The sequence below is a fragment of the Nonomuraea sp. B208 genome, assembly GCF_057536035.1.
Window position 1 is genome coordinate 227,377 of sequence record NZ_BAAJOU010000027.1, and the last position, 57,671, is coordinate 285,047.

Below are 57,671 nucleotides of genomic sequence, written 5' to 3' on the forward strand. Positions count from 1 at the left end.
CGATCCGCCGGCGTCGAAGCTGATCTCCTTCACGGATGCAATTTAGCATCATCACATGCGCAGAGATTGACTGATCCGCATATCGCACATGTGTTTTCTTTATGATCACTGAGAAGTGGAGTTCTCAAAGATCAACTCTGCTAGGGTGGCTTCCGTGATCGACTCCGAGCTGACCCCTGGGCAGGGATCCCGCCCGCTTCCCACGGCCGCCTTCCCCACCTCCGCCGCCGGATTGGCGCCGGCCGCCGTGGCTGTGGTCGCGCCCGCCCGCGACCCCTATCTGCTCTACCTGGGGCGGCTGGGCAGCGCCGACTCCCGCCGCGCCATGCGGATCTGCCTGGACCACATCACCCGCATGCTGACCGGCGACCCGCTCGACGACGCCACCGTCAGCGGCCAGGGTCAGCCCTGGCACCACCTGCGCTACGAGCACACCGCCTGGATCCGTGAGCAGATCGACCAGATGGACTGGTCGCCCGCCTACCGCAACAAACACCTGGCCGCGTTGCGCGGCGTACTCAAGGAGGCGTGGAAACTCGGCCTGCTCAGCACCGACGACCATCAGCGGGCCGTCGCCCTGGCCCCGTTCACCGGCCACCGCGAGCCGGCCGGCCAGCACGTCCCGGACACCGTCATCGGCGCGCTCATCGCCGCCTGCGACGCCGACCTCTCACCCGCCGGCGTCGTCACCGGCGCCGGGCTGCGCGACGCGGCCGTCATCGCCGTGCTGGACGCGTGCGGCCTGCGCCGCGCCGAGCTGGTCGCCCTGCAGTACGCCGACTACGACCGGGCCCGGCGCATGCTCACCGTCATCGGCAAGGGCGACAAACAACGCCGCATCCCGGTCAACACCTTCGCCGCCCGCCGCCTGGAGGCCTGGCTCGCCCGCCGCGGCACCCACCGCGGGCCGCTGTTCCCGCGCCTGACCCGCGGCGGCACCGTACGCACCACCCCCGACGGCCGCCCCTGGCAGATGAACCCCCAGGCCGTACGCGACATCCTCGCCAAACGCACCGAACAGGCCGCCACCACCCCGGTCCGGCCCCATGACCTGCGCCGCACCTTCATCTCCAACCTCCTGCCGCAGGCTGACGCGATCATGACCGCCCGCCTGGCCGGCCACGCCAGCCCCAGCACCACCCTCGGCTACGACGTACGCCCCGACGAAGAAGCCCGCGACGCCGTCGAACGACTCCGCATCCCCACCGTCGCGCCCCTACTGCCCGAGCCACCCGCTGACCATCGGCCTCCCGCCGCACCATGACGAGGACGGCACCAGGCCCGGTATCGGCCCGCGGACCATCCCGGTCGTAGCGTTTCGCGAGCGGTGTGGCCTTGCCCGACGCCCCCATCCGGCCTTCCTCGCCGCCCGGCAACCGGCCCCCGTTCGCCACACAGGGGGCACAAGCCCGTGCCCGCCGTTGCCATCACCAGCGACAACAACGCCTCCTCAACGGCTGCGTGCGGCTGGAGTCCTAGCGGTTGTCCTCGTACGTGGTCAGGCGGATCTCAGTGCCGCCGCGCCCGAGACGGAGGCTGACCTGCCCTGCGGGGGCGTCGGAGTCGATCTCCGGGTGGTCGTCGCTACTGATGGTGACGCGCAGGCTGTGCCCGGCGCTCAGTCGGTAGTGCGTCGGCCAGGTGCGGATGTCGAGGTCATAGACCGTGCCGGGGCGCACGGGGACCGCGCGGTCGTGGCCGAAGCGGTGGCTGGCCTTGAGCCAGCCCTGGGTGATGCGATTCGAGGTGCCGTCGGGGGCGACGTCCTCGACGATGACGGCGATGTTGCCGTCGGTGGCGGTGAACGCCGCTCGTACCTTCGCGGTGACCTCGCCCGCCAGGACCAGGTCGCCCTGGCGGGGCCGGGTCTGGAAGGTGAGTTTCTCGTACGGGGAGGCCGGCGTGGTCTCGGTGTTGACCGTGAAGCCGCGGGTGGTGGCGGCCGATGGGCTGCTGCTCAGCGTGCCGTCGGCGGCGAGGCTGAGCCGCTCCTGCCGGGCGCCGCGCGGCGGCCAGGTGGAGAACCGCTTCCAGCCGGTCCCGGCGCCGGGGCTGGGGATCTCGTAGGAGGTGACCTTGGCGGTGGGCAGCGGAGCGTCCCGGCGTCCGCCGAGCCAGCGGTCCCACCAGGCCAGGTACGGCCCGAAGCCGATGTCGGCGGGCTGGCCGTAGGGCAGGCCGTGCTGCCACGGCCCGGCCACCAGCCAGACGTTGCGCGGGCGGGCCTGGAAGTTCTCCATCATGCCCTGGCGGTAGCGGTCGTACCAGCCGGCGATCTCCAGGACCGGGATGTCCAAGTTCTTCCAGCGGGCCTTGACGCTGCGCTCGCGCCAGAAGTCGTCATACAGCGGATGCCGGGCGTAGGTCGTCAACGTGTCGGGAGCGGTGGAGCGCTGCCAGTCGCGGATTCTGGCCGAGTAGATGCCGCCCCGGTAGATGGTGTTCTCGTACCAGTCGCTGATTCCTTCGATCGGAATGATCGCCGTCAGGTGGGGAGGCTTGTTGACGGCGACGAGCAGGGATGCGTGGGCGCCGTAGCTGACGCCCATCTGTCCGACCTTGCCGGTGGACCAGGGCTGGACGGCCAGCCATTCGATGAGGTCGTAGTTGTCGCGCTGCTCCTGGCCGCTGAAGGGGTCGAGATGGCCGGGAGAATCGCCGGAGCCGCGGGCGTTACAGGCGGCGACGTTGTAGCCGCGGGCGACGAAGTAGGCCGCGGCCAGGGCGAGGTTGTCGAGATCGTCGTAGGCGGTGTAGTCGTGGACGATGGCGGGAAAGCGGCCCTCGGCGGCGGGGCGGTGCAGGTCGCAGGCCAGGTGGGAGCCGTCGCGGAGCGGGACGGGCACCCGTTCGGTGCGGACCTCGTACGTGGCGGGCCTGTCGTAGGAGAGGAAGGGGTCGGTGCCGGCGGCGGCCGGCGCTGACGCCAGGAACGGCGATATCAGCGCGGCGGCGGACAGCGCGGCGAGCGTGCGTGCGCATGTCATGGAGTGCTCCTCAGAGTGAGATGGCGCCGGTCAGCAGCGCGACGACGGTCATGACGGCGGTGGTGGCGAACGCCCAGCCGAAGATGAAGCGCTGGTGCTGCCCGAGTTGCACGCCGCTCATGCCGACGAGGATGAACGTGGCCGCGGTGAGCGGACTGAGGGGGAAGCCGGTGGTCATCTGGCCGAGGATGGCGGCGCGCGCGATCTCGGCCGACTCGATGCCGAATCCTCCCGCGGTCTGTGCCAGTACGGGCAGCACGCCGAAGTAGTAGGCGTCAGGGGTGAAGACCAGGCTGAGCGGCATGCTGGTGATCGCCACCAGCACCGGCAGATGCCCGCCGAGGGAATCCGGGATGACGTCGACGAAGGTGGCGGCCATCTGGTTGATCATCTTGGTGCCGGTGAGGATGCCCGTGAACACGCCCGCCGCGAAGATCATCGTGGTGACCAGCACCACGCTCTTGCCGTGCTTCTCCAGCAGTTCCTGCTGTTCGTCCCAGGTGGGGTGATTGACCACCAGCGCGATGGCGAAGCCGACGACGAACAGCACCGGCAGCGGCATCAACTGCAGCACCAGCGCGACCAGCAGGACGAGGGTCAGCACCAGGTTGAAGGCGGTCAGAGCCGGATGACGCCGCGGCGGCGCGAGCGGCGTCCCGGGCCCGTCGCCGACGACCTGCGGCTGCTCGGGCAGCGACACCGTGCCCAGCCGGCTCCGTTCCCTGCGTCCGATCAGGTACGAGGCCACCAGCACCCAAGCGATGCCGGCTGCCATCGCGGGCAGGACCGGCGTGAACACCTGCGAGCTGTCGAGCTTGAGCACCGCCATGGCACGCGCCGTGGGGCCTCCCCAGGGGACCATGTTCATGACACCTGCGCCCAGCGCGACGACGCCGGTGAGCACCAGCGGGCTCATCCCGAGCCGTTTGTAGACGGGCAGCAGGGCCGAGACGGTGATGAGGAAGGTGGAGGCGCCGTCGCCGTCCAGAGCCACGCACATGGTGATGACCGCTGTGCCCATGGCGATGCGCAGCGGGTCGTCCTTGGCCGCTCGCAGTATCCCGCGGATCAGCGGATCGAACAGGCCCGTCTCGATCATCAAACTGAAGTACAGAACCGCGAAGGCGATCATGATGCCGGTGGGGGCCACCTTGATCAGCCCGTCGAGGGTCATCTTGCCCACCTCGCTGCCGAAGCCGCCGGCGAGCGCCGCCACGATCGGCACGAGCACCAGCGCGGTGAGGACCGACACCTTCCTGGTCATGGTCAGCACCAGGAACACGCCGATGGTGAGGAAGCCGAGGAGTGCGATCATCGCGGTCCTTTCGCGGGCGGGAGGTTACGGGCAAGTTTCCGAGGGCCGGTGTTTCGCGTCCACGATCAGGGGTGGATTTATCCATGCGATTTGCGCAAGAGTTGGCGCGTGGACGCCACTCTGCGGCAGCTGACCGCCTATCTCGCCGTAGCCAGGGAAGCCAGCTTCACCGCCGCCGCCGCGCAGCTGCGGGTCTCGCAGTCGACACTGAGCCGGGCGGTGGCCGATCTGGAGCGCCTCCTCGGCGTGCGGCTGCTGGAACGCGACACCCGCAACGTGCAGCTGACCGCGGCCGGGGAGGAGACGCTGCGCGTCGCCGAGCAGATCGTCGACGCCCACCGGTCGGGCATGAAGGAGCTGCGGCGTTATCTGTCGGGCGAGTCGGGCGTGATGGCCATGGCCACCCTGCCGTCGGTGGCCGCCGTGCTGCTGCCCCGCCTGGTCTCGGCGTTCCGGCGGCAGCGGCCGGAGGTGACCGTGCGCATCATGGACGGCCTGGAACGGGCCGTCATCGGCAGGGTGCTGTCGGGCGACGCCGACTTCGCCGTGACCACCATCGGCGCGGCCTCCGACCGGCTCGACCACCGCCCGCTGATCCGCGACCGGTTCCGGGCCGTGCTGCCCGAGAGCCACCCGCTGGCCGACCGCGACGAGCTCACCTGGGAGGATCTCGCCACCGAACCCTTTCTCGCGGTGGGGCCGCAGTCCAGCGTCCGCAGGCTCACCGACGCGGCCTTCGCCCAGGCGGGCGCCACTGCCGCACCGGCCGCCGAGGCGAGCAACGTGGCGACCCTGGGGGGCCTGGTCGCCGCCGGGCTGGGCGTGTCGGCCCTGCCGGCCTTGGTGCTGCCCCTGCTGGGGCCGGGGCGCGTGGTGCAGCGCGACCTCGTCGGTCCCGTGGTCGAGCGGCGGCTGGACGTCGTCGTCCGTGCCCGCCGGACGCTGCCGCCCGCCGCCGCCGCGTTCTTGGAGGTGCTGGAGGAGGCACGCGTCGACGGGCGCGAGGTGCCACCGGGCGCGTCCTGGATCGCCTGGTGATGCGGAAACAGCATGAATTTATCCAGCATCTCTGCTAGACCTGCATTTCTCGCGCAAGGCACGATGAATTCCGTCAAACAGGACGAAGGAGTTCATGCGTGGCCTTTGAACAGCGCGGGCAGTTGCGCGGACTGAAGGTGGTGGAGTTCGCCCACGTGGTCGCCGGGCCGCTGGCCGGTTCCCTCCTGGCCGACCAGGGCGCGGATGTCGTCCATGTGGAGCCGCCGGGGACCGGCGACGCCGCCCGCGCGATGGGACCGACCCGTGACGGGGTGCCGCTGTGGTTCAAGGTCGCCGGCCGCAACAAGCGCTCCGTCACCCTGAACCTGCACGACCCCGACGGCCGGCGTGTCGCCCACCGCCTCGTGGCCTGGGCCGACGTCGTGATCGTCACGCTGCGCGCCTCCCGGTTGCGTGCCTGGGAACTCGACTGGGAGGCCGTGCACCGGCTCAACCCCCGGGCCGTACTGCTGCAGATCTCCGGGTTCGGTGCGACGTCGTCGCTGGCCGACGCGCCCGGCTTCGGAAAGGTCGGCGAGGCTCGCAGCGGCGTCGTCCACCTGACCGGCTTTGCGGACGGACCGCCGGTGCACACGGGGTTCTCCCACGGAGACGCGGTGACCGGCTTGATGGGCGCCTACGCCGTGCTCGCCGCCCTGCACCGGCGCTCCGACGATCCCGGCTTCGACGGCGAGTGGATCGACCTGGCCCTGTTCGAGCCGCTCTTCCGGCTGGTCGAGTGGCAGGTCATCGCCCATGACCAGCTCGGCGTGACGCCCGGCAGGTCCGGCAACCAGCTCGCCGTCGCTCCTGCCGCCGTGATCAACACCTACCGGTCGCGCGACGGCGACTGGATCACGGTGACGTCCGCGACGCTGCGTTCCGTGCTGAACGTGGTCCGCCTGCTGGGCCTGCCGGAGGACGAGTTCGCCACCACGGCCCAGCAGCTCGCCGGACGTGAACGACTGGACGAGGAGCTGCGGGCCTGGGTCGCCGGGCGCGGCACCGAGGAGTGCCTGCGCGCGTTCGCCGAGGCCGAGGTGGTGGCCTCCCGGATCTTCTCGGCCGCCGACATCGCCGCCGACCCCGTCTACGCCGAGCGCGGCGACATCGTCACCATCGACGACCCCGACCTGGGGCCGGTCCGCATGCAGGCCGCCCTCCCCCACTTCCGCCGCGAGCCCGGACAGGTCTGGCGGACCGGGCCCGCCCTGGGGCAGGACAACGACCTCGTCTACCGCGAATGGCTCGGCCTGACCGGCGAGGACGTCGAGGATCTGGAGAAGCGTGGTGTCATCTGAGCGTCCCCCCTTGCGTTCCCTGCTCTTCGTCCCGGGCACCCGCACCGGCTGGCTGGCCAAGGCCGAAGCGGCAGGGGCGGACGCCGCCATCCTCGATCTCGAGGACGCCGTCCCGGCGGAGGACAAGCCCGCGGCCAGGCGACAGGTGGCGGCGGCCGTCGCCGCTCACACCGGGGACATGGCGCTGTTCGTCCGGATCAACCCCCTCGACAGCTGGGCGGCCGCCGAGGAGTTGCGGGCCGTCGCCCACGCCCGCCTGACCGGCGTGGTCGTACCGAAGGTGGCCGGCCCGGACGACGTGCGGCTCGCCGATCGGCTGCTGAGCTGGTGCGAACGAGAACACGGCCTGCCGGACGGACACCTCGCCCTGGTGCCGCTGCTGGAGAGCGCGGCCGCCCTCCACGACGCCCGCGACATCGGCCGGGCGGCGCCGCGCGTCGCCTACCTGGGCGCGGTCACCGGCAGGGGCGGCGACGTCGAACGCGCGGTCGGCTACCGGTGGAGCCCGTCCGGCACCGAGACCCTCGCCCTGCGCTCGCGCGTGCTGCTGGACGTCCGGGCGGCGGGCGTGCCCTGCCCCGTCGCCGGCCTGTGGACCACCATCGGCGACCTCGACGGGCTGCGTGCCTTCGCCGAGCAGAACCGCTCGCTCGGTTACGAAGGCATGATGGCCATCCATCCCTCCCACGTCGCCGTCATCAACGCCGTCTTCTCGCCGAACCCGGAGGAGATCGCCCGCTTCGAGCGTCTGATCGTCGCCGTGGACGAGGCTCAGGCACGCGGAGCGGGCGCGATCACCTTCGAGGGCGAGATGGTCGACGAGGCCATGGCGGTCCGGGCCCGAGCCGCTCTCCGCAGGGCGAAGCGCTAGCCGCGCGCGACCGCCCCGCTTCTCCCCGCGGTCGGCTGGACCTCGATCGAGGCTTCGCCGGTGGTGGCAGCGTCGCTCACCGGCGTCGTTCCTCGCCTGCGGCTGGTAGAAGGCCGACGGTTGGAGGGCTCGCGCGGCCCATTCGGCGTGCAGGGTCTTGTCAGACAGCGCGGCGGCCTTTCGGCGGCGGCGAGAAATCCTGGAGAGGTTACCGGCACCTCCCGCTCAACAGCCTCATACAGGGCGCGCATCTCGGGGGACGTCCCTCGAGCACCTTCCGGATCAGCGCGGCGGCCCATGACCCTGTGAGGTCCGCGTCGAGCGTGTGACCTGCTCGCCCGGCGATCCTCTTGGCGAGATCTGGGGCGATGACCTTCGCCTGGTCACGACCACGTTCGCTGGTACAGGCGTCGATCATCCACATTCGGATTCGACGGAGACCCACCCCCTCCGAACAGCCCGCGGCTACCCGGGCGGGCCACGCCCGCAACCATGCTTGGTGGGCTGTTAGCGGCCGATGGGCTGGGGTAGCCGCGCTGGTAGGCACTGACATCGCGGGCCGATGTACGGCGCTCCAACGGCAAAGGGGAGGCCGTGACGGGGATCAAGCAGGCCGGAGAGAAGAAGCTGATGCTCTTCTCCGGTCGCGTACCCGGATCTCGCGCAGATCCAGGGCTCCTTCGACGGCCCCGTCGACCACCTGCACGCCCTTCCCCTGCTCGCCGAGCACGTCACCCGGCACGTGGACACGGACCGGCTGACCATGTGGTGGCCGGGCGGGCCCGCGTGATCATCGACGTGATCGGCACCGGAGGCACCCTGGTGCGGGCGCCCCAGGCCCTCACCGACCGCGGCGCCACCCAGGTCATCGCGGCCGCCACGCACGGGGTCTTCTCCGATGACGCGGTCGAGCGGCTGGAGCAGGCCGGCCTGGCTCAGCTCATCATCACCGACACGCTGCCCAACCCGGCGAGCATCCCCTCGAGCAGGCTGGTCGTGCTGTCCAGCGCTCCGCTGCCGGTCCGGGCCATCAGCGAGGTGTTCCTGGAGGGCTCGGTGACGAGCCTGTCCGAGGGCGAGAGCTGACCGGCGATGCGCACGCTGGTGGAGGTGATCCGGGGGATGGGGATGACCGATCCCCGGCTGCTGGCCGCCTTCGCCGCCACGCCGCGCGATCGGTTCGTCCCGCCGCGTTCTGCTGTGCGCGCCCAGTTCGACGAGCCGATCCCGATCGGCCACGGGCAGCCGACCTCGCAGCCGTCCCTGATCGCCCAGATGATCGACGTTCTGCGGCTCTCGGGCACGGAGACCGTCCTGGAGATCGGCACCGGGTACGGCTACCAGACCGCCCTGCTGGCGCGGCTGGCCCGCCGGGTCTACTCCGTGGAGCGTCATCCCGACCTGGCCGAACACGCCCAGGCCAACCTCGCGGGGGTCGGCGTCACCAACGTCGAGGTGCTGGTCGGCGACGGCACCGCCGGCCTGCCCGCCCATGCGCCCTACGAGGCCGTCATCGTGTCGGCCGCCGCTCCTTCGGTGCCCCCGCCGCTGGCCTCACAACTGGCCGAGGGCGGCCGGCTCGTCATGCCGATGACGAGCGAGGTGGCCGATATCGTCACGCTCTACACCAAGCGACAGGGCCGGTTGACCCGGCTGCGCCCCCTCACACCGGCCCAGTTCGTCCCGCTGGTCGGCGAACACACCACGATGCACGACTGAACCTCCTTCAGGCGGTCATCCTCCCTTCCTGGACCGCAGATCCACGATGAGCAGGCCGTCCTCCGTGGTGGCAGCCGTGCCGAACGTCTCGCAGGCGTCGATGAAACGCCGGCTGAGCCAGGCGCGTTCCCGGCCTTCCGCCAGGACGGTGCGGCAGTAGTCGAGTTTGAGCGGCACGGCGCGCAGCCGTACGGGACCGAGCTCGTCGATGGTCACCAGGAACAGCAGCGACAGGTCGTTGCGCAGGTCCGGGTCCACCATGTAATCGTCGAGGAAGTCCCCCATGTCGTACAGGACCGGCGGTGCGACCCCGTGCGCGATGTGCGCGGAGTGGCCGGCGATCAGCGTCGCCCCGGCGTCGGCCAGAATCGTGGCCGCGGCGCGGATGTACGGCTGCGGCGCGGCCGTCATGTTGGGACCCCAGTGAGGGCTGACCAGCACGGCATCCGTTTCCTCACGCATCTTCGCCACGGTGTCCGTCAGCCAGTCAGGGACGCCGGATTGAAGGTCGGCGTAGGCGACCCCGGGCTGGTCGGAGGTGGCCGCATAGTCCTCCGGGTGGTCGGTCACGGAGATGACGGCGATGCGCATCCCCCGTACAGCGAGGGTGACCGGCTCGCGCGCCTGGTCCAGGGTGGCGCCCGCACCCGCCGTGTCGATCTCCATGTGCTCGAGATGCCTACAGGTGTCGAGCAGCGCGTCGTAGCCGTAGTCCAGCGCGTGGTTGTTGGCCATCGTGACGCAGGTGACGCCGAGCTCGGCGAGGAGATCGACGCCCTGCGGCGGGGCGCGGAAATGAAAGATCTTGCCAGGCGCGCACCACGGGCTGCCGCGATCGGAGATGCAGCACTCGAGGTTGAGCAGTATGGCATCGGCCTCGGACAGGTACCCTCGGACGCCGTCCGAGATGTACATGTCCGGGTCGCTGGACTTGGCCAGCAGGTCCGCGACGCCACGGCCGAGCATCGTGTCACCCGCCAGCGCGAGCGTGACAGTCACAAGATCCCCCTGCCCCCGATGACATGTTCAAACGTGTCCACTCGGCTCCTCTCCTCTCCTCTCCTGGACGTTGCCGGCGCACTGCGCGACGTCTTGGTCCGCCTGGTCAGTGACTACCTCGAGGCGGCCAAGGCGAACGTCGTCCCCAACTGGACGGCAGCACGTGCGCTCACGGTCCTGGACCCGGACGACGTCCAGGAGGCGATGCGTGTGGGGGGCGCTGCCCCGGAGGTGCGCACATGATCACAGCACTGACTCGGGAGCGCGCCGTGCCGTACTACGCCTTACTGAACCCCTCCGAAGTCACCGGGCGGCTTCGACACGAGCCGGCTGCCACGCACCGCATCGAGGCAACGGTTCACAGCAGCGAGCGGACCGCCCTGCTCCAGCAGGCGACCTGACCATCTGGTGCGACAGCGGCGCCTAGGAGCTGTTTCTTGGATCAGGTCCGGAGTCAGATGACCAGCGCAGCCAGGGTGACGGTACCGAGGCAGAACGCGTCGGAAAGCTGGCTCTGATCACTCCGAGCGTCATCGCCGTCGGCATCACGATCAGTGGGGAGGCCCGGCGGGCGACGGCCCTACTGCGCAAGACGAGCCCTGGTTTCCGGTGGCGTTCGCGGCTTGATCGGCGGCTGCGCCAGGCCGGGGAGGACGTCGGCGGCGTCCACGAGGGGCACACGGTGCGGCTCAGGGCGCCGCATCGCCGGGCCGAAGTGAGTGGGCCGTCCATGCGCGGGTGAGGACTGCGGCCAACGTCAGCGTGGCCAGCGCCCCCACGTCCGCGAGCGCGACCGAGGTCAGTTTCGGGTGTGCGCCCGTGGTGGTCACTACCAGGATGACGAAGGATGTCTTACCGATTACGGCGACGACCAGTACCGGCCTGCGCCAGTTTGGTACGGCGGCCGCCGCCAGGAGCGCGACGCCGAGCAGCGCCAGCATGACTGCGCGATGCCGCAGCAAGAGCTCGCTGGTCGCGTCGGTGTGCACGACTCCGTAGGCGGTGGCGAGCTGGGAAGGCGCCAGTGCCAGGAGTCCCGGCGCGAGGTTGAGCAGTCCCACGGCGGCGAACAGCAGCATCCCCATGATGCGGGCAGCGGAGCGCACCGTATTCTCCTTCCAACGTTCTCGGATTGCTGTTCAGCCTGCAGGAGACTGTGATGTCGGCGCTTTCACCAACCCGTCGTGCCGCCAGGGCCACGGTGTGGTTGTGGCCGGGCCGCGCCCTGTACGCCGGGCCGTCCCTGCGGCTGGGACCGCACTCCGGCGCGGTCGCGTGCCTGGCCGTGGGCGTGGACGCGCCCTTCACGGTTCACTTGATGCCTGGTGGCGAACTGCGGGCGCGCACAGCGCTCGTCGCTCCTCGAGTACGCCACCAGCTCACGGCGTCCAGCGACCGCATGGTGTTCCTCTACCTCGACCCCGGCTCGGCGGACGATCAGGCATGCCGCACCGGCTTCACGGGCGGCGAGGCGAAGATCCTGGTCGAGCACCGGCACGAGGACGACCTTCTCGCCGGGGCGGCGGAGCTGTCTTCGCACACTCCTGCGCTGCAGGTCACTGCCTGGATCACCAAGGCCACCGGCCGCGCCAGGACGTCGTACGCCGACCCGCGGATCACGGCCGCGACCCGGCGGCTCATCGACGCCGAACAGCCCATGCCGGCCGCGCTGCTGGCCGCCGAGTTGGGGATGTCGGAGTCACGGTTCCTGAGGCTGTTCAGGGACGGTACGGGTACTTCCTACCGCCGCTACCGGCTGTGGACGCAGATGCATCGCGCCGGGCGGGCGCTGGCGGCGGGCTTCAATCTCACCCGGGCTGCGGCAGACGGCTTCTTCGCTAGCCCATCCCACCTGAGCACCGCGTTCCACGCCATGTTCGGCCTCACGCCCAGCGCTCTGCTCTCCCAGGACCTGACGATCCGCTGCCTGGACCCGTCACCTGAAAGGGTCATATGACACTGGCCAACAAGGCGCCTCCGGCGGTGACCTCCACCCAGAAGTAGCACCAGACGGGATAGAACGCTGCGGGCTGCTCGATCGCCCGCCCCACCAACCGTCCCAAGGCCATGCCCAGCAGGGACACGGCGACCGTGATGACCACACCCGTGCGCATTCCAGCTGCATCGGCAAGCGCCACCAGCAACAGTGCGCTGACGGCGACTCCGAAACCGCCGTACACCGCTCGAACCTCATTGCGCGCCTCGGACGAGTCGGCGATTATCCGAAACGGTCTGATCAGCGCGGCGGGTGCGGCCAACCCGAACAGCCCCATCCCGAGAAAGAAGACCGCCACCACGACGATCACCACAGCCTGCACGAAGACACCCCCGAATCCAACGACAGCGAACGAGGCAGCCCAGCATGCCTTCGATGCTCCGCGTACCGCTTTCATGAACCTGTCGATGGGGGCTGAAGTGATATTTGAGGCGGGTCGTGGGTGATCTGCATGTTGCCGCTGGAGTCGGTAGTGGTCAATGGGTTGGCTTTGCCATAGCTGTCTGTCTGCGCACAACAGGTGAAAGCCGAGGTGGACGAAAGCTGCCGGGGACTGCCAACCAGCTCCTCGACCAGGTGAGCGCTCCGCCCCGCAAGCCGAAGAGCCTCGATGGCGTCGAAATGAAGGAGCGATCAGCGACAGCAGGGCGAGGGTCCGCTCGGCGACGTAGCGGTGTTTGGCCAGGCCGGAGCCGTGTGCGGTGCCGCGGCGGGCGATCAGTGGCCGGATCTGCAGTTCGCGGATCAGGCGGCGGTTCTTGTCGTGGTCATAGCCTCGATCGGCGAGCACGACGGCGGGGCGCCGGCAAGTCCAGTCCGCCTCACGGACCGCCAGCAAGCCGACTGCGGCCGACGCATTCGTCGGATCAGCCCGCAACACGTGTTCCAGCAGCCGTACGGCCTCGTTGTGTCGCGCTTGGATTGCCGTCGCCCAGATCTCCTCGGGTTCCTCCTCTTCGTCGCCGACCTCGTCGACCCAGTCGCCGTCGTATGAGTCACAGGCTCGCATCTCGCGCAGTTGCCAGAGCAACAGCGCAGCCGGCAGTGTCGCGGTGCCGCCATCGTCGGGATCCAGTTCCCGCGCCTGTCGGAGAAGGGACTCGGCCGGTGATCGCTGTGCGGTAGCCATCCCGGTTGCGCGGCAGCCGTTGGTCTGAACGGGCACGTTATTGCGAATATGAGGTAACGATCTCCGGATGATCATGCGGAGGTAGATGATCGTCCGCCGTCATAGCAGAGGTAGATATGGGAGGGTCTGGGTGAGACCTGCCTCCAGCGGAGTAGAAATAACCTCAGACAAGCCAACTGCCTCGGGGTGTAGCGCGGCGGACCCGAGTGGTCGGTCTATAGGCCCAGGCCGGACTCCAGATGCGCCAGCGCCGCGTCGATCTCGGTGGGTCCGTCCATAGCGGGATCTTGTGCCCATTGGAGCCAGACCATGGCCACGACCCCGACGACAGCACCGATGGCGTTGCGTATCCGCGGGTCGTCCGCGGCACATCCGGCCTTGTCCGCCACGATTTCGCCGACCTCGCGGATCACGCCCGGACTCTTGCGCAGGTTGGCCACTAGCAGTTCGGGCACGGTGGCCGCGAACACCTCTCGTGCGTGTCCCGCGGCGATCTCTTCGGCGGACAGGGCGGCGAACGCCGTGCGGAATGCGCTGCGCAGCACGGCGACCGGTGGGCCCGGCGGCTGAGCGGCCAGGGCCTCGACGAGAGGCGGAAAGCGATCGAGCGCGACCAGGTGCTCCTTCGTCGGAAAGTAGCGGAAGAAGGTCGCGGGGGAGATCTCGGCGGCCGCGGCGATCTGCTCGACGGTGGTGGCGTTGTAGCCGCGCTCACGGAAGAGCCTGAACGCTTCGCGCAGGATCGCCTCCCGGGTCTTGGCTTTCTTGCGTTCGCGTAGCCCGCTGTCACTCATGCACCAATTTTATCGCCAACACAAATGATGGTGTACTCTCAAAAGCTAGTTAGCTCTCGAATTTCTCTCGGATGCGGAGGTGGCCCGTTATGGGCGACGACGTCAACGGCCTGCATCACGTCGGGCACATCGTGCAGAACATGAACCAGGCGATGGAGCGGTACCGCCAGCTCGGCTTCACCGTGCCGGCACCCGCCTATCCCGTCCTCCCGCGCGTGGCGGGAGGCCCCGCAGAACCGTTCGGGGTGGCCAACGCCCATGTGTATTTCCCTCGCAACTTCATCGAACTGGTAGCCGTCATCGACGACACCGGCCGCATGCCCGACGAAGCCCGCCCCATCCCACTGCAGGTGCCTGACGACAAGCTGACGGGGCTGTTGGCGGCCATCCGCGCCACCGCCGCCAACATCACGTCCCTGCTCCAGCGTTTCCAGGGCCTTCACATCATGATCGCCGATACGCCGGACATCGACAGCGTCGCCGCGCGGCTGACCGCCGCCGGCGTCGGCCACGGTGGCGTGCACGCCATCCAGCGACCCGTCGAGACCAGCACCGGGACCAAGATGGAGCCCGCCCGCTACCTGGAGATCTCCCATCCCCATCTGCCAGCCGGGCGGGTGCCGGAAGGCAGGATCGGATTCGCCGAGAACACTCCAGTCGAGGCGCTGGAGGACGAGCAGCACACCGACCATCCCAACGGCGCCACCGGGCTGGTCGAATGTGTGCTGTGCGTCGCCGACTCGGCGTTGCCCGAGCTTGAGCACCGCTATGGCACCTACTTCGGCCAGGCACGGGATGGCCAGGTGACGCGTTTCGACCGAGCGAACATCACCATCGTGGCAGCATCGGCGCTCGCCAGCCTGCTGCCAGGTGAACGCCCGGCGGCCCTGCCGGCGTTCGTCGCCTACACAGTGTCTGTACGCGACATCGCCGCCACCGAGCGGCTCCTGCGCGACAACGACATCCCGGTCACCCACACCGGTACCGGAGAGATGTTCGTGCCCGCCAACGCCGCCCTAGGCGCCGCGATCATCTTTCGCCAGGATGACTGAGGCAACCTCCGCACGATGGGGCCTCATGACGATCCTCCGGGGAGGCTGTCGCGTAGAGTCGTCAACGGGATGAAAGCCACCCCGGTGCCGAGTTCTTTGGGGGTGGGTCCGCCCGGCGTGGGGGTATCGGCCAGGCGTGCGGCCAGCGTGGCAACAGCGTCGCGGTCGCCCTCGAGGGCTTGGCGTTCGTCGTCGGTGAGCTCGAGCTGTTCCAGCATCTGCTCGATGCCTTCCTTGACTGCCAGCAACTGCCCGGCGTGGGATTGCTTGGGCAGGTAGAACGGACAACGGGCGCAGGCCAGGCGGTGCGGGCATTTGGCGAAGAAGTCATAGGTGCAGTAGCCGTCGCCCAGGTCGTAGTACTTCCAGGGCTGTCCGCCGTCGGCGGCGGCGCCGGACAGGATGCTCTCGCGGTCGATGAGGACCTCGATGGTGCGGACGTTGCGGGCGAAGTAGTCGGCCTTCTTGTAGGCGGCGGCCAGGGTGCGTTGCAGGATCGCGGCGTAATGGCGGGTGCTGGCGGCGTGTTTGTGCCCGAGCCACTGCTGCAGGTCAGCTAGAGACAGCGGTTCGCGTGCGTTGAGCAGTTGGGTGGCGATGGTGGTTCGCGCCCGGTGGCTGGTGAGTGCTCCACGGGAGTCCTGTTCCGGGATTCCGGCCTTGCGGCACAGCGCGGGAATGATCTTTTCGTTGAGGTAGGACGACCCAATCAGCTGGCCGCGGTAGGTGAACAGGTGCTGGCGGCGCCGCCGGGTCTTGCGGTCCTCGATGTCGGGCTGGGATGGACGGACGAGCTTCCACGCCTCGATGAGCTGGCCGACGACGGGATCGACAGGCTTGTTGAACGGCCCGGAGGTCTTGTTCTGCGGGACGCGTAACAGGCAAATCGGGTACGTCTCGCCGGTCTGCTGGTCTTGGCCTTCATCCCAGATGATGCAGTCGAGTTCGAGTCGGCGGATCTCGTCGATGCGGCAGCCGCCGAACAGCCACACTCCGACCAGGGCGCGCAGCATCTCGATCGGGTAGTAGTTGGCCTGCCAGCCGGCCGCCTTGGCCGCCGGGGTGCCATAGGGCGTGATGTCCTCGGTGTTCAGGGTTAGTCCGGCGGCCATGAGCTTGGCCCACACGACGTCGTCGATGATCCGCGGGTTGGGGCCGAGTTGGGCCCGCCGCGACAGCGGCAGGCTGAGCACCCGGCGCGGGTCGAATCTCGGCTTGATCCACTCCCACTCAATCAGGTCACAGAAGAAGCTCCGGAGGCTGTCGATGCGGTTGGCCATGCCGCCGGCGCTGATCGGCTCGCCAAAACGGACCTGGTTGCGGTTGTGCCCGGCCCACTGCCCGACGGTGGCCTGCAGGGTATCGGCGACGTACTCGGCGGCCATGTCCCTGGTCCACGTATCCGGTGCGATCGATTCGGGGTGCTTCTCGGCGGCCCACCGCCCGGCGACGAGAATCACCGAGAACATCGTCCGCAGCGTGCCCGGTTCGCAGGTGGCCAGCTTGCGCCAGCGTTGCGCCCACTCCAGCCATTCGGGTGGGACGCTGGCCAGCGTCTCCGGCTTGGGTCCGCGGTGGTGTCCGTTACTCGTCAGCGGCGCCGTGATGATCCCCTTGTCCGCCAGCACGCGGGAGACCTTGAACAGCCCTTGCCGGCGCGAGGGGCGGTCGGCCCGGTAGTCCTCGACCAGAGCGTGCAACTGTTCCTCGCCGATGTGCTCCAGTTGCGGACTGCCGCAGCTGAGCAGCAGGTCAATGGTCGCGTTAGTGACCTGCCACGACATGAGACTCTCGCTCGACTGCCAAGCGGTCAGGGTCGAACGGATCTCTTCTAGGGCAGGATCCACAGCCGTGGGTCCGAACACCATGTCGGTGAGTTTGCGGACCTGAACGATGCCGGCGTGGTGATGCAGCCGGTGGTGACCGCCGAACAGGTAGCCCAAGGCGACCAGCTGGAACCGACACCTCCTGTTAGCAGCCCGGTTCCCGTCGGCCAGCCCGATCCAGACGTCTTCATCCCAGGACCAGTAAGCGGTGCCTCGGCGGTGCATCTCGCCGAGCAGGATGTTGCGGGCGGCCGTCGTCTTGGCCGGCGCCCACGCGGCAGTCACGACGTGTTCGATGGGCTCGATGAGTCGGCTGAGCGCATCCCGGTTGGCGAACTGGACGCTGATGTGCGCGAAGTCGCTGATGTGAGCCAGAACGACACGCTCGGCAGGAGTGAGCGCGGGGTCCTGGCCGCGCACGTTCTGGCACAGCTCCGCGAGCGTCAACGGCTCTCGCTGGTCGTCGGCGAAGCTGATGGCGTTCATCGATCCTCCACCAGGGTTGCCAGTAGGCGCTCCCGGTCCGCCTGAATCGCTGCGGTGGCCCGGTGCAGTTTGGCGGCCAGTTCGCGGCCGCTGAGATGGATGTAACGAAGCGTCGTCGCGACACGCTGATCAGCAACCGCCCGGCCATACGGCCAACCAGCCGGCGACGCTCGGCCAGGTAGGCCATGAACAGCCGGGAGGTGGCGGTGCCGAAACTGACCTCCCGGGCGCGCTTGGATTTGGTGGTCTCCGCGCGCAGGTGGATCAGGCAGTAGGCGGGCTCGAAGTCGCCGACCTCCAGGTGGACGAGTTCCTCACGGCGCAGCGCACCGTCATAGCCAGGGCGAGCATGAGCCGGTTGCGTAGCGGCTCGGCGCCGGCGGCCTGGAGGATCTTCTGCCAATCCCACTCATTGGATCCACGGCGCTTTCTCCACCCGGCGCACCAGGCCTTGCCGAGGGCGACGGCCCCGCCGTCCGGACTGGCCGCGGCGCACCGGGTTGCGCTCGCGCAGCCCGTCTTCGACGAGAAACTCGTAAAACGATCGGACCGCGATCACGTACTGCTGAATCGTGGCATTGGCCAACCCCGTACCCGAATCGAGGTACACGAGCTTGGCGGTACGAGGGTTCGGCCGCTCGTGCAAGTCGCCGATCCACGCGGCGATCACGTCGGCCCGTATCGTCACCGGATCGGCACCGACCAAGGTGCAGAACCGCAGATGATCCTCAAGGGCCCGGCCGTACGCCGTAACCGTGTTCGGTGCGCGTCCAATGTTGGCCGTGAACTGCAGCCATCGCCGTGCTTGCTCCTGCCCGGCGATCAGGGGGAACTTGTCCCCGATGATCTCCACCATGGACGACCAAGGTAGATCGTCCAGATTCCAAATAAGGCAGCGCTTGTAGGTGAGTTTCGGCAGCGGCTGGAGATCAATACGGGGCGAAATGTTGGCGAGAAACGACAGCGCCCGCTTCCCGACCACACCGTCGTCGAGACGGACCAGCACGTCCAGCGGGGTGGAGTCGATTTGCACCACCTCGCCCGGCGCGAAGACCGTCCATTGGCCGAACGGCGCCTTCGCCCCATGGGCGCGGGAGCGACGAGCACGGGCCGTGCCCAGAGCGTGCGTGCCCTGAGTGAGCTTCGCCAGCAGCCGGTAGAGCGTGGCTTTGACGGCAGTTCGACCGCCGCACCCTGCTCCCGCACAGCCTCGCCAGTCCGCCAGATGATGTAGGTGCCGGTGCGGGTGGATTCACCCTCCCCTTCCTTGATTGCCTGCCGCATGGCCGCCGGCCGGTGGCCAAGTACCGTGGCAAGCCGTCCAGCCTGCGCGAGCTGGTGCTGGCCGCGGGCCGTCCGGTGCTGCACCGCATCACCTGGCGACATGGCAGCAAGCGCACCAAGGGCAACCCCACGGCGAGGATGACCTCCCGGTTTGTTCCTCACCGAACTCCGCTTGACCAGCCCAAAAGCCTGCGGGGCGGCCTGACCTTCTGCAAGATCTTGCACATGCTCCAGGTGCTCTTAGCCACTTGGAGCGGCCGATGCCCCACCTGCCATCAACGACCACCATTACGAACTAACAAAGCCACGCTTGATCAAATCCTTTTTGCCCGGAATCAAGGCGGCAGGCCGCTGGGCGGGTGTTCAAGAGTTGCGGACGAGTCGCCATCGGTTGTCGGCGGTTCCGTTGTCGGAGTCCTGAACGGCCTGGGCGCCGTTGGCGGTGGAGTTGTTCTGGATGGCGAGCAGCTTGCCGCTGTTCACGTTGCGGATCTTGTAGGTTCCGTCGCCGTTGTCGACCAGAGTCCACCGGTGGTCGGCTGTGCCGTTGTCGGACCACTGCAGGATGCGGGCACCGTCGACGGTGGACATGTTCTCCACTCCCAGCACCTTGCCGCTGTTGACGTTGCGGAACCGCACGGCGCTGCCGTCGGTCACCATCACCCAGTTGTGGTCCGCGGTGCCATTGTCGGTCCACTGCAGCGCGAGACCGCCGTCCGCTGTGGACATGTTCTGGATGCCGAGGACCAGGCCACTGGCCGCGTTGACCAGCCGGTAGCTTCCCGTCCCGCCGGTGCCCTGCCCGCTGACATTCCAGTAAACGGTGTAGTTGTGCCCCTGCGCATCGTAGAAGGGGATCAGGTTGACCGTCGCGTTATCGGCGGTGGCGGTGAAGGTGAGCGCCGAAGTGCTGGTCCGGGCGATCGAGGAGGTGGTCAGGGCCGGAAGCGACGACAGCGAGGTGTTGCCGTAGTTGCCGGACAGCACGACAGGACCATACGTGATCGCCGCGACGTTCGCGTTGTCGTTGGCCGCCTTCATGACCACGCGCATGGGCAGGCGCACCGTGACGGTGTCGCCGGATGTCCACGAGCGGGTGAGGGTGGCGTAGGACCCGGGCGTGGTGTCGACGCTCTGCTGCGTGCCGTTGACGCTGATGGTGGCGCCCGACGTCCAGGCGGGGATGCGGATCCGCATCGTCCACGAGCCGCCGACGCTGCCGGTGACCTGCAGGGTCGTGGTGTCACTCGCCGGGTAGGACGTCGTCTGGGTGACCGTGATGCCGCGCTGGGACCAGTTCAGTGTGGATGGCTGGAACAGGTTCACGAACAGCGTGGTGCCGTTGTAGGAGTAGATGGCGTCCGCCAGGCTCGTGTTGGCCTCCACCCCAGTGCCCTGGCAGCACCAGAACGAGCTGTAGTCAGTGCTCCACGTGCCGCCGCCCCACGCCGGGCCGACCCCACGGCGGCCACCGGGCCGCAGGGGGGTGAAGTAGGTGATGTGCCCGTGGGCGTCCGCCGGGTTCTGGGCACCGATGACGTGGTTGAACAGGGCCCGCTCATAGAAGTCCATGTAGGACGCCTGGCCGGGGTTCAGCAGCCACAGCTCGCGGGTGAGCTTGAGCATGTTGTAGGTGTTGCAGTGCTCGCAGGTGTCGTTGCTGAGGTATCCGGCGATGGCGTTGGGGGCGCGGAAGTGTTCGGCCTGGCTGTTACCGCCGATCACATACGTGTGCGCGTTGACGGTCATGTTCCATGCGTTGTTCGCGATGTCCCGATAGCGGGTGGTGCCGGTCGCCTTGTACTCCCGTGCCGCACCGATCCACTTGGGCACCTGCGTGTTGGCGTGCAGGCCGTTCAGCTGGTCCTGATTGGAGGCGAGCGGGGTGAACACGGCCGCGTGGTCGAACCGCTGAGCGGTCGTGAGCCAGCGCCCGTCACCCGTCTGCTGGTAGATGTCGGTCAGCACCGCGTTCATGCCGCCGAACTCGGTGCCCAGCATGTTCTGCATCTGGCTGGAGCTGAGCCGGGAGGTGCGCTGATCCACCCAACCCGCGAGCGCGAGCAGCACGTCGCGGGCCTGGGTGCTGCCGATCAGGCGCCACACGTCGAGCAGGCCGGCCAGCGTCTTGTGGATGCAGTAGTACGGCACATTGCCGTTGCTCAGCGTGCGCGCTTCGAGGGCGCTGAAGTCCGACTCGGGGAAGCCGGAGAGGTAACCGGCGCCGAACCCAGCGGCACCGTTGTTCGCCTGGCATTTGGCGAGCTCGGTGACCATGAAGGTGGCCTTGTCCCGGCAGGTGGTGTCGCCGAGCAAGGCGTACGCCTGGGCCCACGCGGTGAGGAAATGCCCCTGCACGTGGGTGCGGAACGGGAACGACGGGGCGTCCCATCCGCCGTTCGAGGCGGCGCCGTTGGTGGAGAGCCGGTGATTGGCCCGGAAGTTGTACAGCAGCCGGTTGACGTCGACGAACCGGAGATAGGAAAGGGTGCGGTTCTGGTTGTCCAGCCAGCGGCCGGAGGTGAGCTGGACCTGCCCGAGGTCGAACAGGTAGGCCGACACGCCGATGTCGGCCCGGGCCGGGGCGACCGCGGCCACGGCGGCCGACGCCCCGGCGGCCTGCCCAACGGCCGACGCGGCAACCGCGACGCCGGCGGTCTGCAAGAGCTGACGGCGGCTGAGCGATGGGGATGACACGAGACCTCCAACATGGTGAGCTGCGGTCGCCCGGGGACAACGGGCGACGTCACGGCCGCCTCGCCGCACTCGGCAGCCATGGGACGAAGAGGGGAACAACGGCCGGGATCAACTGCGCAGGGTCCACCGCTGGTTGGCCTGGCCGTTGCAGGACCACAGGATGAGCTTCGTGCCGTTGGCGGTGGCGGCCGCGTTGGCGTCCAGGCACAGCCCGGACTGCACGCCGGTGATGGTGCCGTTGGTGTTGACGTTCCACTGCTGGTTGGCCTGGCCGTTGCAGTCCCAGATGATCACCTGGGTGCCGTTGGCGGTGCCCTGCCCGTAGGCGTCCAGGCACTTGTTGCCGTACACCTGCAACTGCTTGCTTGAGGTGGAGGTGAACCGCTGGTTGGTGCCGCTCCCGCAGTCCCACAACTGCACCTGGGTGCCGTTGGCGGTGCTGCTGTTCGGCACGTCGACGCACCGCCCGGACTGGCCGCCCACGATCTGGACGCCCTGCTGCGGGTTGGCGCCGCCCGCCGGCGCGTAGCCGGCGGCGGCGATGTTGGCCTGTACGGCGTCCTCGGTGGCGGCGGTCGGATAGCCGGAGGTCAACACGCCCTCGAAGAAGGTGCCGCGGCCGGAGACGCTGTTGTCGCCGCCGATGCCGAGCAGGATGGCGCCTTCCTTCTTCATCGGGTGGTAGCCGTTGGGGCGCCGTCCGTCGAAGTAGGTCGTCAGGCCGCCCGACTGTGCGTTGCCGCCCCGGATCGCCCAGTGGTTCGGCTCCCCCTTGACCATCGCCGTGACGAATCGGTGGTTGATCGACGGGATGTTGTTGTAACCCGCGTTCACCCCCGAGAAGAGTCCCCACTCCAGGTCGGCCATGATCCAGGGACCGGCTCCGGCCCCGTAGCCCCACTGCTTGTCGGCGCCGAAGTAGACGGTCTCCATGATGGCGGGGGAGTCGGCTATGCCATCCGTCTGCGCGTTGCCGTAGTCGAAGCAGCACCACTGGTTGTAGTGCGTGCCGTCGACGACGGCGTAGATGCCCTCGGGCTCGTCGCCCTTGGCGACGCCGGTGGTGTTGTTGTTGCGGTAGCCGGTGCCGGGCTCCACACGGACACCGTACGCCTTCTGCCCACCGATGGTGATCGGTGCCGCCTTCGCGTCGGCGAGGTTGTCCCATCCGCCCGGAGCGGGGCCCTTCCAGTAGCCGGGCGGCGCCTGCGTGAGGCGGTTGTTGCGGCCGGACTGGTCGTAGATGATCGTGATGACGCAGGTCGTGTTGGCGCAGAACGAGTCCTGCGTGGCCGCGTTGACCACCCCGCCCGCGCTCAGCACCCCGATGTCCCGGCTGGTGTTGTCGGACGAACGCCTGACTTGGTAGAGCGGGCCGTCGTAGGCCGCGTACAGGGCACGCGTGGTGCTGTGCGCCGCCACACACGGCGTCCCGCCCGCGGCGTAGATGTCACACGGCTGCGACGTCGCGGCCTGGGCTATGCCACCGCCGACCAGGCAGGCTGTGGCGAGCAACGCACCCGCCCCGGCCGCGAGTGGCCTTGTCAGGCGTCCAAAAAGCATCATGCCTTCTCTCGATCAGGACGGCGCCGATACGCGGGCCCGGCAAAAGTTGTGTTAGCGCTAACATCAGTTGATGGTCGAATCGATTCGTCGGTAACGCCAGTGCGGAGTCAAATCAACGAAGGCCCCGGCGTCAAGAACGTGGATCGAATCTCTCGCCACCCGGGACTACGCTGTCGGCGCTTCGCCTGGGTTCCTACCGTGAATCGTTCGCCTCATTGCGATGAGATGTCGTGAAACTTTCATCCCCGCGTCCGCCGGATGGCGAGCCGCCGCCCGCCTCACGGCCGGTCACCTCCTGCCCGGAGTCGTACGACGTGGCCGCCCAGCGGCGGTTGTGGGCCGTCTCGGAAGATCTCACCGGGGTGACGTCCCCCGTCGCCGCGCCCGCTTCAGGAGCGGCCGTCACGGCGTAGCGTGGATCGTCCGTAACGCCGGGCCCGGCAGCGAGGAAACATCTGAAAGCACATGCCTCGGCGAGGGCCGTCCGCGCCCCCCGTCAGGCCCGGCGATCGTCGCCGATCCATCAGGGAGAGATCTTGACGCACAGTGGCAAAGAGACGGACCCGCAGGATCCGGAGTACGCCGACGCCCCGGCTGCAAGGATCAATCCGCACATTCCTCACCCCGCCCGGATCTATGACTTCTTACTGGGCGGCAAGGACAACTTCGCCTCCGACCGTGAGGCCGCCAAGGGGCTCATCGCGCTGTCGCCGGGCACCCGTGAGGGCGTGCGCGCCCACCGTGCCTTCGTGAGCCGGGCCGTACGGTATCTGGCGGCCGAAGCCGGCATCTCCCAGTTCCTCGACATCGGCACCGGGCTCCCCACCCAGGACCCCACCCACGTCATCGCCCAGCGGGCCGTGCCCGAGGCCCGGGTGGCCTACGTCGACAACGACCCCATCGTCCTCGTGCACGGGCGTGCCCTGCTGACCGGTGACCCGGCGGGCGCGACGGAGATGATCGAGGCGGACCTGCGGCAGCCACAGAAGATCCTGTCCGACCCCGCGATCCGGGAGGTGCTCGACTTCACCCGTCCCGTGGCCGTCATCCTGGCCGGGATCCTGCACTTCGTCACCGATGACGAGGACCCGTACGGGGTGGTCGAGCAGCTCAAGGCGGCGGTGCCCAGCGGCAGCCACCTGCTGCTGTCGCACATCACCATGGACTTCGCCGACAACCTGAGCCGCGAGGAGTTCACCAAGCCGTACGACAACAGCTCCGCCCCCATGGTGCCGCGCAGCCACGACGAGACGCTGCGCTTCTTCGACGGCTGGAACCTCCTGGACCCGGGCCTCGTCGAGGTCGTCACGTGGCGGCCGGACCCGGTCGAATACCAGGAACAGATCCCCGGCGGCCACGCCTGGGCCTACGGCGGCCTCGCCGTCAAACCCTGAGACACCTCCCGCGTGCGCCGTCCGGCCCACGCGGCCGCGCACGTCACGCCACTACATGAAGTAGCGCGCCTGGAGCCGGAACAGCTCGGCATAGCGGGCGTCGTGCGGGCCGTCCTCGAGGGGGCCTTGATGGGCGGCCTTGAGCGTGCCCGCCCGCCTGGCGTGCCGGTTGGCACCACCGCGGCGGCACCGAGGTCGGCGTCAACGGTGACGGTGCGGCTTTGTACGGCCGTTCAGGCGGGCGGGAGTCATGGGTGAAAAAGGGGTGCGGGAGGGTGAGGACGCGGCGTTTCTCCGGCCGATCGAGGGCAGGCGTCATGGCCGCAGTGACGTAAAACCGGACGTTCAGGCGGGCGGGGGCTCAGGGACGGGGTGCGGGTCTAGGGGACGGGTCCTGAGGGCTCAGGTGGACCCGCCATCACTCGTCGAGTCGGCGGCGTGACCGTCGGTCCGGATGTGGTCCACGCTCCTCCTCGATCAAGTCGGGTGGCTAGCCGCATTAAAAGAGGGGACTTTCGCCGGCACAAGGGTGAAATCGTTTACAAGTTAGGTAACGTTCCGATAACTGACGCCGAAAAGCTCGCTGAAATGCGCAGACATCAGCGATGCCAACTCGTTACGCGACGAAGGGGTTCACGGTCGGACATTCGCGTGTTACAACCCGATTAATTGATCTCAGAGATAAACAAAGGGGCAGGTGGTGCGCATGTCGTACAAGCCACCCAACCGCGCCCCGGGCGGCGCCGCACCGGCGGGTCCTGCCGCGCTGCGCCGGGCGAACCTCTCGCTCGTGCTGCGCGAGCTGCGCGACCACAGGGTCCTGTCCCGCGCCGACATCGCCGAGACGACCGGGCTGCACCGCGCCACCGTCTCCAACCTGATGGCCGAGCTGCTGGAACGGCGTCTCGTACGCGAGGTCGGCGTCAGGCACGCCGGCGCCGTCGGCCGCCCCAGGCGCGCGGTGGCCTTGCACGGCGCGCACGTCGGCGCGCTCGGCATGGAGATCAACGTCGACTACATCGCGGTCCACGGCACCGACCTCAGCGGCCGGGTCCTGGTCGAGCGCCGGATCGTGCATGACGCCGTGGGCAGCGGCCCGGACGGCTCCGTGCGGCGGCTCGCGGCCGTGGCAGGGCAGGCCGTCGAGACCATGCGGCGGGCCGGAGCGACCCCCGCCGGCATCGCGGTCGCCGTCCCCGGGCTCGTGGACGTCACCCGCGGCGTCGTGACGCTCGCCCCCAACCTGTCCTGGCACGAGCTGCCCCTGGCCGAGCGGCTGACCTCCGTGCTCGGCCCGTTGCGCCTGCCGGTACGGGTGGACAACGACGCGAACCTCGCCGCCCTGGCCGAGTACACCTCCGGCGTCGCCGCCGGCACGCCCTACCTGGTGTACCTCACCGGCGAGGTCGGGGTCGGCGGCGGCATCATCCTGGACGGCCGGCTGCTGCGCGGCGCGGACGGCTTCTCCGGCGAGGTCGGGCACCTCCAGGTGGACCCCGACGGCGCCCAGTGCGGGTGCGGCCGCGCCGGATGCTGGGAGACCAAGGTCGGCCTGGCCGCGCTCGTCCGCGCGGCGATGCCCGAGCAGGCGTACGGGCTGCCCGGCAGGCCGGTGCCCGACCCCGGCGAACGGGTGAGCGACATCGCCGGCGGCCTGGCCGCGGGCGACCCGCGGATGACGGCGGCGGTGGCGCAGGTCGGCGAGTGGCTCGGGCTCGGCGGCTCGATCCTGGCCAACCTGTTCAACCCGCGCGTGATCGTCATCGGCGGCTACTTCGCCTCGCTGGCCCAGTGGCTGCTGCCGCACGCGCAGGACCAGCTGGACCGGCTCGTGGTGGCGGCCCCCGCCGCCCGGTGCCGCCTGGTCGCCTCCACACTCGGCTTCGGCGCCGCCTCCCGGGGCGCCGCCAGCATGGTGGTCAGCGACGTCATCGACGACCCGACGGCGATCATCGGCACACCACCCCGGCCGGCACCCGTCTGACGGCCCCGCAGACCTGGAGACGGCACCCTCCAGCACCCCGCAAGATCCGCTCCACGAAGTGGCAACAGCGCGGCGGCGCGCGCCTTGCCTGACGTCCCCCCGGTCAGGAAGGGTTTTCCATGTCACCACGTCATCGCACGTGGGCCAGGCTGCTCCGTGCGGCCCTGCCGTTACGCGGACGGCGCCTCAGGCGCCGAGCCGTGACGACGATGGCCTTGTCCGCCCTCGTCGCCCCCCTCGCCGTCCCTCTCGTCCCGATCCTCGCGGCGCCCGCGAGCGCCGAGGCCGCCACGGCGGCCGAGCCCGCCTACAAGGTCCTCGTCTTCTCCAAGACGACCGGTTTCCGGCACGACTCCATCCCCGAAGGCATCGCGGCCGTGCAGAAACTCGGCCAGGACAACAACTTCGCGGTCGACACGACCGAGGACAGCGCCCTGTTCACGGACCAGAACCTGGCCCAGTACAAGGCCGTGATCTTCATGTCCACGACCGGTGACCCGCTGAGCACGCAGGACCAGAAGGACGCCTTCCAGCGCTACATCCAGAACGGCGGCGGCTTCGTCGGCGTCCACGCGGCCGCCGACAGCGGCTACACCTGGGAGTGGTACGGCAAGCTGGTCGGCGCGTACTTCAAGAGCCACCCGGCGATCCAGCAGGCCAGGGTCAAGGTCGAGGACCCGGCGCACCCGTCCACCAAGGACCTGCCGACGACCTGGACCCGTAGCGACGAGTGGTACGACTACCAGGCGAACCCGCGCCAGACGGTCCACGTGCTGACGTCGATGGACGAGACCTCCTACACCGGCGCCACGATGGGCGCCGACCACCCGAACACGTGGTGCCAGGACTTCGACGGCGGCCGTTCGTGGTACACCGGGCTCGGCCACATGAAGGAGAACTACAGCGAGCCGAACTTCCTGAAGCTGCTGCTCGGCGGCATCCAGACCGCCGCGGGCGTCGTCAAGGCCGACTGCTCGGCCTCGCAGAGCTCCAGCTTCGAGAAGGTCACCCTCGACGACAACACCTCCAACCCGATGATGGTGGACGTCGCGAAGGACGGCCGGGTCTTCTACATCGACCGCCTCGGCGAGGTCAAGATCATCAAGCCGGCCGGCGGCACCGTGACGGCGGCCGATCTGGACGTCTTCACCGCCAACGAGAGCGGTCTGCTCGGCCTCGCGCTCGATCCCGGCTTCGACACCAACCACTGGGTGTATCTGTACTACTCGCCCACCGGGACGAACGTCGACCGGCTGAGCCGCTTCACCGTCACCGGCGACACCCTGGACCTGGCGAGCGAGAAGACGATCCTCGACGTCCCGGTCCAGCGGGCCGAGTGCTGCCACCACGGCGGCGGCATGGTGATCGACCCGAAGACCGGCGACCTCTGGCTGGGCACCGGCGACAACACCAACCCGTTCGCCTCCGACGGCTACACGCCGATCGACGAGCAGTCGGGCCGGTCGAGCTGGGACGCCCAGCGCAGCGCGGGCAACACCAACAGCCTGAGCGGCAAGCTGCTGCGCATCCACCCCGAGGACGACGGCACCTACACGATCCCATCGGGCAACCTGTTCGCACCGGGCACGGCGAAGACCAAGCCGGAGATCTACGGCATGGGCTTCCGCAACCCGTTCCGCATGGGCCTGGACCCCAAGACGGGTCACATCATGCTCGGCGAGTACGGCCCCGACGCCAACTCCGCCAGCGCCACCCGCGGCCCGCAGAACACCGTCGAGTGGAACATCGTGTCCGAGCCGGGCAACTACGGCTGGCCGTACTGCGTCGGCGACAACACCCCGTACGTCGACTTCAACTTCGCCACCAGGCAGTCGGGGTCGGCGTTCAACTGCGCGGCGCCGGTCAACGACTCGCCGAACAACGACGGCCTGACCAGCCTGCCGCCGGTCATTTCCGCGACGGTCTGGTACCACTACGCGGCCGACCCGCAGCACTTCCCGGAGCTGAGGGGCGGCGCCCCCATGGGCGGCCCGGTCTACCGTGACGACCCCGACCTGCAGTCGGACGTCAAGTGGCCGGCGTACTGGGACGGCAAGGCGCTGTTCGGCGAGTGGAACAACGACAAGATCTGGTCGTTCCAGCTCGACGAGGACGGCACCGAACTCGTCGAGATGAACCCGATCCTCGGCACGTTGTCGTTCAAGAAGCCGATGGACATGAAGTTCGGCCCCGACGGCGCGCTCTACCTGATCGAATGGGGCTCCGGCTTCGGCGGCGACAACGCCGACTCCGGCATCTACCGCATCGAGTACACCAAGGGCACCCGCCCGCTGATCGCCCGCGCCACCGCGGACAAGACGGACGGGCCGCTGCCGCTGGCCGTCACGTTCTCCAGCGAGGGCAGCAGGGACCCGGACGACAAGCCGATCACCTACGCCTGGGACCTCGACGGCGACGGCGAGACCGACTCCACCGACCCGAACCCGTCCTTCACCTACGAGGAGGGCGGCGACTACAACGCCGTCCTGACCATCACCAACCCCGACGGCAGGACCGCCACCGCGAGCGTGGCGATCAGCGCGGGCAACACCCGCCCCACCGTCTCGGTGGACCTGCCGCCGAACGGCTCCTTCTTCGAGTTCGGCGACCAGGTGAAGTTCGAGGTCACCGTCACCGACCCCGAGGACGGCACGATCGACTGCGACCGGGTGCAGATCCAGGCGATCCTCGGCCACGACAGCCACGGCCACCCGCTGGACCAGCACAAGGGCTGTGAAGGCGTGCTGCAGACCCAGCAGGCCGGCCACGGCGAGTACGACAACCTCTTCTACGTCATCGAGGCCAGCTACGCCGACGACGGCGCCAACGGCGCCAAGTCGCTGACCGGGCGGGGCGAGGTCCTGCTGGAGCCCAAGCGCAAGCAGGCCGAGCACTTCTCGCGGACCGGCCGGGTGAGCGGCGGCACCGGCACCGACGCCGCGGGCGTCGCGGCGGAGACGACCAGCGACACCCAGGGCGGCAACGAGCACATCGCGTTCATCCAGGACGGCGACTGGTGGTCCTTCGACCCGGTGAACCTGTCGAACCTGACCGCGATCCGGCTGCGCGCCTCCTCCGGCGGCCCCGGCGGGACCGTGCAGATCCGGGCGGGCGACCCCGAGACCGGCACGCTGGTCGGCTCGGTCGAGGTGCCGCCCACCGGCGGCTGGCAGACGTTCACCGACGTCACTCTCGACCTGACGGAACCGCCGTCGGCGAGCGGACCGCTGTACTTCGTCGTACGCAAGCCCACGGGCGCGGCCGGCGACGCCTACCTGATCAACGTCAACTGGGTCGACTTCGTCGGCAAGGGCGCGACCGACAACCAGCACCCGGTGGTGACCGCGACGGCCACCCCAGCGACGGGCGTCGCCCCGCTGCGGGTGGCCTTCAAGGCGACGGCCACCGACCCCGAGGACGACCCGCTCACCTACAAGTGGAACTTCGGCGTGGCCGGCGCACCCGAGCCCACCACCGCCGAGGCGAGCCACACCTACACCGCGCCGGGCACCTACACCGCCGTGGTGACCGTCACCGACGACAAGGGCGCGTCGGCCACCGCGCGGGTCCAGGTCAAGGTGGACGCCCAAGCCACGGTGTGCTTCACCGGCCGGTCCGACGACTTCCTCGGCGACCAGCTCGACCGTGACCGCTGGTCCGTCGTCCGCGAGAATCAGGACCTCAAGGTCGAGGACGGCAAGCTGGTGATCCCGACCTCGACCACCGACATCTACAGCACGGGCGGCAACACGCCGAACATCGTGCTGCAGCCGGCTCCCTCGGGCGCCTGGACGGCCACGGCCAAGCTCACGCTGGACGCGCGGGACGCGTACCAGCAGGCGGGCCTGGTCATCTACGGCGACGACGACAACTACGCCAAGATGGTGCTGCAGGCGCGCTCGACCTCGGGTTCCGACCACGCCAGCCGCATCTTCCAGTTCATCAGGGAGGAGAACGCCGCCCCCAACGAGGTGGCGGAGAGCAACACGGCCTCCCTCGGCGACGCCTACCCCGACACCGTGTACGTGCGGTTCGTCAGCGACGGCAGCACCATCCGCGCCCACTACTCCTCCGACGGCAGCACGTTCACCGCGATGCCGCAGACCAAGTCGCTCGCCGGGATCACCAGCCCGAAGATCGGCCTGATCTCGCTCGCCGGGGCCAACCACCCGGTGGTGGACGCGGCCTTCGACTGGTTCCACATCACGCCGGACGACACGGCGACCGCGCCCGCCCCGGACGACGAGTTCGACGGCACCGCGCTCGACACGTGCCGCTGGAGCGCGGTCGTGCGCCCCGACGCCACCGCCGCGCGGGTGAGCGGCGGCAAGCTGGAGCTGGACACCACGACGGGTGACATCTACGGGACCACCAACACCGGCCCGAAGAACCTCATCCTGCAACCGGCCCCGGACGGCGACTGGACGCTGGAGACCAAGCTGGACGCCTCAGCGCTCAACCAGCAGTACCAGCAGGGCGGCCTGATGGTCTACACCGGCGACGACGACTACGTGAAGCTCGACTTCCTCACCACCAACTCGCCGGGAGCCACGGTGGCGCGGGCCATCGAGCTGCGCAGCGAGGTCGGCGGCACCGTGCAGAGCCCGCAACCGCAGGCGAACAACCTCACCGGCGGCGAGTGGCACCTGCGGCTGAAGAAGGAGGGCGACACCTTCACCGGCTCCTACTCCTCCGACGGCCAGACCTGGACGGACCTGTCCGCTCCGGTGAAGAACAGCGCCGTGGCCGAAGACGCGAAGGTCGGCGTCTACACCATCGGCACCAACCAGACGGCCTCGAAGACGGTCACGTTCGACTTCTTCCGCCTGACCGGGGCGGCGCAGGTCGAACTGGCGGTCTCCGCCGCGTCCCGCTGCATCGGCGCCTCGGCGTACGTGGCGGTCACCGCCGTCAACACCTCCGAGACGGCGGCGACGGTGACGCTGACCACGCCGTACGGCACGAAGACCGTGGCCGGCGTGGCCCCGGGCAAGCAGGCGTACCAGTCCTTCAACAGCCGGGCCGGGCAGATCGACGCCGGCACGGTGACCGTGAAGGGGACGGCGACGATCGGTGGCCGGGAGGTCACCTCGTCGTACGACGCCGCATACCCGGCGCTCGACTGCAGCTGAGACAGAACCCCCGGGGCCGGCCGGCCCCGCCCACTCATAGATGGAGCGATCACATGAGAATCAACAAGGCCGCGCGGCTGCTCGCCGCCGCGGTGGTCGGTGTCGCGCTCGCCGGCGCCGGCCTGGCCGGTCCCGCCGTGGCCGAGGACGATCCCGAGGACGGCATCGACGTGTCGGTGACCATCAAGCCGGGCACCATTACCGGCCAGGTGTCCATGACCGTCGCCGACAACGGCGGGGTGGCCCTGCAGGAGAGCGGCTCCAACGCCGCCGCCCGCCAGTTCGTCGGCACCCTGCCGACGGTCACGGTGACCGACACCCGCGATCCCGGGGAGATCCCCGACGGTGACTTCTGGGCGGTCGTGGGTCAGGCCGGCGAGTTCACCGCGACGGACGGCTCCGCGCCGCCCATCGGCCCGCAGTACCTGGGCTGGCGGCCGCGGCTGCTGAGCGACTCCTCGACCGGCGCGGTCGCGGCCGGCGAGCCCGTCTCCAGCGTCATCTCCGACGGCTCGGGAGCACCGACCGTCGGCCTGCAGGGCCAGGAGCTGCTGGTGTCCACGGCGAACTCCGCCGACGAGATCGGCACCTGGGAGGTGAACGCCGACCTGGCGCTGCGCACGCCCACCGACGTCGCCGCCGGCGAGTACCACTCGACCCTGACGCTCTCCCTGTTCAACCAGTCCTGAGCCATTTTCCGGGGCGCGGGACGCCATCGCCGCCCGGGACCCTGCGGGGTTCCGGGCGGCCACGACGACGAGACTGGAGACATCCTCTGTTGACCATCAACCGTGCGCGAGGCGTCCTCGCCCGCCTCGCCGTCCTCGCCGCGCTGCCGGTCGCCGTCCTGGTGGGGCCGGCGGCCCCGTCGCACGCCGACACCACCTGGTCGGTCGTGCCGGCCAACGCGGGCGGGCCCGACGGCCGCAGCGTCATCGACCTCGAACTCCCCGGCGGCGGGCAGGTGGTCGAGCACGTCGCGGTCATCAACCGCTCCACCGAGCCGGTCGAGTTCGGGATCGACGCCAACGACGGCTACCTGACCTCCAAGGGCTACTTCGACATGCGGCCGTCGGACGTCGCGCCGGTGGACGGCGGCTCGTGGATCACGGTGCCCGAGAAGGTGACCGTCGCCGCCGGTGCCACCTCCGTCGTGCCGGTGACGGTGTCGATCCCCGGCAACGCGACGCCGGGCGACCATCCCGCCGGAGTGACCGCGTCCCTGGAGACGGTCTCCGGGCAGGTACGGGTCCAGAACCGGGTGGGCGTCCGCCTGAACATCCGGGTCACCGGCGACTACGTCGCCAAGGTGGCCGTCAGCGGGGTGCGGGCGGAGTACACGGGCTCGTGGAATCCCTTCGTCCCTGGGACGGTCGAGGTGACGTACACGGTGGCCAATGCCGGAAATATCCGGCTCGTCAGTGACAACCGGGTGCTGTCGTCCACGCTGTTCACCGAGAACTCCTGGAGCGACCCGTCCGCGGCCAGGGCCAGGGAGCTCATGCCGGGCGGCAGCCGTACGTACGTCGCGCGGGTGGTGGGGGCCTGGCCGCTGGGGCCGGTCCGTACGACGGTCGTGGCGGTCCCCTCCCTCGCCGGTGCGGCGGTGCCGGACGTCGCCGTGCGGCCGGCGGAGGTCGCCACCACGGTCTGGGCGCTGCCGTGGCCGCAGCTCGGCCTCGTCGTCCTGCTCGTCCTCGCCTTCTTCGCCCTCCGGCTGAACGCCGCGCGGCGCCGCAGGCGCATCGAAGAACTGATCAGGCTCGCCCGTGAGGGCAGGTCGCAGGAGGCGTGAGTCCCGTCACCCGCCCTCAGAGGTGGCGGCCGTCAACCGGCCCGGGCGCCGGCATCGAATCGTAAGGGAGCCATGTTCCGTGAAGAAGGCATCGACCTACGTCCTGACCCTCCTGCTGTCCTGGGCCGGGCTGGTGCTCGGCGCACCGGCCGCCCACGCGCACGGCGGGCCGATCAAGCTGGAGGTGACGGGTGACGGGGCCGACAACGTCAACGTGCTCGTGACGTACGAGAAGGACGGCCATCCCGTCACCGAGATCGTCGCGGCGACGCTGACCGCTACCTCGTTCGACGGCCGTGCCTTCGGCCCGGTCCCGCTCCGGTCGGCCGGCGAGGGCCAGAACCTCTACCGCTCCGCCGAGCCGCTGCCCAGCGGCGAGTGGCGGGTGACGGTGAGGGCGACCGAGCCGGCCAAGGCGAAGAAGACGGTGAAGGTGAAGGCCGGCGTGATCGCCGCGCCGGTGGCGGGCCCGACCGCCGCGTCCGCGCCGGGCTCGACGACCGCGCCCGCACCGGGTACGACGGCCGCCCCCGCACCGGGTACGACGACCGCTCCCGCACCGGGTACGACGGCCGCCCCCGCTCCTGGCCAGGCGTCCGCACCCGCCCACCTGCACGAGGCCGCGGCGGGCGCGGCGGATAAGACGGACGGGGACGGCGCGATGGGGAGCGTGCTGCGGATCGGCGTCATCGTCCTCGCGGCGCTCGCCGCCCTCGCGGCCTGGCTCGTCCTGGCCCACCGGCACCGGCAGACCCGCCCCTGAGCACACGCCCCCGCCGCTCGTGTCAGCGTGTACCGCTTCGAAAGTCGTCGCAGGGTGCTTGACCTGCAGGTCGAGCTGATGCAGCGGTGCGGGCAAGATCGACTCTTATGTCTGTCCGTCTCCTGTATCCGATCATGATCCGGATGTTCGGCCGGCTGGCGCTGCGGGGCCGGAGCGAGGCGGCCAAGGACGTCGAAATCATGGTGCTGCGGGCCCATCGGCTGGTGACGCCGGGCACGCTGCTGGCCTGGCATCGGCGTCTGATCCGACGCCGGTGGACGTATCCGAGCCGCTCCGGCCGCCCAAGGACGAGCGAGGAGATCCGAGAGTTGGTGGTGCGCCTGAAGCGGGAGAATCCGGCCTGGGGGTATCGCCGGGTGCACGGTGAACTCATCCGGCTCGGCTACCAGGTCAGCGAAGCGACCGTACGCCGGATCCTTCGCAGCCGGCGGGTCGGCCCGGCTCCGCGAAGCACCGACACCTCGTGGAGAACCGCAGACGTTGAGTGAACATGGCGCCTCCGGAGGCTGGGCTGCGTGGTGCCGCAGGCACCCTGGGAGCGACGCGCCGTCCTGGAAACCGAGGCCGCGGCCAGAGCGGGATCCTCGCCCTGAACGTCAATGCCGGCGCGTCGGCAGGTCCAGCAGGGTGATCGAGTTCGCCGGGTACGTCGCAGTGACCCGGCCCTGGCGCACCAGGAGATCGTCACCGCGCACGATCGAGCCGAGATCGGCCGGGCCGTAGGTGAACCGCTTCGCCTTGGCGTTGCCGTGCAGTCCGGCGATCGACAACGGTGCGGTCAGCTCACCGCCGGTCTTGTTGATGACCATCAGGGTCAGCGCCTTGTCGCGGGAGCGTTGCGCCCCATACACCGCCAGCTGCCCCTGATCGCCGCTGGCCGCCGACACGCTCACGTCACCGAACCGGCTCCCCGCACCGTCGTAGTTGCGATACATCCGGAACGCGTAGGCGCCGGGCTGGGTCGGCTGGGGTTCGCCCCAGATGGTGGCGAGGTCGAGGCCCTCGCGCCCGAAGATGCCGAGAACGTCGGCCTGCGCCAGGGCGCCGTTGATGTCGTCCAGCGCGCCCCAGTTGTACTCGGTGATCGCGGTCTTCGTCCCGGGGTAGTACTGCGCGACCCAGTCCTTCATCTTGCGGATGAACTGCAGTGGCGGCGCGTTCACCCCCGAAGGGCCGATCCAGGACTCCTCGACGTACGTCGGGTCCCACAGCGAACGCGTCGAGCGCAGCCGCCACGCGTTCGACTCGGGGTCCTTGCCGCCGTTGATCTGCGGGTAGTAGTGCTGGTCGAAGTAGTCGAGCATGCGCTTGCCGCCGTGCGTGTCGCTGTAGTCCTTCATGTTCTTCAGGAACCACTGCGACAGGTTGAGCCCGCCGTGCGCGGCCGCGTCGGCGCCCGGCGCGCACCCGTCCACCCCGGACGCGACCCACTCGCAGTACCCCCAGCCGGACGGGCCGAGCACCGCCGCGCTCGGGTCGGCGGCCTTGATCGCCGCGGCGGTCGTGGTGCTCCTGCCGCCCAATTCGTCGTAGGAGACCGCCTCGGGGTGCACGTCGCGGTGCGTGGAGCTCCACAGCACCGGCTCGTTGTCGAGCTCGTAGATCGGTACGCCGCCGCGCGCCGCCGTGCCGAACTGGCTCACCAGGTGCGACACCATCTCGCCGGTGAACGCGGCGTCCGCCGGGATCGAGGTGTCGGTGGGCACCGCCCCGGTGAGGTCGGCGTTGCCGAGCCGGCCGTTGCCGCAGCCGGCGTCCCACGGGTCGAAGGCGTCCTGTGCGGGGAACCGGGCGGCAGGGAATCCGCAGGCGAACGGGTGCTGGGCGGGCGAGTCCTTGGCCACCCACCCGCTCATCGGCACGGTGACGACCTGTTTGCTACCGCGGTCCCGGCTGGTCTTGACGTACGCCTCGACCGTGTTGTCGGGGCCGGCGACGATGTTCTCGAAGTACCAGTCGCTTCCGGTGTTGTAGGTGTGGTTCTTGAAGTTGTAGCGGGTGGTCGCGTTGCCGCCCCAGCGCGTCACCGGCAGGCCGATCTCGGCGGCGAACGCCGGGTCGGCGCCGTTCATGCCGTAGATGTCGGGACTGATCGGGTGCCGGGGGGCGGACAGGTCCACCGACAGCGCGGGCCCGGCCGCGGCCGCCGCCGGCTGCAGGGACGCCTGGGCGGTCAGCGTCCCCACCACGAAGGACACCGCCACGCCGAGGGTCGCGGCCGGTCGCAGCGTCCGCCGTCGTCGAGTATCCATCGTCGGCGCTCCCGTCATCCGTTTTATGGTCAACAATCGACGAGCGTGACCAGCTGCCTTACGGGTGTCAAGGCGCTGCTGTGGCGTCCAGCGGGTGCTCGGCTCCAGTGAGGGGTACGTTTCCTGGTCAAGCCCGTCAGCGGCTTGTGAACGACCCGGCTGCGGTTCCGGTGGCGGCCTGAAAGTTGCAGAGCCGGCTGCTCGGACGGCAGGGGAACGCGAGCTGGTGGCGAGCGGAGGTTGTGCTGAGGAGTTCACGAGCCCGTCGCCTGAACAGCCCGCGCAGTGAGGTGGCACGGCAGCCGAGTGCTGGTGGCGCCAGGCAAGGCCCATGTTCCAGCGGTAAAGGGCCGCCGAGAGCGTCATCGCCACGGGCGTGAGCGTCCCTCGATGAGATCACCAGCCTGCTGGTCCCGACGACGGCCGCCGTTGAGTCTGGCATCTCGTCTCGGGCCGCTGGCGTTACCGCAAGGCCTCCGGCGAAATCAGTCCAGCCTCGATGGCGGGCGGGAACGGCGGCTCATGTGGTCGTCAGGGCCGAACTCCACCGATCGAGCAGGAGTGCGCTTGCTCGCTGGACGTCCGGGAGGCGGGTGGGGTCGGCGAGGGTACCGCGCAGGAGGAAGTCGGCGATCTCGCGGGGGAGGGTGTCGGGGTCCGGGGACGGGTCGGTGCCGCGGTCGCGCATGGCCTCCAGGATCAGGCCGCTGATGGCCCGTCGCACGAAATACGGGCCGCCGACGATCTGGAGTTCCCCGCTGTCGATGGCCTGCGCGACCAGTTCCTCGGTGAGGCGGTGCAGCTCGTCCCTTCGTGTCGCCTGGACGGCGAAGTCGGGAAGTTCGAGGACATCGTCGTTGTAGAGGCCGCGAGTGTCGTAGGGCAGGACGAGGATGGCGTAGAGGTCGGCTTGCAGGTAGGCGTGCAGCCGCGCCGCGGGGGAGCCCTCGGCGGCCAGGGCCGTGCGGAGGCGTTCGAGGGCGGGAAGCAGGTCCGCGTCGAGGAGTTCGGCGAGGATCTCGGCCTTGCTGGCGAAGTGCCGATAGAGAGTCGGCTGGCGTACCCCGACGGCGTTGGCGATGCCGCGGGTGGAGGTCCCGTGGTAGCCGCGCACGGCGAAGAGCTTGGACGCCGCGATGAGTGCCCGCTGGCGGGTGACGCCCTCCGGTCCGCGTACTGCCATGTCCGTCCTTTCCTTGCCGGGGTCACCGTACCGGGTGGCCGGAGTAACGCGTCCGTCAAGTCTGGACTGCCTCTTGCCAACACAAGCTATCAATCTATAGCTTTACCGCTCAGTCGATGTTCGACCTGCTAGGAGGTCCGTTGTGGCCATCACACAGATCCAGGTCCTCGTGCCGGCCGGATTCGACGGCTGCCGGCACACGCTCGGACCCACCCGCAAGATCTTCGTCGGCGTCTCGGCTCGATGAACTCCGCGGCCTTCGGGGGGCCGGGCCGCCAGGTCCGGTGAAGGCCGTCTCCGCAGATTCAGTCCGGAGCCGTCGAGGACGGCTCACAAGGAAGGCACCATGGACATGCCCCATCCCCCTCAGCACGAACTGCGCCGCGACGTCGTCAGCGCCCGGCACCTGGTCTTCTTCGTCGTGGCGGCCGCCGCGCCGCTGACCGTCTCGGCCGGCTTCCTGCCGCTCGGATTCCTGGTGGGCGGACAATGCTGCCCGCCGCGTTCGTGATCGCCGGAATCGCCTACGCGATCTTCGCGGTCGGCTTCACCGCGATGAGCCGCCACGTCACCGACGCGGGCGCGTTCTCCGCCTACATCGACAAGGGGCTCGGGCGGACGGCTGGATCCGGGGCCGCGATGGTCGCCTGGGCCGGCTACACGCTCGGCCAGATCGGCTTCGCGGCCGCATCCGGCTTCTTCGCCTCGATCTTCCTGGAGACGTACCTGTCGGTGAGCATCCCCTGGGGGCTGTGCGCGACGGTCATCGCCCTCCTGGTCACCGCCATCTCGTATGCGAAGATCGACCTCGGCGCCCGGGTCGCGGCGGTCCTGCTGATCCTGGAGATCAGCGTCCTGGCAGTCTTCGCGATCGCGGTCTGGATCCAGGGCGGCCCCGAAGGCGCCCCCTGGTCCGCGTTCGACCCCGGGTCCTGGCAGGTGCCGGTCCTGGGCGGCACCTTCCTCGTCACCTTCCTGGTGTTCATCGGCTTCGAGCAGACCGCCGTCTACAGCGAAGAGGTGCAGGACGCCGGCACAGCCGTGCGCAAGGCCACCTTCTGGGCCATCGGCCTCCTCACCGTCATCTACGTCGCCGCCGCGTTCACCATCCTCATGGCGGTCGGCCCGAGCCGGCTGCTGAGCGTGCTGAGCGGCAACCCCTCGCAGGTCGTGTTCGACCTCAACACCTCCTTCGTCTCCTCGGTCATGACCGACGTGATGCAGCTGCTGGTCATCACCAGCTTCGTCGCCGGTGTCATCGCGCTGCAGAACGCCGGCTCGCGCTATCTGTTCTCCATGTCCCGGCGCGGCCTGCTGCCCGCGTTCCTGTACGGCACCAGCGCATCCGGCTCCCCGCGCGCAGCGGTCCTCCTCCAGGGCGGCCTGGTGACCGTCGCGCTGATCGGCTTCGGCCTGTCTTCGCTCGACCCGTATACGCAGGTCGTCACCTGGACCAACGCGCCGACCCTGTTCGCCGTCCTCGCGCTGCAGATCGCCACCAGCGTCGCGGTGATCCGCTGGCTCGCGACACGCGGCGCGCGGGAAAGCCTGTGGGCGCGCCTCATCGCCCCCGCCCTGTCGGTGATCATCCTTGGGATCGTTCTGTACCTGGCGGTGGCGAACATGAGCCTGCTCACCGGGATCGGCGCCATCGGCAACGCCCTCATCATCTCCCCGCTCGTCATCGCGTTCCTGGCCGGGGCCGTCCGCGGACGCATGACCACCGGCCGCAGGCAGGAACACCTCGCGCCCGAACAGCTCTGAAAGAGGACCCTCATGAGTGATCAGCTGCCCGCCGCCGTACGCACCGCCCCTTCGCAGAGCCCGGCGCCTGCCCCGCGGTATGCCTGGTCCATTCCCGGTTTCGTGGTGGAACGGCCCGGGATGGGCGGCCCGGAGGCCTGGTGTTACACCGACAGGTGGACCTACTCGCCGGGAGAGGAGGTCCACGTCCACACCCACACCACCGCCGAGACGTACACGCTCACCCTGGTGCGCGACGGGCTCACCCCAGAGGTCGTCTGGTCCGCCATCGGCCTGCCCGGCCGGGCCCACCCGACCCCCAGCGACGCCTACGCCGTCGGCTGCGGCTGGCCCGTCGCGCACACCTTCACCATCGACCAGCGGTGGAAGCCCGGCTTCTACATCCTGATCATCGGCATCGAATTCGACGGACGTCGCCACGAGCGTGAGCACTTCCTGATCGTGCGCAACCCCGAGCCCGGCGTACGGACCCCGTACGTGCTGGTGCTGACGACCAGCACGATGACCGCCTACAACGACTGGGGCGGCGCGAACGCCTACCGCGGTCTCGGCGACGACCCCTGGACCGACGTGGCCAGCCCGCGTCTGTCCGTCCAGCGGCCGATCGCCCGCGGCATGATCCGCAAGCCGGACGAGGCCCCGCGCAGTTCCAACCCCGACACTCCGCCGCGCGGCGCCCTGCCCCGCCACCCCGCTTATGAGTGGGCGCACACCCACGGCTACTCCCGCCACCACGCGGATGCGTTCTGGGCCACCTACGAGCGGCCCTTCGCCTTGTGGGCGGAGAAGGAGGGCATCGAGTTCGACGTCCTCACCCAGCACGACCTCCACCAGGACCCCGGCTGCCTGACCCCCTACGCCTGCGCCATCTTCGTCGGCCACGACGAGTACTGGACCGCGCAGATGCGCGACAGCGTCGATGCCTTCGTCGACGGCGGCGGCCACCTCGCCAGATTCGGGGGGAACTTCCTGTGGCAGGTCCGGCTCGAAGAGAACGACCAGGTCCAGGTCAACTACAAGGTCCCGCAGGACGACCCCCTGTTCGACAGCGATCCGGCCAAGGTGACCACCGCATGGGACTGGCCCCCCATCGACCGTCCCGCCGCCGCGACCATGGGACTCACCGGCCTGTCAGGCACCTACAACCGCTACGGCTCGGCGATCTCCCGCTCCAGCGGCGGCTTCACCGTCTACCGGCCGCGGCACTGGGCCCTGCAGGACACCGACCTCGGCTACGGCGACGTCTTCGGCGGCGCGCCCATCTGCATCGCCGCGTTCGAGCTGGACGGCTGTGACTACACCTTCCGGCGCGGTCTGCCCTTTCCGACCGGCAGCGACGGAACCCCGGACAACTTGGAGATCATCGCCATGTGCCCGGCCACGTTCGGCGAGGAGGACCGATGGAACGGACAGGTGCCGCTCGGCGCCCCCATCGCCGAGGTCCAGGGCATTCTCGGGCTGCTGTTCGACCCGCTGCCCGACCGGTTCGACGGTGAGGCGTACGGCTCCGGCATGATCGCTGAGTTCACCCGGGGCAGAGGCGGCGTCTTCTGCGCCGGGACGACCGAATGGGTCAACGGCCTGCGCCTGCACGATGAGTTCACCGAGCAGATCACCCGCAACGTGCTGCGCCGCTACGCCGTCCGCGGCTGACCGCGGCTGCATCGCGCTGATCGCCGAGGCCGCAGCGCGTGGACAGGTCGGGCTGGAACTGGTCAGCGTGGACAGCCCGTACATCGCCGGCTGGAGACTCAAGCCCGGCATCGACGGCCCCATCCGGGTGGCGTGCACCCGCACGCCACCCGGACTCCCGACGCGCTGATCCGGGACCTGGCCCGATGAGGCGCCCGAGCCGGACCCCTGTCGCCGATGCGTCAGCCCTTGAAGGCGCCGTCCATGATCCCGGCGACCATGCGCCTGCCGACGAAGACGAACAACACGAGCAGCGGCAGCGTGGCCAGGAACGAGCCCGACATGGCCAGGCCCAGGTCGACCACATAGTTGTTCTGCAGCGCCTTGATCGCGATCTGGGCGGTGTACATCTCGGGTGACTTCAGGACGATGAACGGCCACAGGAAGTCGTTCCAGGCGGTGACGAACCCGAGCAGCCCCAGCACGAACGCGGCCGGCCGCACCAGCGGGAACGCGATCCGCCAGAAGATCTGCCAGGTGGTCGCCCCGTCGATGCGCGCGGCCTGGAGGATCTCGTCACTTATGGTGGTGGACAGGTGCTGGCGCATCCAGAAGATGCCGAACGCGCTGGCCAGCCCCGGCACGATGAGCGCCTGCAACGTGTCCACCCATCCCAGCGACGAAATGATCATGTACTGCGGGATGACGGCGAGCTGGGTCGGCACGGTCATGGTCAGCACGACGACGAGGAACAGCGCGTTCCGGCCGCGGAAGCGCAGCTTGGCGAAGGCGAACCCGGCGAGCGAGCACAGCACGGCGTGCCCCACGCCGATCGAGCCGGCCACGATGACGCTGTTGATGATCGAGCGGACGAACGGCACGGTCGAGAACACCAGCCCGGCCAGGTGGAAGAAGTTCCCGCCGGGGATGATCTCCGGCGGCATCCGGGTGGCGGCCGCGGTGTCCGTCGTGGCCACCACGAACATCCAGTACAGGGGGAACACGCAGGCCAGCGTGGCCACCGCGAGCAGCACATAGGTCCACCAGCGGACCCTGTCGGCCTTCTTCATCCTCGCTCCGGGCGGATTCGCGTGGACAGGACATAGTTGAGCGACGCGAGGGCGATGATCAGTACGAACAGGGCCACGCCGATGGCGGAGCCGTAGCCGAACTGGAACTGGCCGAAGCCCTGCTCGTACAGGAAGAGCGTGAGCGTCTGGCACTGCCGGACGGGCCCGCAGGTGAGCGGCGAGGTGGTGGTGACGAGCAGCGGCTCGGTGAAGATCTGCAGGCCGCCGATGGTGGAGGTGACGATCGTGAACACGATGACCGGGCGCAGCGACGGGATGGAGATGTGCCGGAACTGTTTCCAGGCGCCCGCGCCGTCCACCGCCGCGGCCTCGTAGATCGTCCGCGGAACGGCCTGCAGCGAGGCCAGGTAGAGCAGGGTGGTGTAGCCGAACCAGCGCCAGGCCACCATCACGGCGATCATGGCGTGGCTTCCCCACCCCGACTGCAGGAAGTCGATCGGGCCGACGCCGACGAGCCCGAGCAACCAGTTGAGCAGGCCGTAGTCGCGATCGAACATCTGGGCGAAGACGATCGTGGTGGCCGCCACCGAGGTGATGTACGGCACCAGCATCGACATCCGCCAGAACAGCGCGAGCCGCAGCCGCGCATGGTTGAGCAGGTGCGCCAGCAGGAGCGCGACCAGGAGCTGCGGCACGGTGGACAGCAGCCAGATGCTGATCGTGTTCCAGGCCGCGTTCCAGAACCGCGTGTCGCCGAGCAGCCGGGTGAAGTTGTCGAAGCCGACGAAGACGTGCTCGCCGATGGGGTTCCAGTCGAACAGCGCGACGTAGAACGTGAACAGCAGCGGGACGAGGCCGAAGATCGCGAAGATGAGGAAGAACGGGGCGATGTAGGCGTACGGCGCCAGCCGCTCGGACCAGTTCTGCCGCACCTGCGTCTCGGACTCGGACTCGGGTCGTGCCTGCGGCGGGCTGACCGTCGTCGTCACGTCACTTGCCGATCGAGGTCTTGATGTTGGCCAGTGCCGTGTCCCACGCCTTGGCCGGATCGCCCTTGCCCTGTTCGACGTTGGTGATCGCGTTCAGGAACTCCTGGCCGATGGCGGCGCTGTCCGGGCCGATGAGGAAGGGCTTGAGCCCGAGCAGCGACTCGGTGTAGATCTTCCCGGTCGGCGCGTCGGAGAAGAACGGGTCCTTGCGGCCGAGGAGCTTCGGGTCCTGGTAGGCGGACGGGGTGGTGGGCAACGCGCCGGAGTCGACGAAATGATCGAGCTGGCCCTGCGGAGACTGGGTCTTGGAGATGTAGTCCCAGGCCGCCTTGGGGTTGGCCGCGCCCTTGGGAATGGCCAGGTAGCTGCCGCCCCAGTTGCCGGCGCCGCCGGGGATCTTGGCGACGTCCCACTTGCCCTTGGTGTCGGGGGCGTTGTTGCGGATCTGTTCGAGCAGCCACGACGGCGCGGAGATGACGGCGTAGTCGCCCTTGCTCATCGCCGCGCTCCAGCCGTCCTCGAAGGAGCTCAGTCTGGCGGTGATCCCTGCCTGCGCCGTCTTGATCGCCAGGTCGAACGCCGTCTTGACCTGGGGGCTGGTGGCGTAGACGACATTGCCGGAAGGGTCGTAGTACTTCTGCGGCCCCTGGTTGACGGCCTGGTAGAAGACGCTGGTGGCGGCGTTGTCGACGAACGCCTTGCCGGTCGCGGCGGTGTACTTCTTGCCGGTCTCGATGAAGGCGTCCCAGGTGGGCCAGAGCTTGCTCACCTCGTCCCGGTCGGTGGGCAGGCCGGCCTGCTTGAACAAGTCGGTCCGGTAGGCGACGGCCATGCCGCCGACGTCGGTGGGAATGCCGATGATCTCGCCGGACCTGGCCGTGGACTGGCTGATCACCCAGTCCAGGTAGTCGCTCTTGATCTTGTCGGCGCCGTACTGGCGCAGGTCCTGGAAGTTCTGCGGCTGCTGGACGAACTTGGGCAGGTCATCCCCCTGGATGAGCACCAGGTCGGGCACCTTTCCCCCGGCCAGCGCCGTGGTGAGCGCCTGCGCGGTCTCCGTCGAGCCGCCCACCTCGGTGAGCTTCACCTGCACGCCCGGATTGGCCTTCTGATAGTCCTCGACGGACTTCTTCTGGTTGATGCCGCTGAACGACCAGAACTCGAACGATTTGCCGTCGCCCGAGGGCTGGGCCGAGCCGCCGCCGCCTCCGCAGGCGGCGGTCAGAGCGAGAGCCGCGGCGAGCACGACCGGGGTGGTTCTACGGAGCTTCACGGGTGATCTCCCCCTGGAGGTCGGGAGCGGCGGGAGGGGACAGGCGACACGATCCCGAAACTTTTTCGTAATAGTTTCGATCGTTGCTGCCGGACCATATTCGCGAAGGTCGAAATTCGTCAAGAACCTCGGTGAAAGTACGCCGTAACGTGAAAGGCCGAGGACCCGAACCCGGGTCAGGACCGCGGGACGGGGCCCGTCGAGTCGCGGACGCTGAGGGTGGTCGCCAGCTGGAGATGCCGGGAGGCGGGCTGGACGCCGTCGGCCATGCCGAGGACGGTCTCGACGGCCATCCGGCCCATGCCGACCAGAGGCTGCCGGACGGAGGTGAGCCTGGGCGTGGTCCACTCGGTCTGCGGCGTGTCGTCGAAACCGGTGACCGACAGCTCGCCCGGCACGGAGATGCCGAAGTCCTTCGCCGCGGCGAGAACCCCGAGGGCGATCTCGTCGTTGCCCGCGACGATCGCGGTCGGCCGCTCGTCGAGCGCGAGGAGGTCGCGCCCGTGCCGATGCCCCGCCTCGACGGAGAAGGCCTCATGGCGGATCAGCGCGCCGTCCGGCGCGATGCCGGCCGAGCTGAGCGCGGCCTGGTATCCGTGGAAGCGCTCCAGCGAGGGGGCGGAGCCGATCGGGCCGCCGATCCAGCCGATCCTGCGGTGGCCGAGCTTGATGACGTGCTCGGTGGCCGAGCGGCCGCCCGCCCAGTTCGTGGAGCCGATGCTGACGAGGCTCGACTCGGAGGTGTCGATCGGGTCGATCGGGTCGATCGTCACGACGGGGACCATGAGCTCCTCCGCGGCCAGCAGCAGCGAGGCTGGTACGGCGATGGCGAGCGCGATGATGCCGACGACGCCGGCCGCCTTCTCCCTCTCCATCCAGGCGCGGGCCGCCGTGGGGCTCGTGGCGGCCGCCCCGTCGGACGGCAGGCGGAGGAGCAGCTCGGCCTGCGCGGAGGTCGCGGCCACGAGGATGCCTTGAAGCACCGTCCCGGCGTAACGGGACTCCACGATGTCGAGCACGGTGACGAGGGTGCGGCCCCGGGTCTGCTCGTGCCGCGCCGCGGTCGGCATGTAGCCGATCTCGGCCATGGCCTCCAGGACGAGCTCGCGCGTCCTCGGCCCTACATCGCTGCGGCCGTTGAGCACTTTCGAGGCGGTCGCGAGGGAGACTCCGGCCATCCGGGCGACATCCGCCAAGGTGACGCGCTCAGAACGACCTCGCGATCGCATGAGGATTCCCTCCTGGGGCTCGAAACTCTTTCGAACCTACCACGAACCCCTTTTCTCCAGTTGCATGCGTTGACATGGCACAGATGCGACACCTACTGTCCTCGCAGCACCGAACAAGTTGCGAAATATTTTCGGAACTCAACGCGAGGGTTGAGACCATGGACGCTTGCAGATCCTCGATCCACATCGACGGCGAGGCACGCGACGAGAGCGTGCTCCCGCACGTCTGGAGCCGGTGTGTCGGCGCCGGGCGGGCCAACGAGGCGCTGCGCGCGGACTGGCAGCGGCAGTTCGCTGAAGCGGTCGCCACCGCCGGATTCCGGTACGTCCGTTTCCACGGCATCTTTCATGACGACATGTTCGTGTACCGGGAGCGGTACGGCGGCGGTTTCGGCGAGGACGCGACCCTCGCCTCGCCCGTGTACACGTTCAGCTACGTCGACAAGGTCTTCGACTTCATCCTGGAGTGCGGGGCCCGCCCGTTCGTCGAGCTGGGCTTCATGCCGCGCGATCTGGCGACCGTGACCGAGACGCTGTTCTGGTGGGGCGCTCACTGCAGCCCGCCCAAGGACGCGGCTCGCTGGGTCGAGCTGGTGACGAGGTCGATCGAGCACTGGATCGACCGGTACGGCCTCGACGAGGTGCGGGAGTGGCGCTTCGAGGTGTGGAACGAGCCGAACCTCGTCCCGCATTTCTGGACCGGGACGAAGACCGAGTACTTCGAGCTCTACGAGCAGACCGTCCGGGCGATCAAGAAGATCGATCCCGCGTTGCGGGTGGGCGGGCCCGCGACGAGTGTCTTCGTTCCCGACGACCGCTACAAGGGCGAGACCGAGGACCGCTCCGCGATGCTCCCGACGGCCACCGCCGCCGACGTGGACGCGCTCGACTGGCGCCCGGTGTGGATCGAGGACTTCATCTCCTGGTGCGCGGAGCGCGAGCTGCCGATCGACTTCATCTCGACCCACACCTACCCCACGGACTACGCCTTCGGCGCCGACGGCGAGGCGGTGCAGATCACCCGGTACGCCGACGCGACCTTCGACGACCTGACCCTGCTCGGCGAGCTCGTGAAGGACAGCGCGTACCCCGATGCGGAAATCCACGTCACCGAGTGGTCGACGTCGCCGTCGAGCCGCGACTTCATCCACGACACACTGTTCGCGGCGACCTACATCACCCGGTCGTACCTGAAGTGCGCCACTCTCGCCGACTCGATCTCCTACTGGGCCTTCACCGACGTCTTCGAGGAGGGCGGCGCCGGGATCGGCCCGTTCCACGGCGGGTTCGGCCTGGTGAACGAGGCCGGCATCCACAAACCGGCCTTCCACGCGTTCACGATGCTGGGGCGGCTCGGCGACCGGCTGCTCCTCGCCACGCCCGACGGCGTCGTGACCCGGGACAGCCGGACCTCGGCCGTGTCGGCGGTGTTCTTCAACTACCCCGAGGACATGGCCTTGAGAGGTCTCAGCTCGCAGGGCTCCTACGCCGCGACCCGCGCGCTGGCCGACGTAGGGCCGAGCCGCAGGATCCGCCACGCGATCGGCGGCTTGGAGCCCGGCGCCACCTTCCTCGTCGAGATCCTGGACTGGGAACACGGGAACGCGGCCGAGGCCTGGTACCGGCTCGGCTCTCCCCTCAACCCGTCCCGCGCCGAGAGCGAGCACCTGCGCAGGGTCGGGGACTCGCTCCTCAGGTTCACGCTGACCGTGCCCGGCAACGGCGTTCTGGACCTCGATGTCGAGCTCGCCCCCTGGGGCGTGATGTCGCTGAGGCAGTCGTCCTGACGCGATCGTCTGGATGCGCCGCCTCGTCTCCTCCGACACCGGGCCTCTGCCAGTGAGCGCGTAGGAGACGGCGCTCCGCGGAAACGCCGGCCCGTCGGGCGGTCTCCCCGATGTTCACGCATGCTCCTCCCATGGGTGCAGCTGCTGGAGTCGTGCGGCGCCCAGGCCAGGATGACGGTCGAAGGACAACGGCCCCAAGCACCCGGTCCACCTGGCCCTGGAGGAACTCGGCCGGGTCGTGCGCACGATCTTCGCCTGCGACTATCTCGCGGACGAGCAGCTACGCCGGGAGATCAACAGCGGTCTGCAGGTCGTGGAGAACTGGAACAGCGCCAACGACAAGATCTTCTACGGGCGCGAAGGCGTGCTGACCGGGGCCGACCGTGAGCATGCCGAGGTGTCCATGCTCACCTTGCACCTGCTGCGGTCGGCATTGGCGTTCATCAATACCCAGCTCCTTCAGGCCGTTCTGCGAGATCCGCAGTGGGCCGGCAATCTCAGCGAGGAGGACCGGCGAGCCCTCAGCCCGCTGTTCTGGGTTCACGTGAACCCCTACGGCCGGTTCCGGCTGGACATGGACACCCGGCTCGACTTCACCACGGTCTGAACGGGCTCTTCAGGCCGGCGGGAGAGGGCCCAGGTCGCGGATGATCCCGGCTAGGGCCTGGATGGGCTCGCTCTCCGCCTCGCTGCGCCACACCAGCGCGTACGGCAGCGGCTCCAGATCGGTGACCGGCAGGTAGGCGATGTCAGGCCGTGCCCAGTAGCGGCTGACGTGGGCGGGGAAGAGCACGACGAGCCCGTCCATGCTGGCGAGGGTCATGGCCTCTTCCGCGTCCCGCACCACGGGGCCGCGTTCGATCTGACGTCCGCGCCGGGTGAGGCGCGGGGCGTAGGCGTCGTACCAGTAGCCGGGGCCGGTGTCGGCGTGCGGGTGCTGGAAGTCGGAGATTACCTCCAGCGAAACCGACGCGCGCCTGGCGAGCTGGTGGTCGGCGGCGACGGCCAGCACGCGCTGCTCGGCGAACACGACCGGCCCCACGGTGAGGTCGGGTTCGTCGACGGGCAGCCAGCTCACCAGGACGTCGATGTCCCCGCGGCGCAGTGCGGGAAAGGCTTCGCCCAGCTGTGCCTTGTGGATGCGCAGCTTCCATCGCGGGTGGCGGAGGCGGAAGACGTCCCAGTAGGGGCGCAGGTCGTAGGCGTTGAGAGGGAGCATGCCGACGCGCAGCGTGCCGGTGATGCCCTGGCCGGCGAGCTGGGCGCGTTCCACGCTCTCTTTCAGCCCGGCATACAGCGGACGGAGGTCGTCCCGAAGCTGGCGCCCGACCTCCGTCAGCCGGACCGTGCGGTTGTTGCGCTCGAGCAGCGGCGCGCCGACCTGCCGTTCCTGCTTCTGGATCGCCTGGGTGACGCGGGCGGGCGACAGGCACAGCCGGGCGGCGGTCCGGCCGAAGTGCAGCTCCTCGGCCAGGGTCAGGAAGATCTCGATGTCCCGCAGTTCCACGCCTGACCTGCTCCGTTCACTCCCACTGAAGATGATCTTTCCGGTTTCGTCGTTGTTCCGGGTATTCACCGTACTTGATCCTCGATTCGTACGATTCGCCGCTGGTCGAGGGAGCACGTGGATGGACGTCCTTGTTTGCGGTGCCGGTGTCGCCGGGGCCGCCCTGGCGTACTGGCTGCGCCACCACGGGTTCACCCCGACCGTGGTGGAGCGGGCGCCCGGAGTGCGCGCGGGCGGGTACGCGACTGGCCTGCGCGGCGAGGCGCTGGACGTGCTGGACCGGATGGCCCTGCTGGACCAGGTCCGAGCGCTGAACCTGCGCCTGGGCGATACGGCGATGCCACACCCGTACGCCGCCCTGCCGGTGGCGATCCGCCCCACCGACGTCGAGATCCTCAGGGACGACCTGGCCGGCCTGCTGTACCAGGCAACCCGCCGGGAGGTCGAGTACGTCTTCGGCGACTCGATCGCCACCCTGGAGCAGACCGACGCCGACGTGCGGGTCACCTTCGACCGCGGCCGACCGCGCCGCTTCGACCTGGTGGCCGGCGCCGACGGGCTGCACTCGCGCACCCGCTCGCTGGCCTTCGGCCCGCAGGAGCGCTTCGTCCGGCACCTGGGCCTCTACACGGCGGTCTTCGGCCTACCCGGCCGGTTCGCCGGCTGGGTCCACCGCGTACCGGGCAAGGCGGCCGGGGTGCTCGTCGCCCGCGACGGCGCCCGAGCCCGTGCCGCGCTGCACTTCGCCTCCGGACCGCTGGCCTACGACCGCGACGACGCCGGGCAGCACAAGCGCATCGTGGCCGAGCGGTTCGCCGGCGAAGGCCGGCTGGTCCGGCGCCTGCTGGAGGAGATGTGGGAGGCGGAGAACCTGTTCTTCGAGGCGAACGCCCAGGTCGAGATGGACCGCTGGTTCTCCGGCCGGGTGGTGCTGGTCGGGGACGCCGGCTACTGCGCGGCGCCGGCCTCGGGTCGCGACGCCTCCCAGGCGTTGATCGGCGCCTACATCCTGGCGGGCGAACTGGCCGCCGCCGGCGGCGGCCACGCGGAGGCGTTCGCCGCCTACGAGCGGGAGATGCGCGGCTTCGTCGCCGAGCATCAGCAGATGGGGCGAGAAGGCGCCGACAAGTTCTTCCTGGGCCCACCTCCAGAGGAGGAGCTCGGTCGCACGACGGTGGCCCGCCCGCACCTCGTACGGCTGAGGAACTACGCTCCCGGCTTCGCCGGGGAGCGGCCGTCACCGGGCTGGGCTGCTGGCTGACAGGCCCCTCCGCGAGGGGAACGCACGAACGCCGGATCGGAACGGAACCGGCGGACCATTCATGACGACAAGGACAAGATCATGGCAATTGGCAGGAACGGCCTGTCGGAGCAGGGACTACGCAGACTGCGTGAGGTGCTGACCCGGCACGTGGAGTCGGGGAGGATCCCCGGCCTCGTCGCCCTGGTGAGCCGCGGCAAGGAGACCCACGTCGAGGCGGTCGGGACGATGCGGCACGACGGCGGCAGGCCGATGCAGCGCGACACGATCTTCCGGATGGCCTCCACCTCCAAGCCTGTCACGATCGCGGCGGCGATGGTGCTGCTGGACGAGTGCCGGCTGCGGCTGGACGACGTGGTCGACCCGTGGCTGCCCGAGCTGGCCGGCCGCAAGGTACTGAAGAGCATCGACGCCGAGCTGGACGACACCGTCCTGGCCCGCCGTCCGATCACCGTCCGGGACGTGCTCACCTCCACCTTCGGCCTCGGCATGGACATGACCGCGCTGGGCACCCCGATCCTGAACGCCATCTTCGAGCGGGGGCTGACCCCGAACCTGCCGACCGAGGTGCCGGAGCAGGACGAGTGGATGCGCCGCCTGGGTGGGCTGCCGCTGATGCACCAGCCCGGCGAGCAGTGGCAGTACCAGATCAGCAGCGACTTGATCGGCGTGCTCGTCTCCCGGGTCACCGGCCAGAGCTTCGAGGACTTCCTGCGCGAGCGCATCTTCGAGCCCCTGGGGATGAGCGACACCGGCTTCCACGTGCCCGCCGACCAGGTCGACCGGCTGCCCACCCTGTACGCCCCCGACCCGTCCACCGGCGAGTTCCTCGCCTGGGACGAGCCCGAGAACGGTCGCTGGAGCAAGCCCCCGGCGTTCCAGGGCGGCGGTGGCGGCCTGGTGTCGACCGCCGACGACTACCACGCCTACTTCCGGATGCTGCTCAACGGCGGGGTGCACCAGGGCCGCCGCGTCCTGTCCCGTTCGGCCGTGGAGCTGATGACCACCAACCGGCTCACCCCCGAGCAGAACGCCGCCCGCACCGCCCTGGCCACCAGCGCCGTGCACATCTCCTTCGGCCAGGGCCAGCAGGGCGGCTGGGGCCTCGGCATGGCCGTGCGCACCTACCGCGGCGACTACGCGCCGATCGGCCAGTTCGGCTGGGACGGCGGCAGCGGCACCTCCGCCTACGCCGACCCGGACAACCAGCTCACCGGCATCCTGCTCTGCCAGCTCGGCTACACCGTCCCGAATCCGGCCCACCTGATGGCTGACTTCTGGACCACCGTCTACCAGGCCGTCGAAGACTGATGCAAGGAGTGAATGTCATGCGTGTGTGGTTCATCACAGGTGCGTCCAGGGGGCTGGGCAGAGCGTTCGCAGAGGCGGCGCTGGAGCGAGGAGATCGCGTCGTGGCCGCGGCCCGCGACGTGGCGCCGCTGGCGGCTCTGCGGGCCCGCCATCCCGACACCCTGGCGTGCCTCCCGCTCGACGTCTCCGACCGCGCCGCGGTGCACGAGGGCGTGGAGCGGGCGGTGGCCGCGTTCGGCAAGCTCGACGTCGTGGTCAACAACGCCGGCGCGATGTTGTACGGCATGGTCGAAGAGGCCGCGGAACTCCAGATCAGAGCCCACTTCGACGTCAACGTCCTGGGCCAGATCTGGGTCACCCAGGCCGTGCTGCCCCACCTGCGCGCCCAGGGTTCGGGCCACATCCTCCTGGTGACGACGATGGGCACGGGCGGCGGGATGGCCTCGGCCGGTCTGTACGCGGCGGGAAAGTCCGCGATCGACTCCCTCGGCCAGGCGCTGGCCATGGAGGTCGAGCCCTTCGGCGTCAAGGTCACCATCGTCCAGCCGGGCGGCTACGACACCGGCCTGTTCACGACCGGCACGACGGCCACCACGCCCAACCCGGCGTATGAGCCGCTGCGGGCGAAGCTGGCCGAGATGTGGGGCGACGAAGCGGGACCCGCCCCGAGCACGGCCGCGCCAGTCGTCATGCAACTCGTGGACCTGCCCCACCCGCCCCTGCGCCTGATCGTCGGCAGCCAGTCCTTCGACCTGGTCCAGCAGATGAACCAGGCCAGGACTGAGGAGTACCGCGCCTGGGAACACCTCAGCCGCCTGGCTCCCGGCTGACACCTCCGTCCCGACATAATGGAGAGATCAATGATGATGAAGCACCACAATGCCACCCAACCCGCGGAAGAAGAGCGGCCGGCGGGAAAGGCCGACGTGATCATCGTGGGGGCCGGCCCGACCGGTCTCATGCTGGCCGCCGAACTGCGCCTGGCCGGAGTGCGGCCACTGGTGCTGGAACGGCAACCGCGCCCCCGCGACACCCCCAAGGCCGGCGGCCTGGGCGGCCAGATCCTGGAACTGCTGCGCCACCGAGGCTTGCTGGAACGTTTCGAAGCGGCCTGCACCGGCCCGATGCCCGCTCCCCGGTTCCCGTTCGGCGGGGTGCACCTGGATTTCACCCAGCTGCCGGATCCCCCGATGCACGCCCTGCCGCTGCCGCAGCAACTGCTGGAGCGGCTGCTCGGCGAACGCGCCGGCGAACTCGGCGTCGACCTGCGCCGCGGACACGAAGTGACCGCCGTGGACCAGGACGACGTCGCGGTCACCCTTGACGTGCGCGGCCCGGATGGCTCCTACCAGGCGAGCGCCCGCTACGTCGTCGGATGTGACGGCGCGCGCAGCCGCATCCGCGACCAGGCCGGCATCCCGTTCCCCGGCACCACCTATCCCGAGGTCAACCGGCTGGCCCAGGTCACCCTGTCCGACACGGTCACCGTTCTCGGCAACGGCGATCTCGACGTTCCCGGCTTCGGCACCATCCACGCCGGATTCACCCGCACCGACCATGGCCTGCTCGGCGTCGGCTCCTCACCCGGCACCCGGTCCGTCTCCCTCTACACCATCGAGGACGAGACCACCGAGTACGACGACGACGTCCCGATGACCCTCACCGAACTGCAGGACAGCATCCACCGCGTGCTCGGCGCCCACCTGCCGCTGGCCGGATCGACCCGCCTGTCGCGCTTCACCTTCAAGGCCCGCCAGGCCGAGCACTACCGCGAGGGGCGCATCTTCCTGGCCGGTGACGCGGCGCACCTGTTCCCCGCCACCGGAGTGGCGCTCAACGCCGGCATGCTGGACGCGGTCAACCTGGCCTGGAAGCTGGCCGCCGACCTGCACGGCACGGCCCCGGCCGCCCTGCTGAACACCTACCACACCGAACGCCATCTCGCCGGCGCCCGCACCATGCTGCACACCCGAGCGCAGGTGGCCCTGCGGCGCGGGCACGACGCAGCCGCCGAAGCGCTCCGGGAGGTCTTCACCGAACTGCTCACCGACGAGCAGCCGCTGCGCCGCATGGGAGCCCTCGTCGCCGGCACCGACATCCGCTACCCGATGCCCGGCACCGGCCATCATCCGCTGGCCGGCACCTTCACCCCCGACCTCACCCTGCACACCGGCGAAGGCATCACCAGCGTCGCCGAGCTCATGCACACCGTCCGGCCCGTCCTGCTCGACCTGGCCGACCGCCCAGACCTCCGCCAGGCCGCCGGGGAATGGCGGCATCTCCTCGACGTCCACACCGCCAAGACCAATGACCGGCCGGCCGACGCCCTGCTGATCCGCCCGGACGGCCACCTCGCCTGGGCCGCCGACTTCGACGAACCCGCGGACACCGCCACGCCTTCGCTGCGTGCGGCACTCTCCGCATGGTTCGGAACGCCTTCGAACACCGGAGAGAGACATGACAAGTAGATTCACCGAGTTGACCATCGACTGCCACGACCCGGAGAAAGTCGCGGCCTTCTGGTGCGAGGTCCTGGACTTCAAAGTGATCGACCGCAACGACGGCAAGGTCGAGATCGGCTCCTGGGAGCCGACCATCGAGCAGGTGCTCACCCGCCAGATGCCGCCGACCCTGCAGTTCATTCAGGTGCCCGAGGGTAAGACCGTGAAAAACCGGCTTCACCTCGATGTCAGCCCGATCGACGGCAACACCGACGACGAGGTGACCAGGCTGCTCGGTCTCGGCGCCGTCAAGAGAGATCTGGGCCAAGGCCCAGACCGAAGCTGGGTGGTCATGGCCGACCCCGAGGGCAACGAGTTCTGCGTCGTGCGCACCCTGGCGCTGACGCACCACAGTTAGCGTCCCTGTTCCTGCCACACCGTCGTCGTGCTGAGATGCCCGGGCCTCGTGATCTTGTCTCTTGGACATGGCCGGCGGCGATGTCGTCGGGTGGGTCGGTGTACAGGCTTCGCCTGGTACGACAACCTCGCCGCCCACCCCGCCCCGCTTCACCTCCTACCAGGACAGGACCGCGAACCTTCTGAGCAACAGCGGCACGGAGAGAAAACCTATGTCGACGCGCTGATGATCGTCGCGGGACCCCTCGGTTCGCCCACTACCTCATGTACGTGATAACAGCGCATTATCACGTACATGAGCGATCATGGCGGCGCGGCGACCAAGGCAACCTCCCGCCGGCGCGGTGCGCGACTCCGGCACATTATCCGGTACATCACCGAAGGCGTCGCCTGGCGGGCGGCATGAGCGCCGCACCGAAGATCACCGCCCTCCGGGGTGGACACGTCACGCTCGCCGCAGCCGCCGACGCCTTCCTCGCCGCCCCGCGCACCGCAAGGAAAGCGCCGACGGGACCCGCGCGGTCGCCAAGACCACCATCCACCGGCTGCTGCCCGCCGTGACATCCCGCTGCGAGAGAAGACGCCATGGCGGATGCTGTACGAGACCGCGGCCCGGGCCGCGGAGATCCTGGCACTGAACGTCGAGGATCTGGACCTGGAGCATCGGCGGGCGCCGGTCCGGTCCAAGGGCGGCACGATCGAGTGGGTGTACTGGGACAGCGGCACCGCTCACCTGCTGCCCCGCCTCCCGGACGGCAGCACGCGCACGCGCGGCCCGCTGTTCCTGTCCGAACGCCGCCCCGTCCCGGCCCGCCGCCCGGTGATATCTGCCCGCAAAGAGAGGAGCCAGGTGCCGCTCTTCGCCGGATCGAGGGCAGTCGGCCACCGGATCCCCGGCCCTCCTTCGCGGCCTCTGCCGCCCGCCCCTCCCCGCCAGAACCCCGTCGGCGCGCGGCCTTGACCTGGAGCGCGCTCCAGTTCCTAGCCTCGGTCCCACCGGGGATCGACGACAGGAGGACTCGCGTGAGGACCGTACAACTCGGCCGCACCGGCGAACAGGTCAGCCGGCTCGCCCTGGGCTGCATGATCATGGGCACCGTCACGCCGGAGGACGAAGCCGTCACGATGCTGGACCGGTACGCGGAGGCCGGCGGCACCTTCCTGGACACAGCCGACTGCTACGCCTGGTGGGAGCGCCGGGGCAGTCACGGGGGAGAGAGCGAGGAGCTGATCGGCCGCTGGCTGGCGAGGTCCGGCCGGCGCGACCAGATGTTCCTGGCCACCAAGGGCAGCGCGGTCGTACGGGACCTGGACGCGGTCTGGGCCGGCGGCCGTCCGGACTGGGACGTCGCCTACCGCACCTTCGTCGGGGCCGGGGCGAAGACGTTGCGCGAGGCGATCGACGGCAGCCTGCGCCGGCTCGGCACCGATCACGTAGATCTCTACTACGTGCACGTCGACGACCGGGCCACGCCTCTGGAGGAGACGCTGGAGGCGCTCGCCGGCATCGTCCAGGCTGGCAAGGCCCGCTACATCGGCTGGTCCAACGTACGGACGTGGCGGCTGGAGCGCATCCGGCAGTTGTGCGCCCAGCACGGGTGGCCGGCGCCGGTCGCGCTCCAGCAGCAGCACTCCTACCTGCGGCGCCGTGCCGGGCTACGGCACGCGTCCATCGTGGACGACGAGCAGCTCGACTACCTGGAGACGCACGACGATCTGACCCTGGTCGCGTACTCTCCCATCCTCAAGGGCATCTACGACGACCCGGGCAAGCGGCGGGGCCACGGGGCGATGGACCCGTACCAGGGCCCGGACGCCGAGGCCCGGCTCGCGGCGGTCGCCGAGGTGGCCGCGGAGGTCGGCGTCACCCCGAACGCGCTGGTCCTGGCGTGGCTGATGCACCAGAGCTCGCCGACGATCGTGCCGCTGATCGGGCCCCGCACCCTCCAGCAGTACGAGGCCGCGCTCCCGGCGCTCGACGTCAAGCTCACGGACGAGCAGCTCAGCCGGCTCGACGCGGCCGGCGCCTGACGCGGCACGGCCCGGCCTCCAGCTCGGCGCCGGCGCTACGGCCGGGGTCGGCACGCCGAGCGTCTTGGCGAGTTGAGGCACAAGGCGGAAGCGGGCGGTGTGGTACTGGATGGCCACCCTGCCCCTGCCGGTGCGGCACGGGGAGCCCGCGGGGGCGGCGCAGGTGGACATTGCCACCTATGAAACGACGGGCGTCGAGCGGGCCCTGTCCTGCACGGTCGGCCGCCCTTGCTCGAACGTGACGCTCATGCGGTGGTCGTCTTCGGGTAGTGCGGACGCAGAGCGGCGGCGGCGACGCGGTCGAGCATCCGGTCCGGCAGTACCCGCGACAGGCGGGTGAGCAGGGCCGCGTCCCGGCCGATGGTGTAGCGCGTACGAGGCTTCCTGGCGGTCACGGCCTTGGCGATCACCCGGGCGGCATCCTCGGCGGACGAACCGCCGGTGGTGCCGGCGGCAGTCAGCGCCATGACCGCCTGGATCAACGGCCCGTAGCGATCCCGGTGTTCCGGTGACATGGCCTCGGCCAGCCGACCCGTGGTGGCGATGCCCCGGTCGCCCATCTCGGTGCGGACGCCACCGGGTTCGACGACCACCACCCGCACACCCAGCGGGGCCAGTTCCCGGCGCAGCGCGTCGCTGACCGCCTCGAGGGCGAACTTCGTGCCCGCGTAGGGGCCGAAGGTGGCCATGGCGACCTTCCCGCCGACCGAGCTGATGTTGACCACCCGGCCGCAGTGGCGCAGCAGGTCGGGCAGCAGTGCCTGGGTGACGGCGACGTGACCGAACAGGTTGACCTCGAACAGCCGGCGCCACTCGTCGAGCGGCAGGGCTTCGATCGGGGCGTTGACGGAGATGCCGGCGTTGTTCACCAACGCCCGCAGCGCACCTGCCTGCGCGTCGACGCGGGCGGCAAGCTCGGCGATGTGGCCGGGCTGGGTGATGTCGAGGATGACCGGCTCGACGCCCGGGGCGCGGAGCGCGTCGGCGTCCTGGACGCGGCGGACGCCGGCGAGGACGTGAAATCCCTGACGGGCCAGCTCGCGGGCGGAGGCCGCGCCGATCCCGGTCGAGGCTCCGGTCACGACAACGCACCCACGGGTGTCCCGCGAAATTTCAGATGACTTTGTCACCTTGGGGACGATAGGGCGCCCCGGATGACAGTGTCAACTGTAGAGTGGTGGGCATGGTCAGCCGAGTGGAATCCGCTGCCGCGACGCGGCGCGCCTTGCTGGATGCGGCCGCCGGTCTGCTCGACAGCGGCGGTCCGGGCGCGGTGACGTTGCGCGCGGTCGGGGCGCGGGCGGGAGTCACGCGTGGGGCGCCGTACCGGCACTTCCCCGACAAGGACAGCCTGCTGACCGCCGTAGCGGCCGAGGCCCTGGACCGGCTCGCGGATCAGGTACAGGCCGTGCGC

The 57,671-nt window shown here is 69.4% G+C and carries 48 protein-coding genes and 3 pseudogenes (2 of these 51 only partly in view); 30 read left to right on the forward strand and 21 right to left on the reverse strand.

The features are described from left to right. Positions 1-33: the beginning of a hypothetical protein gene (locus AC27IY_RS32650; RefSeq protein WP_487180274.1), read on the reverse strand. 1,359 nt of this gene lie to the left of the window's left edge; the window shows 33 of its 1,392 coding nt (coding positions 1-33); its start codon is at positions 31-33; its stop codon lies off the left edge, out of view. Between the two features lie 121 nt (positions 34-154). Here AC27IY_RS32650 and AC27IY_RS32655 point away from each other — a divergent pair, with 121 nt between their 5' ends. Next, on the forward strand, positions 155-1,264 hold the full coding sequence (locus AC27IY_RS32655) for a tyrosine-type recombinase/integrase (protein ID WP_487180275.1): 1,110 nt from the start codon (positions 155-157) through the stop codon (positions 1,262-1,264). A 211-nt stretch (positions 1,265-1,475) separates the two neighbouring features. Here the strand turns inward: AC27IY_RS32655 and AC27IY_RS32660 are convergent, their stop codons facing one another. Further along, positions 1,476-2,987: a CocE/NonD family hydrolase gene (locus tag AC27IY_RS32660; RefSeq protein ID WP_487180276.1), complete on the reverse strand. Its 1,512-nt coding sequence runs from the start codon at positions 2,985-2,987 to the stop codon at positions 1,476-1,478. 10 nt (positions 2,988-2,997) lie between these two features. After that, positions 2,998-4,302, reverse strand: coding sequence for a CitMHS family transporter (locus AC27IY_RS32665; protein ID WP_423475727.1), 1,305 nt, complete (start codon positions 4,300-4,302; stop codon positions 2,998-3,000). A 108-nt stretch (positions 4,303-4,410) separates the two neighbouring features. On the opposite strand from AC27IY_RS32665, the gene AC27IY_RS32670 reads away from it, so the two are divergent. From AC27IY_RS32670 to AC27IY_RS32690, 5 genes are all read left to right on the forward strand, one after another. Beyond that, positions 4,411-5,340, forward strand: a complete 930-nt coding sequence (locus AC27IY_RS32670) for a LysR substrate-binding domain-containing protein (RefSeq protein ID WP_487180277.1) — start codon at positions 4,411-4,413, stop codon at positions 5,338-5,340. A gap of 98 nt (positions 5,341-5,438) precedes the next feature. After that, on the forward strand, positions 5,439-6,641 hold the full coding sequence (locus AC27IY_RS32675; protein WP_435408391.1) for a CaiB/BaiF CoA transferase family protein: 1,203 nt from the start codon (positions 5,439-5,441) through the stop codon (positions 6,639-6,641). A 10-nt stretch (positions 6,642-6,651) separates the two neighbouring features. Then, the gene (locus tag AC27IY_RS32680; protein WP_423450208.1) at positions 6,652-7,512 is read left to right on the forward strand and encodes an HpcH/HpaI aldolase/citrate lyase family protein; all 861 of its coding nucleotides are present in this window, start codon (positions 6,652-6,654) and stop codon (positions 7,510-7,512) included. Between the two features lie 630 nt (positions 7,513-8,142). Continuing rightward, entirely contained in the window at positions 8,143-8,598 is a 456-nt protein-coding gene (locus AC27IY_RS32685) for a hypothetical protein (RefSeq protein ID WP_487180781.1), read from the forward strand. A gap of 6 nt (positions 8,599-8,604) precedes the next feature. Continuing rightward, positions 8,605-9,231: a protein-L-isoaspartate(D-aspartate) O-methyltransferase gene (locus AC27IY_RS32690; protein ID WP_487180278.1), complete on the forward strand. Its 627-nt coding sequence runs from the start codon at positions 8,605-8,607 to the stop codon at positions 9,229-9,231. Between the two features lie 15 nt (positions 9,232-9,246). On the opposite strand, the gene AC27IY_RS32695 is transcribed toward AC27IY_RS32690, so the two are convergent. Then, positions 9,247-10,230, reverse strand: coding sequence for a CapA family protein (locus AC27IY_RS32695; protein ID WP_487180279.1), 984 nt, complete (start codon positions 10,228-10,230; stop codon positions 9,247-9,249). A 239-nt stretch (positions 10,231-10,469) separates the two neighbouring features. Here AC27IY_RS32695 and AC27IY_RS32700 point away from each other — a divergent pair, with 239 nt between their 5' ends. Further along, positions 10,470-10,631 carry a hypothetical protein gene (locus AC27IY_RS32700; RefSeq protein WP_487180280.1) on the forward strand — a complete coding sequence of 54 codons (162 nt, stop codon included), beginning with the start codon at positions 10,470-10,472 and terminating at the stop codon, positions 10,629-10,631. Positions 10,632-10,919: 288 nt separating this feature from the next. Here AC27IY_RS32700 and AC27IY_RS32705 read toward each other — a convergent pair whose 3' ends face one another. After that, complete coding sequence (locus AC27IY_RS32705) at positions 10,920-11,336, reverse strand: hypothetical protein (protein WP_423450218.1); 417 nt, start codon at positions 11,334-11,336, stop codon at positions 10,920-10,922. 53 nt (positions 11,337-11,389) lie between these two features. On the opposite strand from AC27IY_RS32705, the gene AC27IY_RS32710 reads away from it, so the two are divergent. Continuing rightward, the gene (locus AC27IY_RS32710) at positions 11,390-12,187 is read left to right on the forward strand and encodes a helix-turn-helix transcriptional regulator (RefSeq protein WP_487180281.1); all 798 of its coding nucleotides are present in this window, start codon (positions 11,390-11,392) and stop codon (positions 12,185-12,187) included. Here AC27IY_RS32710 and AC27IY_RS32715 read toward each other — a convergent pair. The 3 genes and pseudogenes from AC27IY_RS32715 to AC27IY_RS32725 all read right to left on the reverse strand — a co-directional run bounded on the left by AC27IY_RS32715 (position 12,180) and on the right by AC27IY_RS32725 (position 14,149). Then, the gene (locus AC27IY_RS32715) at positions 12,180-12,623 is read right to left on the reverse strand and encodes a DUF4345 family protein (protein WP_423476335.1); all 444 of its coding nucleotides are present in this window, start codon (positions 12,621-12,623) and stop codon (positions 12,180-12,182) included. The two genes, AC27IY_RS32710 and AC27IY_RS32715, sit on opposite strands and share 8 nt — an antisense overlap. 243 nt (positions 12,624-12,866) lie before the next feature. Further along, a pseudogene (locus AC27IY_RS32720) lies at positions 12,867-13,031 on the reverse strand (IS5/IS1182 family transposase); the annotation flags it as partial. A gap of 539 nt (positions 13,032-13,570) precedes the next feature. Beyond that, positions 13,571-14,149, reverse strand: coding sequence for a TetR family transcriptional regulator (locus AC27IY_RS32725; protein WP_487180282.1), 579 nt, complete (start codon positions 14,147-14,149; stop codon positions 13,571-13,573). An 89-nt stretch (positions 14,150-14,238) separates the two neighbouring features. On the opposite strand from AC27IY_RS32725, the gene AC27IY_RS32730 reads away from it, so the two are divergent. Next, the gene (locus AC27IY_RS32730; protein ID WP_423450224.1) at positions 14,239-15,201 is read left to right on the forward strand and encodes a VOC family protein; all 963 of its coding nucleotides are present in this window, start codon (positions 14,239-14,241) and stop codon (positions 15,199-15,201) included. A 23-nt stretch (positions 15,202-15,224) separates the two neighbouring features. Here AC27IY_RS32730 and AC27IY_RS32735 read toward each other — a convergent pair whose 3' ends face one another. The 4 genes from AC27IY_RS32735 to AC27IY_RS32750 form a co-directional block, all read right to left on the reverse strand. Beyond that, a complete protein-coding gene (locus AC27IY_RS32735) occupies positions 15,225-17,513 on the reverse strand; it encodes a tyrosine-type recombinase/integrase (RefSeq protein ID WP_487180283.1) in 2,289 nt (762 codons plus the stop codon). A gap of 409 nt (positions 17,514-17,922) precedes the next feature. Next, a complete protein-coding gene (locus AC27IY_RS32740; RefSeq protein ID WP_487180284.1) occupies positions 17,923-18,546 on the reverse strand; it encodes a site-specific integrase in 624 nt (207 codons plus the stop codon). Positions 18,547-19,160: 614 nt separating this feature from the next. Beyond that, on the reverse strand, positions 19,161-21,494 hold the full coding sequence (locus AC27IY_RS32745; RefSeq protein WP_487180285.1) for a beta-L-arabinofuranosidase domain-containing protein: 2,334 nt from the start codon (positions 21,492-21,494) through the stop codon (positions 19,161-19,163). A gap of 108 nt (positions 21,495-21,602) precedes the next feature. After that, positions 21,603-23,009 carry an arabinofuranosidase catalytic domain-containing protein gene (locus tag AC27IY_RS32750; protein ID WP_449958331.1) on the reverse strand — a complete coding sequence of 469 codons (1,407 nt, stop codon included), beginning with the start codon at positions 23,007-23,009 and terminating at the stop codon, positions 21,603-21,605. Between the two features lie 281 nt (positions 23,010-23,290). Between AC27IY_RS32750 and AC27IY_RS32755 the strand changes: the two genes are divergently transcribed. The 8 genes from AC27IY_RS32755 to AC27IY_RS32790 all read left to right on the forward strand — a co-directional run bounded on the left by AC27IY_RS32755 (position 23,291) and on the right by AC27IY_RS32790 (position 34,637). After that, on the forward strand, positions 23,291-23,473 hold the full coding sequence (locus AC27IY_RS32755) for a hypothetical protein (RefSeq protein WP_487180286.1): 183 nt from the start codon (positions 23,291-23,293) through the stop codon (positions 23,471-23,473). Between the two features lie 123 nt (positions 23,474-23,596). Next, entirely contained in the window at positions 23,597-24,454 is an 858-nt protein-coding gene (locus AC27IY_RS32760; RefSeq protein ID WP_487180287.1) for an SAM-dependent methyltransferase, read from the forward strand. Between the two features lie 706 nt (positions 24,455-25,160). After that, on the forward strand, positions 25,161-26,438 hold the full coding sequence (locus AC27IY_RS32765; RefSeq protein ID WP_423450236.1) for an ROK family transcriptional regulator: 1,278 nt from the start codon (positions 25,161-25,163) through the stop codon (positions 26,436-26,438). Positions 26,439-26,647: 209 nt separating this feature from the next. Continuing rightward, a complete protein-coding gene (locus tag AC27IY_RS32770; protein ID WP_487180782.1) occupies positions 26,648-31,570 on the forward strand; it encodes a ThuA domain-containing protein in 4,923 nt (1,640 codons plus the stop codon). Positions 31,571-31,623: 53 nt separating this feature from the next. Continuing rightward, on the forward strand, positions 31,624-32,259 hold the full coding sequence (locus AC27IY_RS32775) for a hypothetical protein (RefSeq protein ID WP_487180288.1): 636 nt from the start codon (positions 31,624-31,626) through the stop codon (positions 32,257-32,259). A gap of 89 nt (positions 32,260-32,348) precedes the next feature. Beyond that, complete coding sequence (locus AC27IY_RS32780; RefSeq protein ID WP_487180289.1) at positions 32,349-33,365, forward strand: COG1470 family protein; 1,017 nt, start codon at positions 32,349-32,351, stop codon at positions 33,363-33,365. Positions 33,366-33,444: 79 nt separating this feature from the next. Next, positions 33,445-34,128: a hypothetical protein gene (locus AC27IY_RS32785; RefSeq protein WP_487180290.1), complete on the forward strand. Its 684-nt coding sequence runs from the start codon at positions 33,445-33,447 to the stop codon at positions 34,126-34,128. Between the two features lie 143 nt (positions 34,129-34,271). Further along, the gene (locus AC27IY_RS32790) at positions 34,272-34,637 is read left to right on the forward strand and encodes a helix-turn-helix domain-containing protein (protein WP_487180291.1); all 366 of its coding nucleotides are present in this window, start codon (positions 34,272-34,274) and stop codon (positions 34,635-34,637) included. 108 nt (positions 34,638-34,745) lie between these two features. Here AC27IY_RS32790 and AC27IY_RS32795 read toward each other — a convergent pair whose 3' ends face one another. Both AC27IY_RS32795 and AC27IY_RS32800 read right to left on the reverse strand, forming a co-directional pair. Beyond that, complete coding sequence (locus tag AC27IY_RS32795) at positions 34,746-36,401, reverse strand: glycoside hydrolase family 44 protein (protein WP_487180292.1); 1,656 nt, start codon at positions 36,399-36,401, stop codon at positions 34,746-34,748. Between the two features lie 520 nt (positions 36,402-36,921). Next, positions 36,922-37,584 (reverse strand): TetR/AcrR family transcriptional regulator, encoded by a 663-nt coding sequence (locus AC27IY_RS32800; RefSeq protein ID WP_487180293.1) that lies wholly within the window; start codon positions 37,582-37,584, stop codon positions 36,922-36,924. Between the two features lie 346 nt (positions 37,585-37,930). On the opposite strand from AC27IY_RS32800, the gene AC27IY_RS32805 reads away from it, so the two are divergent. The 3 genes from AC27IY_RS32805 to AC27IY_RS32815 are packed head-to-tail and all read left to right on the forward strand — an operon-like array spanning position 37,931 to position 41,001. Beyond that, a complete protein-coding gene (locus AC27IY_RS32805) occupies positions 37,931-38,095 on the forward strand; it encodes a hypothetical protein (RefSeq protein WP_487180294.1) in 165 nt (54 codons plus the stop codon). After that, on the forward strand, positions 38,074-39,348 hold the full coding sequence (locus tag AC27IY_RS32810) for an APC family permease (protein WP_487180295.1): 1,275 nt from the start codon (positions 38,074-38,076) through the stop codon (positions 39,346-39,348). Before AC27IY_RS32805 ends, AC27IY_RS32810 begins: the two co-directional genes overlap by 22 nt. Positions 39,349-39,360: 12 nt before the next feature. Next, the gene (locus tag AC27IY_RS32815; protein WP_487180296.1) at positions 39,361-41,001 is read left to right on the forward strand and encodes a N,N-dimethylformamidase beta subunit family domain-containing protein; all 1,641 of its coding nucleotides are present in this window, start codon (positions 39,361-39,363) and stop codon (positions 40,999-41,001) included. A 221-nt stretch (positions 41,002-41,222) separates the two neighbouring features. Here AC27IY_RS32815 and AC27IY_RS32820 read toward each other — a convergent pair whose 3' ends face one another. The 4 genes from AC27IY_RS32820 to AC27IY_RS32835 form a co-directional block, all read right to left on the reverse strand. Then, positions 41,223-42,050, reverse strand: coding sequence for a carbohydrate ABC transporter permease (locus AC27IY_RS32820; protein WP_423475687.1), 828 nt, complete (start codon positions 42,048-42,050; stop codon positions 41,223-41,225). After that, a complete protein-coding gene (locus tag AC27IY_RS32825; protein ID WP_364446761.1) occupies positions 42,047-43,000 on the reverse strand; it encodes a carbohydrate ABC transporter permease in 954 nt (317 codons plus the stop codon). Before AC27IY_RS32825 ends, AC27IY_RS32820 begins: the two co-directional genes overlap by 4 nt. Before the next feature lies 1 nt (position 43,001). Continuing rightward, entirely contained in the window at positions 43,002-44,273 is a 1,272-nt protein-coding gene (locus tag AC27IY_RS32830) for an ABC transporter substrate-binding protein (protein WP_423450254.1), read from the reverse strand. Positions 44,274-44,449: 176 nt separating this feature from the next. Continuing rightward, complete coding sequence (locus AC27IY_RS32835) at positions 44,450-45,502, reverse strand: LacI family DNA-binding transcriptional regulator (protein ID WP_487180297.1); 1,053 nt, start codon at positions 45,500-45,502, stop codon at positions 44,450-44,452. 158 nt (positions 45,503-45,660) lie between these two features. Here AC27IY_RS32835 and AC27IY_RS32840 point away from each other — a divergent pair, with 158 nt between their 5' ends. Together AC27IY_RS32840 and AC27IY_RS32845 are read left to right on the forward strand one after the other, a co-directional pair. After that, a complete protein-coding gene (locus AC27IY_RS32840; protein WP_487180298.1) occupies positions 45,661-47,289 on the forward strand; it encodes a GH39 family glycosyl hydrolase in 1,629 nt (542 codons plus the stop codon). Positions 47,290-47,491: 202 nt separating this feature from the next. Beyond that, positions 47,492-47,896, forward strand: a pseudogene (locus AC27IY_RS32845) (Tn3 family transposase); the annotation flags it as partial. Positions 47,897-47,905: 9 nt separating this feature from the next. On the opposite strand, the gene AC27IY_RS32850 reads toward AC27IY_RS32845, so the two are convergent. Beyond that, positions 47,906-48,796, reverse strand: coding sequence for a LysR family transcriptional regulator (locus AC27IY_RS32850; RefSeq protein WP_487180299.1), 891 nt, complete (start codon positions 48,794-48,796; stop codon positions 47,906-47,908). Between the two features lie 121 nt (positions 48,797-48,917). Between AC27IY_RS32850 and AC27IY_RS32855 the strand changes: the two genes are divergently transcribed. The 7 genes from AC27IY_RS32855 (at position 48,918) to AC27IY_RS32885 (ending at position 56,257) form a co-directional block, all read left to right on the forward strand. Then, entirely contained in the window at positions 48,918-50,057 is a 1,140-nt protein-coding gene (locus AC27IY_RS32855; RefSeq protein ID WP_487180300.1) for an FAD-dependent monooxygenase, read from the forward strand. An 81-nt stretch (positions 50,058-50,138) separates the two neighbouring features. After that, positions 50,139-51,368, forward strand: a complete 1,230-nt coding sequence (locus tag AC27IY_RS32860; protein ID WP_487180301.1) for a serine hydrolase domain-containing protein — start codon at positions 50,139-50,141, stop codon at positions 51,366-51,368. Positions 51,369-51,385: 17 nt separating this feature from the next. After that, the gene (locus AC27IY_RS32865; RefSeq protein WP_487180302.1) at positions 51,386-52,198 is read left to right on the forward strand and encodes an SDR family NAD(P)-dependent oxidoreductase; all 813 of its coding nucleotides are present in this window, start codon (positions 51,386-51,388) and stop codon (positions 52,196-52,198) included. A gap of 30 nt (positions 52,199-52,228) precedes the next feature. Then, positions 52,229-53,836, forward strand: coding sequence for an FAD-dependent monooxygenase (locus AC27IY_RS32870; protein ID WP_487180303.1), 1,608 nt, complete (start codon positions 52,229-52,231; stop codon positions 53,834-53,836). Between the two features lie 10 nt (positions 53,837-53,846). Then, positions 53,847-54,227 carry a VOC family protein gene (locus AC27IY_RS32875; protein ID WP_423450268.1) on the forward strand — a complete coding sequence of 127 codons (381 nt, stop codon included), beginning with the start codon at positions 53,847-53,849 and terminating at the stop codon, positions 54,225-54,227. A 591-nt stretch (positions 54,228-54,818) separates the two neighbouring features. Further along, on the forward strand, positions 54,819-55,187 hold the full coding sequence (locus AC27IY_RS32880) for a hypothetical protein (RefSeq protein ID WP_423450270.1): 369 nt from the start codon (positions 54,819-54,821) through the stop codon (positions 55,185-55,187). 62 nt (positions 55,188-55,249) lie between these two features. Next, positions 55,250-56,257, forward strand: coding sequence for an aldo/keto reductase (locus AC27IY_RS32885; protein ID WP_423450272.1), 1,008 nt, complete (start codon positions 55,250-55,252; stop codon positions 56,255-56,257). 57 nt (positions 56,258-56,314) lie between these two features. On the opposite strand, the pseudogene AC27IY_RS32890 reads toward AC27IY_RS32885, so the two are convergent. Then, positions 56,315-56,428, reverse strand: a pseudogene (locus AC27IY_RS32890) (zinc finger domain-containing protein); the annotation flags it as partial. A 74-nt stretch (positions 56,429-56,502) separates the two neighbouring features. Then, positions 56,503-57,339, reverse strand: coding sequence for an SDR family oxidoreductase (locus tag AC27IY_RS32895; protein WP_423450273.1), 837 nt, complete (start codon positions 57,337-57,339; stop codon positions 56,503-56,505). Between the two features lie 101 nt (positions 57,340-57,440). Here AC27IY_RS32895 and AC27IY_RS32900 point away from each other — a divergent pair, with 101 nt between their 5' ends. Further along, a protein-coding gene (locus tag AC27IY_RS32900; protein WP_487180304.1) for a TetR/AcrR family transcriptional regulator crosses the window boundary here: on the forward strand, positions 57,441-57,671 show its 5' portion. The gene runs 363 nt beyond the window's last position; the window shows 231 of its 594 coding nt (coding positions 1-231); its start codon is at positions 57,441-57,443; its stop codon lies beyond the right edge, outside the window.

Excerpts from the sequence above, each read along its gene's own strand:
- AC27IY_RS32835 (WP_487180297.1), bottom strand. The coding sequence starts at position 45,502 with ATGCGATCGCGAGGTCGTTCTGAGCGCGTCACCTTGGCGGATGTCGCC.
- AC27IY_RS32690 (WP_487180278.1), top strand. The coding sequence starts at position 8,605 with ATGCGCACGCTGGTGGAGGTGATCCGGGGGATGGGGATGACCGATCCC.
- AC27IY_RS32775 (WP_487180288.1), top strand. The coding sequence starts at position 31,624 with ATGAGAATCAACAAGGCCGCGCGGCTGCTCGCCGCCGCGGTGGTCGGT.
- AC27IY_RS32715 (WP_423476335.1), bottom strand. The coding sequence starts at position 12,623 with ATGAAAGCGGTACGCGGAGCATCGAAGGCATGCTGGGCTGCCTCGTTC.
- AC27IY_RS32795 (WP_487180292.1), bottom strand. The coding sequence starts at position 36,401 with ATGGATACTCGACGACGGCGGACGCTGCGACCGGCCGCGACCCTCGGC.
- AC27IY_RS32685 (WP_487180781.1), top strand. The coding sequence starts at position 8,143 with ATGCTCTTCTCCGGTCGCGTACCCGGATCTCGCGCAGATCCAGGGCTC.
- AC27IY_RS32815 (WP_487180296.1), top strand. The coding sequence starts at position 39,361 with ATGAGTGATCAGCTGCCCGCCGCCGTACGCACCGCCCCTTCGCAGAGC.
- AC27IY_RS32880 (WP_423450270.1), top strand. The coding sequence starts at position 54,819 with ATGCTGTACGAGACCGCGGCCCGGGCCGCGGAGATCCTGGCACTGAAC.
- AC27IY_RS32870 (WP_487180303.1), top strand. The coding sequence starts at position 52,229 with ATGATGATGAAGCACCACAATGCCACCCAACCCGCGGAAGAAGAGCGG.
- AC27IY_RS32840 (WP_487180298.1), top strand. The coding sequence starts at position 45,661 with ATGGACGCTTGCAGATCCTCGATCCACATCGACGGCGAGGCACGCGAC.
- AC27IY_RS32855 (WP_487180300.1), top strand. The coding sequence starts at position 48,918 with ATGGACGTCCTTGTTTGCGGTGCCGGTGTCGCCGGGGCCGCCCTGGCG.
- AC27IY_RS32665 (WP_423475727.1), bottom strand. The coding sequence starts at position 4,302 with ATGATCGCACTCCTCGGCTTCCTCACCATCGGCGTGTTCCTGGTGCTG.
- AC27IY_RS32735 (WP_487180283.1), bottom strand. The coding sequence starts at position 17,513 with ATGAACGCCATCAGCTTCGCCGACGACCAGCGAGAGCCGTTGACGCTC.
- AC27IY_RS32710 (WP_487180281.1), top strand. The coding sequence starts at position 11,390 with ATGTCGGCGCTTTCACCAACCCGTCGTGCCGCCAGGGCCACGGTGTGG.
- AC27IY_RS32865 (WP_487180302.1), top strand. The coding sequence starts at position 51,386 with ATGCGTGTGTGGTTCATCACAGGTGCGTCCAGGGGGCTGGGCAGAGCG.
- AC27IY_RS32660 (WP_487180276.1), bottom strand. The coding sequence starts at position 2,987 with ATGACATGCGCACGCACGCTCGCCGCGCTGTCCGCCGCCGCGCTGATA.
- AC27IY_RS32730 (WP_423450224.1), top strand. The coding sequence starts at position 14,239 with ATGGGCGACGACGTCAACGGCCTGCATCACGTCGGGCACATCGTGCAG.
- AC27IY_RS32800 (WP_487180293.1), bottom strand. The coding sequence starts at position 37,584 with ATGGCAGTACGCGGACCGGAGGGCGTCACCCGCCAGCGGGCACTCATC.
- AC27IY_RS32725 (WP_487180282.1), bottom strand. The coding sequence starts at position 14,149 with ATGAGTGACAGCGGGCTACGCGAACGCAAGAAAGCCAAGACCCGGGAG.
- AC27IY_RS32765 (WP_423450236.1), top strand. The coding sequence starts at position 25,161 with ATGTCGTACAAGCCACCCAACCGCGCCCCGGGCGGCGCCGCACCGGCG.
- AC27IY_RS32810 (WP_487180295.1), top strand. The coding sequence starts at position 38,074 with ATGCTGCCCGCCGCGTTCGTGATCGCCGGAATCGCCTACGCGATCTTC.
- AC27IY_RS32700 (WP_487180280.1), top strand. The coding sequence starts at position 10,470 with ATGATCACAGCACTGACTCGGGAGCGCGCCGTGCCGTACTACGCCTTA.
- AC27IY_RS32860 (WP_487180301.1), top strand. The coding sequence starts at position 50,139 with ATGGCAATTGGCAGGAACGGCCTGTCGGAGCAGGGACTACGCAGACTG.
- AC27IY_RS32790 (WP_487180291.1), top strand. The coding sequence starts at position 34,272 with ATGTTCGGCCGGCTGGCGCTGCGGGGCCGGAGCGAGGCGGCCAAGGAC.
- AC27IY_RS32770 (WP_487180782.1), top strand. The coding sequence starts at position 26,648 with ATGGCCTTGTCCGCCCTCGTCGCCCCCCTCGCCGTCCCTCTCGTCCCG.
- AC27IY_RS32820 (WP_423475687.1), bottom strand. The coding sequence starts at position 42,050 with ATGAAGAAGGCCGACAGGGTCCGCTGGTGGACCTATGTGCTGCTCGCG.
- AC27IY_RS32805 (WP_487180294.1), top strand. The coding sequence starts at position 37,931 with ATGGACATGCCCCATCCCCCTCAGCACGAACTGCGCCGCGACGTCGTC.